The 57,671-nt window shown below is 61.2% G+C and carries 48 protein-coding genes and 4 tRNA genes; 25 read left to right on the plus strand and 27 right to left on the minus strand.

Features of this window, described 5'->3' with window-relative positions; all coding sequences use genetic code 11:
• Positions 1-116 precede the first annotated feature (116 nt).
• Positions 117-1,322, plus strand: coding sequence for an MFS transporter (locus ATH90_RS17485; RefSeq protein WP_098466885.1), 1,206 nt, complete (start codon positions 117-119; stop codon positions 1,320-1,322).
• On the opposite strand, the gene ATH90_RS17490 is transcribed toward ATH90_RS17485, so the two are convergent.
• The 11 genes from ATH90_RS17490 to ATH90_RS17540 form a co-directional block, all read right to left on the minus strand.
• Complete coding sequence (locus ATH90_RS17490; protein WP_069077723.1) at positions 1,269-1,793, minus strand: GNAT family N-acetyltransferase; 525 nt, start codon at positions 1,791-1,793, stop codon at positions 1,269-1,271. The two genes, ATH90_RS17485 and ATH90_RS17490, sit on opposite strands and share 54 nt — an antisense overlap.
• Positions 1,794-1,892: 99 nt before the next feature.
• Positions 1,893-3,767 (minus strand): SurA N-terminal domain-containing protein, encoded by a 1,875-nt coding sequence (locus ATH90_RS17495; protein WP_098466886.1) that lies wholly within the window; start codon positions 3,765-3,767, stop codon positions 1,893-1,895.
• Positions 3,768-3,998: 231 nt separating this feature from the next.
• A complete protein-coding gene (locus ATH90_RS17500) occupies positions 3,999-4,286 on the minus strand; it encodes an HU family DNA-binding protein (RefSeq protein ID WP_221034285.1) in 288 nt (95 codons plus the stop codon).
• A 133-nt stretch (positions 4,287-4,419) separates the two neighbouring features.
• Positions 4,420-6,816 (minus strand): endopeptidase La, encoded by a 2,397-nt coding sequence (gene lon, locus ATH90_RS17505; protein WP_034107265.1) that lies wholly within the window; start codon positions 6,814-6,816, stop codon positions 4,420-4,422.
• A gap of 175 nt (positions 6,817-6,991) precedes the next feature.
• Positions 6,992-8,275: an ATP-dependent Clp protease ATP-binding subunit ClpX gene (gene clpX, locus ATH90_RS17510; RefSeq protein ID WP_003238279.1), complete on the minus strand. Its 1,284-nt coding sequence runs from the start codon at positions 8,273-8,275 to the stop codon at positions 6,992-6,994.
• Positions 8,276-8,387: 112 nt separating this feature from the next.
• Positions 8,388-9,023, minus strand: coding sequence for an ATP-dependent Clp endopeptidase proteolytic subunit ClpP (gene clpP, locus ATH90_RS17515; RefSeq protein ID WP_034107269.1), 636 nt, complete (start codon positions 9,021-9,023; stop codon positions 8,388-8,390).
• Between the two features lie 91 nt (positions 9,024-9,114).
• Positions 9,115-10,425 (minus strand): trigger factor, encoded by a 1,311-nt coding sequence (tig, locus tag ATH90_RS17520; protein ID WP_034107271.1) that lies wholly within the window; start codon positions 10,423-10,425, stop codon positions 9,115-9,117.
• A gap of 400 nt (positions 10,426-10,825) precedes the next feature.
• Positions 10,826-10,901: transfer RNA gene (locus tag ATH90_RS17525), tRNA-His, on the minus strand.
• Between the two features lie 77 nt (positions 10,902-10,978).
• Positions 10,979-11,063: transfer RNA gene (locus tag ATH90_RS17530), tRNA-Leu, on the minus strand.
• A 57-nt stretch (positions 11,064-11,120) separates the two neighbouring features.
• Positions 11,121-11,196 (minus strand) — tRNA-His (locus tag ATH90_RS17535).
• Between the two features lie 32 nt (positions 11,197-11,228).
• Positions 11,229-11,305, minus strand: a tRNA-Arg gene (locus tag ATH90_RS17540).
• Between the two features lie 279 nt (positions 11,306-11,584).
• Here ATH90_RS17540 and folD point away from each other — a divergent pair.
• On the plus strand, positions 11,585-12,439 hold the full coding sequence (gene folD, locus ATH90_RS17545; protein WP_034107275.1) for a bifunctional methylenetetrahydrofolate dehydrogenase/methenyltetrahydrofolate cyclohydrolase FolD: 855 nt from the start codon (positions 11,585-11,587) through the stop codon (positions 12,437-12,439).
• 208 nt (positions 12,440-12,647) lie between these two features.
• The gene (gene pbpG, locus ATH90_RS17550; protein ID WP_034107277.1) at positions 12,648-13,571 is read left to right on the plus strand and encodes a D-alanyl-D-alanine endopeptidase; all 924 of its coding nucleotides are present in this window, start codon (positions 12,648-12,650) and stop codon (positions 13,569-13,571) included.
• Between the two features lie 145 nt (positions 13,572-13,716).
• Here the strand turns inward: pbpG and ATH90_RS17555 are convergent, their stop codons facing one another.
• Positions 13,717-14,379, minus strand: a complete 663-nt coding sequence (locus ATH90_RS17555) for a C39 family peptidase (RefSeq protein ID WP_098466887.1) — start codon at positions 14,377-14,379, stop codon at positions 13,717-13,719.
• A 210-nt stretch (positions 14,380-14,589) separates the two neighbouring features.
• On the opposite strand from ATH90_RS17555, the gene ATH90_RS29400 reads away from it, so the two are divergent.
• The gene (locus ATH90_RS29400) at positions 14,590-14,751 is read left to right on the plus strand and encodes a hypothetical protein (protein WP_164403658.1); all 162 of its coding nucleotides are present in this window, start codon (positions 14,590-14,592) and stop codon (positions 14,749-14,751) included.
• Here ATH90_RS29400 and ATH90_RS17560 read toward each other — a convergent pair.
• Positions 14,748-15,158 carry a PA0061/PA0062 family lipoprotein gene (locus ATH90_RS17560; protein ID WP_034107280.1) on the minus strand — a complete coding sequence of 137 codons (411 nt, stop codon included), beginning with the start codon at positions 15,156-15,158 and terminating at the stop codon, positions 14,748-14,750. The two genes, ATH90_RS29400 and ATH90_RS17560, sit on opposite strands and share 4 nt — an antisense overlap.
• Before the next feature lie 196 nt (positions 15,159-15,354).
• Between ATH90_RS17560 and ATH90_RS17565 the strand changes: the two genes are divergently transcribed.
• Genes ATH90_RS17565 through ATH90_RS17575 form a run of 3 tightly spaced genes read left to right on the plus strand, consistent with a single transcriptional unit; the run spans position 15,355 to position 21,137 of the window.
• Complete coding sequence (locus ATH90_RS17565; protein ID WP_069077720.1) at positions 15,355-18,576, plus strand: efflux RND transporter permease subunit; 3,222 nt, start codon at positions 15,355-15,357, stop codon at positions 18,574-18,576.
• A complete protein-coding gene (locus ATH90_RS17570; RefSeq protein WP_098466888.1) occupies positions 18,566-19,735 on the plus strand; it encodes an efflux RND transporter periplasmic adaptor subunit in 1,170 nt (389 codons plus the stop codon). The genes ATH90_RS17565 and ATH90_RS17570 overlap by 11 nt, the downstream gene beginning before the upstream one ends.
• Positions 19,719-21,137 carry an efflux transporter outer membrane subunit gene (locus tag ATH90_RS17575; RefSeq protein WP_098466889.1) on the plus strand — a complete coding sequence of 473 codons (1,419 nt, stop codon included), beginning with the start codon at positions 19,719-19,721 and terminating at the stop codon, positions 21,135-21,137. The genes ATH90_RS17570 and ATH90_RS17575 overlap by 17 nt, the downstream gene beginning before the upstream one ends.
• Positions 21,138-21,265: 128 nt before the next feature.
• Here ATH90_RS17575 and ATH90_RS17580 read toward each other — a convergent pair whose 3' ends face one another.
• Both ATH90_RS17580 and ATH90_RS17585 read right to left on the minus strand, forming a co-directional pair.
• Complete coding sequence (locus ATH90_RS17580; RefSeq protein ID WP_069077717.1) at positions 21,266-22,549, minus strand: Zn-dependent hydrolase; 1,284 nt, start codon at positions 22,547-22,549, stop codon at positions 21,266-21,268.
• A 178-nt stretch (positions 22,550-22,727) separates the two neighbouring features.
• Positions 22,728-24,215, minus strand: coding sequence for an NCS1 family nucleobase:cation symporter-1 (locus ATH90_RS17585; protein WP_034107288.1), 1,488 nt, complete (start codon positions 24,213-24,215; stop codon positions 22,728-22,730).
• Between the two features lie 600 nt (positions 24,216-24,815).
• Here ATH90_RS17585 and hydA point away from each other — a divergent pair.
• From hydA to preA, 3 genes are all read left to right on the plus strand, one after another.
• A complete protein-coding gene (hydA, locus tag ATH90_RS17590) occupies positions 24,816-26,255 on the plus strand; it encodes a dihydropyrimidinase (RefSeq protein ID WP_098466890.1) in 1,440 nt (479 codons plus the stop codon).
• A 163-nt stretch (positions 26,256-26,418) separates the two neighbouring features.
• The gene (locus tag ATH90_RS17595) at positions 26,419-27,786 is read left to right on the plus strand and encodes an NAD(P)-dependent oxidoreductase (protein WP_034107292.1); all 1,368 of its coding nucleotides are present in this window, start codon (positions 26,419-26,421) and stop codon (positions 27,784-27,786) included.
• A complete protein-coding gene (gene preA / locus ATH90_RS17600) occupies positions 27,786-29,060 on the plus strand; it encodes an NAD-dependent dihydropyrimidine dehydrogenase subunit PreA (protein ID WP_034107294.1) in 1,275 nt (424 codons plus the stop codon). The genes ATH90_RS17595 and preA overlap by 1 nt, the downstream gene beginning before the upstream one ends.
• A 120-nt stretch (positions 29,061-29,180) precedes the next feature.
• Here the strand turns inward: preA and ATH90_RS17605 are convergent, their stop codons facing one another.
• Positions 29,181-29,801: a TetR/AcrR family transcriptional regulator gene (locus tag ATH90_RS17605; RefSeq protein ID WP_034107296.1), complete on the minus strand. Its 621-nt coding sequence runs from the start codon at positions 29,799-29,801 to the stop codon at positions 29,181-29,183.
• Positions 29,802-29,944: 143 nt separating this feature from the next.
• On the opposite strand from ATH90_RS17605, the gene ATH90_RS17610 reads away from it, so the two are divergent.
• The 7 genes from ATH90_RS17610 to ATH90_RS17640 all read left to right on the plus strand — a co-directional run bounded on the left by ATH90_RS17610 (position 29,945) and on the right by ATH90_RS17640 (position 35,857).
• A complete protein-coding gene (locus tag ATH90_RS17610; RefSeq protein ID WP_034107298.1) occupies positions 29,945-30,388 on the plus strand; it encodes a GNAT family N-acetyltransferase in 444 nt (147 codons plus the stop codon).
• An 18-nt stretch (positions 30,389-30,406) separates the two neighbouring features.
• The gene (copC, locus tag ATH90_RS17615) at positions 30,407-30,772 is read left to right on the plus strand and encodes a copper homeostasis periplasmic binding protein CopC (protein WP_034107300.1); all 366 of its coding nucleotides are present in this window, start codon (positions 30,407-30,409) and stop codon (positions 30,770-30,772) included.
• A 3-nt stretch (positions 30,773-30,775) separates the two neighbouring features.
• The gene (gene copD / locus ATH90_RS17620; protein WP_034107302.1) at positions 30,776-31,633 is read left to right on the plus strand and encodes a copper homeostasis membrane protein CopD; all 858 of its coding nucleotides are present in this window, start codon (positions 30,776-30,778) and stop codon (positions 31,631-31,633) included.
• A gap of 259 nt (positions 31,634-31,892) precedes the next feature.
• Positions 31,893-33,155: an OprD family porin gene (locus tag ATH90_RS17625; protein ID WP_034107304.1), complete on the plus strand. Its 1,263-nt coding sequence runs from the start codon at positions 31,893-31,895 to the stop codon at positions 33,153-33,155.
• Positions 33,156-33,281: 126 nt separating this feature from the next.
• Positions 33,282-34,106 (plus strand): NAD-dependent epimerase/dehydratase family protein, encoded by an 825-nt coding sequence (locus ATH90_RS17630; protein ID WP_034107306.1) that lies wholly within the window; start codon positions 33,282-33,284, stop codon positions 34,104-34,106.
• Positions 34,107-34,109: 3 nt separating this feature from the next.
• Complete coding sequence (locus ATH90_RS17635; RefSeq protein WP_098466891.1) at positions 34,110-35,003, plus strand: SMP-30/gluconolactonase/LRE family protein; 894 nt, start codon at positions 34,110-34,112, stop codon at positions 35,001-35,003.
• Positions 34,997-35,857, plus strand: a complete 861-nt coding sequence (locus tag ATH90_RS17640) for an aldose 1-epimerase (protein WP_174555858.1) — start codon at positions 34,997-34,999, stop codon at positions 35,855-35,857. The genes ATH90_RS17635 and ATH90_RS17640 overlap by 7 nt, the downstream gene beginning before the upstream one ends.
• A 35-nt stretch (positions 35,858-35,892) precedes the next feature.
• Here ATH90_RS17640 and ATH90_RS17645 read toward each other — a convergent pair whose 3' ends face one another.
• The 6 genes from ATH90_RS17645 to ATH90_RS17670 form a co-directional block, all read right to left on the minus strand.
• Positions 35,893-37,044, minus strand: a complete 1,152-nt coding sequence (locus tag ATH90_RS17645; RefSeq protein WP_098466892.1) for an HlyD family secretion protein — start codon at positions 37,042-37,044, stop codon at positions 35,893-35,895.
• Complete coding sequence (locus tag ATH90_RS17650) at positions 37,041-38,687, minus strand: MFS transporter (RefSeq protein WP_034107313.1); 1,647 nt, start codon at positions 38,685-38,687, stop codon at positions 37,041-37,043. Before ATH90_RS17650 ends, ATH90_RS17645 begins: the two co-directional genes overlap by 4 nt.
• Positions 38,688-39,164: 477 nt before the next feature.
• Positions 39,165-40,643 carry a DASS family sodium-coupled anion symporter gene (locus tag ATH90_RS17655; RefSeq protein ID WP_069077757.1) on the minus strand — a complete coding sequence of 493 codons (1,479 nt, stop codon included), beginning with the start codon at positions 40,641-40,643 and terminating at the stop codon, positions 39,165-39,167.
• A gap of 116 nt (positions 40,644-40,759) precedes the next feature.
• On the minus strand, positions 40,760-41,566 hold the full coding sequence (locus tag ATH90_RS17660) for a sulfite exporter TauE/SafE family protein (protein ID WP_069077756.1): 807 nt from the start codon (positions 41,564-41,566) through the stop codon (positions 40,760-40,762).
• Positions 41,567-42,811, minus strand: a complete 1,245-nt coding sequence (locus tag ATH90_RS17665) for an NAD(P)/FAD-dependent oxidoreductase (protein WP_034107317.1) — start codon at positions 42,809-42,811, stop codon at positions 41,567-41,569.
• A gap of 50 nt (positions 42,812-42,861) precedes the next feature.
• Positions 42,862-43,197: an ArsR/SmtB family transcription factor gene (locus ATH90_RS17670; protein WP_003174875.1), complete on the minus strand. Its 336-nt coding sequence runs from the start codon at positions 43,195-43,197 to the stop codon at positions 42,862-42,864.
• A gap of 94 nt (positions 43,198-43,291) precedes the next feature.
• Between ATH90_RS17670 and ATH90_RS17675 the strand changes: the two genes are divergently transcribed.
• On the plus strand, positions 43,292-44,155 hold the full coding sequence (locus tag ATH90_RS17675; RefSeq protein ID WP_069077754.1) for an MBL fold metallo-hydrolase: 864 nt from the start codon (positions 43,292-43,294) through the stop codon (positions 44,153-44,155).
• A gap of 57 nt (positions 44,156-44,212) precedes the next feature.
• On the opposite strand, the gene bkdR is transcribed toward ATH90_RS17675, so the two are convergent.
• Positions 44,213-44,701 carry a Bkd operon transcriptional regulator BkdR gene (bkdR, locus tag ATH90_RS17680; protein WP_003174877.1) on the minus strand — a complete coding sequence of 163 codons (489 nt, stop codon included), beginning with the start codon at positions 44,699-44,701 and terminating at the stop codon, positions 44,213-44,215.
• A gap of 195 nt (positions 44,702-44,896) precedes the next feature.
• Here bkdR and ATH90_RS17685 point away from each other — a divergent pair, with 195 nt between their 5' ends.
• From ATH90_RS17685 to ATH90_RS17705, 5 genes are all read left to right on the plus strand, one after another.
• Complete coding sequence (locus ATH90_RS17685; protein WP_098466893.1) at positions 44,897-46,132, plus strand: 3-methyl-2-oxobutanoate dehydrogenase (2-methylpropanoyl-transferring) subunit alpha; 1,236 nt, start codon at positions 44,897-44,899, stop codon at positions 46,130-46,132.
• Between the two features lies 1 nt (position 46,133).
• Positions 46,134-47,192, plus strand: a complete 1,059-nt coding sequence (locus ATH90_RS17690) for an alpha-ketoacid dehydrogenase subunit beta (RefSeq protein WP_034107322.1) — start codon at positions 46,134-46,136, stop codon at positions 47,190-47,192.
• Positions 47,193-48,473 (plus strand): dihydrolipoamide acetyltransferase family protein, encoded by a 1,281-nt coding sequence (locus ATH90_RS17695; protein WP_098466894.1) that lies wholly within the window; start codon positions 47,193-47,195, stop codon positions 48,471-48,473.
• Between the two features lie 4 nt (positions 48,474-48,477).
• A complete protein-coding gene (gene lpdA, locus ATH90_RS17700; RefSeq protein ID WP_069077752.1) occupies positions 48,478-49,857 on the plus strand; it encodes a dihydrolipoyl dehydrogenase in 1,380 nt (459 codons plus the stop codon).
• Between the two features lie 223 nt (positions 49,858-50,080).
• The gene (locus ATH90_RS17705; protein WP_034107330.1) at positions 50,081-51,100 is read left to right on the plus strand and encodes a branched-chain amino acid aminotransferase; all 1,020 of its coding nucleotides are present in this window, start codon (positions 50,081-50,083) and stop codon (positions 51,098-51,100) included.
• Positions 51,101-51,155: 55 nt separating this feature from the next.
• Here the strand turns inward: ATH90_RS17705 and ATH90_RS17710 are convergent, their stop codons facing one another.
• Positions 51,156-52,049 carry a GNAT family acetyltransferase gene (locus ATH90_RS17710; protein ID WP_098466895.1) on the minus strand — a complete coding sequence of 298 codons (894 nt, stop codon included), beginning with the start codon at positions 52,047-52,049 and terminating at the stop codon, positions 51,156-51,158.
• Positions 52,050-52,320: 271 nt separating this feature from the next.
• Between ATH90_RS17710 and ATH90_RS17715 the strand changes: the two genes are divergently transcribed.
• Positions 52,321-53,367: an ornithine cyclodeaminase gene (locus ATH90_RS17715; protein WP_098466896.1), complete on the plus strand. Its 1,047-nt coding sequence runs from the start codon at positions 52,321-52,323 to the stop codon at positions 53,365-53,367.
• 121 nt (positions 53,368-53,488) lie between these two features.
• On the plus strand, positions 53,489-53,986 hold the full coding sequence (locus ATH90_RS17720; protein ID WP_034107335.1) for an Lrp/AsnC family transcriptional regulator: 498 nt from the start codon (positions 53,489-53,491) through the stop codon (positions 53,984-53,986).
• A 101-nt stretch (positions 53,987-54,087) separates the two neighbouring features.
• Here ATH90_RS17720 and ATH90_RS17725 read toward each other — a convergent pair whose 3' ends face one another.
• The 3 genes from ATH90_RS17725 to ATH90_RS17735 all read right to left on the minus strand — a co-directional run bounded on the left by ATH90_RS17725 (position 54,088) and on the right by ATH90_RS17735 (position 57,618).
• Positions 54,088-54,921: a TIGR03915 family putative DNA repair protein gene (locus tag ATH90_RS17725; protein ID WP_098466897.1), complete on the minus strand. Its 834-nt coding sequence runs from the start codon at positions 54,919-54,921 to the stop codon at positions 54,088-54,090.
• A complete protein-coding gene (locus ATH90_RS17730) occupies positions 54,918-56,138 on the minus strand; it encodes a putative DNA modification/repair radical SAM protein (RefSeq protein ID WP_015884767.1) in 1,221 nt (406 codons plus the stop codon). The genes ATH90_RS17725 and ATH90_RS17730 overlap by 4 nt, the downstream gene beginning before the upstream one ends.
• Before the next feature lie 142 nt (positions 56,139-56,280).
• Positions 56,281-57,618, minus strand: a complete 1,338-nt coding sequence (locus tag ATH90_RS17735; RefSeq protein WP_034107340.1) for a lysine N(6)-hydroxylase/L-ornithine N(5)-oxygenase family protein — start codon at positions 57,616-57,618, stop codon at positions 56,281-56,283.
• Positions 57,619-57,671: the final 53 nt, after the last annotated feature.

Raw genomic sequence — 57,671 nt, forward strand, 5'->3', positions numbered from 1 at the left:
TCCTGCCCCGAGTATTAAGGACACTGAAGTCCGATAAGTTCGGAACCTTAGCCTGTTTTTCCGCCGGCCACAGCCCCCTACTCTGCCCGCTTGCCCTTTTACATGGATAGCGTGCGATGACATCCCTCACCGATTCCCCCGTGACAGCCCAAGAAGAAACGTTGCCGCTGGGCGGCTTGTTAGCCTTGGCAAGTGCTGGCTTTATCACCATCCTCACGGAGGCCATGCCCGCCGGCCTACTGCCACAGATGGGCGACGGCCTGGGCGTGTCACCCGCGCTGGTCGGCCAGTTGGTCACGTTGTACGCCCTTGGCTCACTCGTGGCCGCCATCCCGCTGACGCTGTTGACGCGCGGCTGGCGACGCCGTCCTTTGCTGCTGGCAGCGATTGGCGGCTTTGCCCTGGTCAACAGCGTGACCGCCCTTTCCAGCCACTATGGGCTGACCCTGGTGGCACGCTTCTTCGCCGGAGTATTCGCCGGGCTGCTTTGGGCACTGCTGGCCGGCTATGCCAGCCGAATGGTTGCGCCCCACCTGCAAGGTCGGGCCATAGCCGTGGCGATGCTGGGCGCGCCACTGGCGCTGTCACTGGGTGTCCCCGCAGGCACCTTCCTGGGTGCTGCCGTTGGCTGGCGCCTGAGCTTTGCGGTCATGACCGCGCTGACGCTGGTGCTACTGATTTGGGCGCGCCTGCAACTGCCGGACTTCGCTGGCGAACGGGCGGGAAAACGACTGGGCCTTCACCAAGTGTTGACCCTGCCGGGGATTCGTCCGGTGCTCTGGGTGACGTTTACCTACGTCCTGGCCCACAACATTCTCTACACCTACATCGCCCCATTGCTGGTGCCGGCGGGCATTGCCGCCGATATCGACCAAGTGCTGCTGGTGTTCGGCCTGGCCGCGTTGGTGAGCCTCTGGCTGGCCGGCGCTTTGATTGACCGGTGGCTACGCACACTGCTGCTGATCAGCTGCGCACTGTTTGGCCTGGTTGCCTTGGCAATGGCGTTCTGGATGAACCTGCCAGCGGTCATCTACATCGCCGTAGCGTTGTGGGGCCTGGCGTTCGGCGGGCTGCCAGCGCTGCTGCAAACGGCGCTGGCCAAATCGGCAGGCGAGTCGGCGGACGCCGCGCAATCGATGCTGGTGACGGTGTGGAACCTGGGCATCGCAGGTGGCGCACTGGTGGGCGGCGTGTTGCTCCAGGGGTGGGGCATCGCCGCATTTGCGTGGGCGGTGGTGGTGCTGATGCTACTGGCCTTGGCCGGTGCGCTACAGGCGGCGCCCCAACAACTGGCCCGGCCACCCTTCCAGATCGAACGTTGAGATACGCTGATACCCGCACGACTGGTAAAAACGTACCAGATCACCCGTGCCGCCGGCGTAGCAGTCCACACGCAGGCGCATCACCCCGGCGGCGCGGGCACGCTCATCGGCGAAGGCCAACAGACGGCGCCCCAATCCGCGCGCACGCGCATCACGCGCTGCGATCAGCAATCGCACATAGACCTCCGGCTCGGAAGCAGCCGGCACGTAAGGCATCGGGTCACCCAGCACAAGGGCCGCCAGGATACGCCCGTCGGACGCCTCGACCACCCAGGCCCCCGGCAACGCACAGGCCTGTGTGACTTGCTCAACTCGGCGTGGCAAGGCCGACCAGGGCTCAATGCCCCATTGAGCGTTATTGCCCATGCCAACGAACCAGGCAATTACATCATCAAACACGTGCAGCACTGCCGGGGCATCCGCTGCGCTGGCGCGACGGATAACCCAGCCTTCTGTTCCTTGAATGGACACCCTTGACACTCCTTGGTCGGTGTTAACGAACGCTGAGTCTAGCGCACATAAAAAAGCCCCCGGTCTTTTCAGGCCGGGGGCTTCTTGTTCAAACCGACATCAGTACTTCTTGATGTCAGCCTTGGTTTCCAGCTGCTTGCGGTAGGCCGCGAAGTCCTGCTGACCCACACGGGAAGCGAGGAAGCGGCGATATTGCGCCTTTTCTTCGTCGGTTGGGGCAGCAGCTTCGTTGACGCCGTTCAAGCGCACGATCACCAGGCTGCCGTCAGCCAGGGTCACAGTGGTGAAGGTCGGCTTGTCCTTGGCCGCAGGCTTGGGCATGCGGAACAGGGCTTGCAGCACGGCCGGGTCGATCGCTTCCTGGCTACGGGTAGCCGCTTCAGTGACCTTCCAGGCCTGGCCGTCGACCGGCTGGTTCAGTGGGGTCTTGCCATCACGCAGGCTGGCGATCAACTCGTCAGCGTGAGCCTTGGCAGCCGCGCTGGCGCGCTCCTTGGCCATCTGCGTACGAATCGCCGCTGCAACGCTTTCCAGCGGCAGTTGCGAAGGCTTCAGGTGCTCTTTGGCACGCAGCACGATGATGGTTTCCGGGTCGAGTTCGATGGCGGTGCTGTTGGCACCCTCATCCAACACTTCCGGGCTGAACGCAGCGGTGACCACGGCACGGTTGGCCGCAACACCTTCGCCACCATCACGGCCAAACGGCGCCGAGGTGTGGACGGTGAGCTTCAGGTCGGACGCTGGCTGAGCCAGGTCAGACGCTTCGAATGCCGCATCTTCCAATTGCTTGGTCGCTTCGACAAAACGCTGCTCGACTTGCTGGGCTTTGAGCTCTTTGGTCAGCTTGTCTTTCAGGCTGGCAAACGTCGGCACTTGCGGTGCTTCAACGCCCAACAGCTTGATCAGGTGCCAACCGAAGGTGCTGCGCACCGGCGCAGAAACCTGGTCTTTGTTCAGCGCGTACAAGGCTGCTTCGAAGTCCGGGTCATAGACGCCCGGGCCAGCAAAGCCCAGATCGCCACCATTGTTGGCCGAACCTGGATCCTGGGAGAACTCCTTGGCCAGGGCTTCGAACTTCTCACCCTTGGCCAGGCGTGCCTGGATTTCTTCGATCTTGGCCTTGGCTTGCGCGTCGGTGACCTTGTCGTTGACTTCAATCAGGATGTGCGCGGCACGACGCTGTTCAGCGAGGTTGGCGGTTTCTTTCTGATAAGCAGCCTGCAGCTCTTCGTCCTTCACGGCAACCTGGTCGAAGAAGGAAGACTTCTTCAGTTCCAAGTAGTCGATGACCACTTGATCAGGGGTCATGAACTCTTTGGCGTGCTGGTCGTAGTAAGCCTTGACCTCGTCGTCGGTGAGTGTCACCGCGGCAGGGTTGGCCTTGATATTGACGGTCGCGAAGTCGCGGGTCTGTTTTTCCAAACGGGCGAATGCCAGCACTTCGGAATCGGTGACGAAACCGCTGCCGGCAATACCTGCGCGAACCTGGCCGATCAGCATTTCCTGGGTCAGCATCTGACGGAATTGCATACGGCTGTAGCCCAGCTGACGGATCACCTGGTCAAAGCGTTCGGCGCTGAACTTGCCGTCCACCTGGAATTCCGGCGTTTGCAGGATCACTTGGTCCAGCGCAGCTTCAGAGAAGCCAAACTTGGAATCGGCGGCGCCTTGCAGCAGCAGCTTGCGATCGATCAGACCCTTGAGGGCCGCTTCGCGCAGCAGTTTTTCGTCCAGCAGGGAAGCATCGAAATCCTTGCCCAGCTGTTGCATCAGCTGGCGACGTTGCATGTCGACGGCCTGGCTCAGTTCGGTCTGGGTGATCTCTTCACCGTTGACCTTGGCCACGTCCTGCTTACTGTTACCCGAAGCCTGGAAAATGGCTTCGATACCGGTGAACGCCATCAATGCGACGATGATCCCGATGATGGTCTTGGCAATCCAGCCTTGTGAATTGTCCCTGATATTTTGCAGCATGCGTCCCCCAGAAACGGTTGAACTTCAAAAATAGGCAACCGTGGAGCGTGGGTAGAGTCCGGATAGAAGAAAGGCGCATCCGAGGATGCGCCTTCTCGTAACTGGCGGAGCGGACGGGGGTTTGAACCCACACCCCCGGCGTGGCGACCCGTTGGATACGTGGGTCAGCTGCCGCTCCGCTGCCAGGTCGAACCTGCGTTCGACCCGGGTAGGCAAAGGCTTGATCGAGGCTTAGTTAACGGCTTCTTTCAGGGCTTTACCGGCTTTGAAACCTGGTTTCTTGGCAGCAGCGATTTGCAGTGCTTTGCCAGTCTGTGGGTTACGGCCAGTGCGAGCTGGGCGGTCAGTCACAGAGAAAGTACCGAAGCCTACCAGTACCACGGAGTCGCCGGCCTTCAGAGCGCCAGTGACGGATTCGATTACTGCATCCAGCGCACGGCCAGCAGCAGCTTTCGGGATATCAGCGGATGCAGCGATAGCATCAATCAGTTCCGACTTGTTCACTCTAAGTCCCCTTATATATCTATTGAGTATGATTCTAAGTTTTTTGGTGAAAGCAAAAACCAGTGCTGAATGGCCTACAGACACTTAAGAGCCGCTTTATAACAAGGGCTCTAAAAAGCTGTCAAGGAAGCACCCAGGCTTTAACGCATTAATGCGTGCTAATTCTTTCCTTGGAATCAGACTCGCGTTTTTCGTCCTTTGCAACTATCTCCGGAGCCACATCCGGCAAGGGCTCCGGCGCGTATTGCAGCGCAATTTGCAGGACCTCGTCAATCCATTTAACCGGTTTAATCTGAAGATCTTGCTTGATATTGTCAGGAATTTCCTTCAAGTCGCGAACATTCTCTTCAGGAATGATCACGGTCTTGATGCCACCCCGGTGTGCAGCAAGCAATTTCTCTTTAAGGCCACCGATGGCCAACACCTGGCCACGCAGGGTAATTTCCCCGGTCATGGCGACATCGGCGCGCACCGGAATGCCGGTCAATGCCGAAACCAGGGCCGTGCACATGCCTACGCCAGCGCTAGGGCCGTCTTTCGGGGTCGCCCCTTCCGGCATGTGGATGTGGGTGTCGTGCTTCTCGTGGAAGTCCAGGGGAATCCCCAGGCTCCTGGCACGGCTGCGCACCACGGTCTGGGCGGCGGTGATGGATTCGACCATTACGTCACCCAGGGAACCGGTCTTGATCAGTTGGCCTTTGCCCGGGATCACCGCGGCTTCGATAGTCAGCAACTCGCCGCCCACCTGGGTCCACGCCAGGCCAGTCACCTGGCCGACCTGATCCTGCTGCTCGGCCAGGCCGTAGCGGAATTTACGCACGCCCAGGAAGTGCTCCAGGGAGTCAGCCGTGACCTTCACCGAAAAGCGTTTTTCCAGTGCATGTTCCTTCACCGCTTTGCGGCAGATCTTCGCAATCTGACGCTCAAGGCCCCGCACACCGGCCTCGCGGGTGTAGTAACGCACGATGTCACGGATGGTCTCGACCTCGAATTCGATCTCGCCCTTCTTCAGGCCGTTGGCCGAAATCTGCTTGGGCGCGAGGTACTTGACGGCAATGTTGATCTTCTCGTCTTCGGTGTAGCCCGGCAGACGAATCACCTCCATCCGGTCCAGCAACGCTGGCGGGATGTTCATGGAGTTGGAGGTGCACAGGAACATCACGTCGGACAGGTCGTAGTCGACTTCCAGGTAATGGTCGTTGAAATTGTGGTTCTGCTCGGGGTCGAGCACTTCGAGCAAGGCCGACGCAGGATCGCCACGCATATCGCTGCCCATTTTGTCGATTTCATCGAGCAGGAACAGCGGGTTGCGAACGCCCACCTTCGTCATCTTTTGAATCAATCTTCCCGGCATCGAACCGATGTACGTACGGCGATGACCACGAATTTCCGCTTCATCGCGTACGCCGCCGAGGGCCATGCGCACGAATTTACGGTTGGTGGCGTTGGCAATCGACTCGGCCAGGGAGGTTTTACCCACCCCAGGCGGGCCCACCAGGCACAACACCGGACCGCGAATTTTCTTCACGCGTTTCTGCACGGCGAGGTATTCGAGAATGCGCTCTTTGACTTCCTCGAGGCCGTAATGGTCGGCGTCGAGGATGTCTTCAGCGCGGGCCAGATCCAGGCGCACTTTGGTCTGCGCCTTCCACGGCACCTGCACCAACCAGTCGATGTAGGAGCGCACCACGGTGGCTTCGGCCGACATCGGCGACATCTGCTTGAGCTTGTTCAGCTCGGCGGTCGCCTTGGTGAGGGCGTCTTTAGGCAGGCCGGCGGCATCGATGCGCTTTTTCAGCTCTTCGATTTCGTTGTGGCCTTCCTCGCTGTCGCCGAGTTCTTTCTGAATGGCCTTCATCTGCTCATTCAGGTAGTACTCGCGCTGGCTGCGCTCCATTTGTTTCTTCACGCGACCACGGATGCGTTTCTCAACCTGAAGCAGGTCGATCTCGGCATCCAGCAGCGCCAGCACATGCTCAACACGTGCCGACAGGTCGATGATTTCGAGGATGTCCTGCTTCTGCTCGATTTTCAGCGCCATGTGCGCGGCCATGGTGTCGACCAGGCGGCTCGGCTCATCGATGCTGTTGAGGGAGGACAGGACTTCAGCCGGGACTTTCTTGCCCAACTGCACATACTGCTCGAATTGCGAAAGCAGGCTGCGTACAAATACTTCGGACTCGCGCTCCGGGGCCTCGACTTCGTCGATCAGCGCCACTTCAGCGCGCAGGTGGCCGTCCACCTCCATGAAGCGCTCGACCGCGCCACGCTGCTCACCTTCCACCAGCACCTTGACGGTGCCATCAGGCAGCTTGAGCAATTGCAGCACGGTAGCAATGGTACCGACGCGATACAGGGCGTCTTCGCCTGGATCATCGTCAGCAGGATTTTTCTGGGCCAACAGCAGGATCTGCTTGTCGCCCGTCATCGCGGCCTCGAGGGCTTCGATAGACTTCTCGCGCCCCACGAACAGCGGGATAACCATGTGCGGATAAACGACGACATCGCGCAACGGCAGGAGAGGCAATTCAATGGTTGTCTTCATGATTTCGCCTCTATGACAGTTGAAAAGTAAGCTTGAAACCAAGATGGGGGCTGCATGCAAAAAAAACAAGCTTATTGCCAGCAGTTAAGCGCAGTAAACGTCCTGGCGTAAAAAACGCCGCAAAAACAAAGGGGCCCCTGGAGGCCCCTTTGTTCATACCGAAACTGCGCAACGCTTACGCGTCTGGCGCAGCCTTGGCAGTCGGCTCACTGTTTTCGTAGATATACAGTGGCTTGGACTTGCCTTCTATAACGCTTTCGTCGATCACCACTTTACTCACCTCGGACTGCGAGGGGATTTCGTACATGGTGTCGAGCAAGACGCCTTCAAGAATCGAACGCAGGCCACGTGCACCGGTCTTGCGCTCCAATGCCCGCTTGGCCACTGATTTGAGTGCATCGGTACGGAACTCGAGGTCTACACCTTCCATCTCGAACAACTTGGCGTATTGCTTGGTCAGGGCGTTCTTCGGCTCGGTGAGGATCTGAATCAGAGCGGCCTCATCCAGTTCGTCCAACGTAGCCAGGACCGGCAGACGGCCAACGAATTCCGGGATCAGACCGAACTTGACCAGATCGTCAGGCTCGACTTCACGCAGGGACTCGCCCACCTTCTTGCCTTCTTCCTTGCTGCGCACTTCTGCACTGAAACCGATGCCACCACGGGTGGAGCGCTGCTGGATAACTTTTTCCAGACCGGAGAACGCACCGCCACAGATGAACAGGATGTTGCGCGTATCAACCTGAAGGAATTCCTGCTGCGGGTGCTTGCGGCCGCCCTGGGGCGGTACGGAAGCAACCGTGCCTTCGATCAGTTTCAACAGCGCCTGCTGCACGCCTTCACCGGAAACGTCCCGGGTGATCGACGGGTTGTCCGACTTGCGCGAGATCTTGTCGATTTCGTCGATGTAGACGATACCCATCTGGGCCTTCTCTACGTCGTAGTCGCACTTCTGCAGCAGTTTCTGAATGATGTTCTCGACGTCTTCACCCACGTAGCCAGCCTCGGTGAGGGTGGTGGCGTCGGCGATGGTGAACGGAACGTTCAGCAGGCGAGCGAGGGTTTCTGCAAGCAGGGTTTTACCCGAGCCTGTAGGGCCGATCAGCAAGATGTTGCTCTTGCCGAGTTCAACTTCGTCGCCTTTCTTGTCACGCTGGTTCAAGCGCTTGTAGTGGTTGTATACCGCTACGGCCAAAACCTTCTTTGCACGCTCTTGACCAATCACATACTGGTCAAGGATGCCGCTGATTTCTTTAGGCGAAGGCAATTTATGCGCACTGCTCTCGGCCTGGGCTTCCTGCACCTCCTCACGGATGATGTCATTGCACAGGTCGACGCATTCGTCGCAGATAAACACCGAGGGGCCGGCAATCAACTTGCGTACTTCATGCTGGCTTTTGCCACAGAAGGAGCAATAGAGCAGCTTGCCGTTGTCCTCGCCGTTGCGGGTGTCAGTCATTCGTTCGATCCAAATCCGATAGGCTTGCAACACAAGATGAAGGCTTATGCGGGCTTTTTCAAGCCCGCCAGTGGTCGGACATGCCGACCAGCCCTATTTTGAGTGGCTTATGTTAAGCGGGGCGCTGACTGATCACTGCGTCGATCAGCCCATATTCCTTGGCCGCTTCGGCGCTCATGAAGTTGTCGCGGTTGGTGTCGCGCTCGATTTCTTCCAGGGTACGCCCGCTGTGCTTGGCCATCAGCGTGTTGAGACGCTCACGAATAAACAGGATTTCCTTGGCGTGGATTTCGATGTCCGACGCCTGGCCCTGGAAACCGCCCAATGGCTGGTGAATCATCACGCGCGAGTTAGGCAGGCAGAAACGCTTGCCCTCGGCACCTGCTGTCAGCAGGAACGCGCCCATACTGCAAGCCTGGCCGATGCAGGTGGTCGACACGTTAGGCTTGATGAACTGCATGGTGTCGTAGATCGACATGCCTGCAGTCACCGAACCGCCCGGGGAGTTGATGTAGAGATGGATGTCCTTGTCCGGGTTTTCCGCTTCAAGGAACAGCAGCTGCGCACAGATCAGGTTGGCCATGTAGTCCTCTACCGGGCCCACCAGAAAGATCACTCGCTCCTTGAGCAGGCGCGAGTAGATGTCGTAGGCGCGTTCGCCACGAGCGGACTGCTCGACAACCATCGGGACCAGGCCGCCTGCGGCCTGGATATCAGAGTTCTGCTGAATATAGGAATTACGGAACATGCTCTGCAGTTACTCCCAAATAGTCATGTCTTGAAAACGCATAAGCCAGCGCGAGGCTGGCTTATGGTTGAATTTCCAACGAGTTGGACAATCAGTCGGCTTGTGCTGCTTCCGCCGGTTTGACTGCTTCTTCGTAAGAGACCGCTTTGTCGGTCACCTTAGCCTTCTGCAGAACAGTATCCACAACTTGTTCTTCCAGCACAACCGAACGCACTTCGTTCAGCTGCTGATCGTTCTTGTAGTACCAAGCCACGACTTGCTCAGGCTCCTGGTAGGCCGAAGCCATTTCCTGGATCATTTCGCGAACGCGGTCTTCGTCAGGCTTGAGGTCGAACTGCTTGACCACTTCAGCCACGATCAGGCCCAGCACGACGCGGCGCTTGGCTTGCTCTTCGAACAGCTCGGCCGGCAGTTGGTCAGGCTTGATGTTGCCACCAAACTGCTGAACAGCTTGCACGCGCAGGCGATCCACTTCGTTGGACAGCAGGGCCTTAGGCACTTCGATCGGGTTGGCGGCCAGCAGACCGTCCATGACCTGGTTCTTGACCTTGGACTTGATGGCCTGACGCAGCTCGCGCTCCATGTTCTTGCGAACTTCGGTGCGGAAGCCTTCGATGCCGGTTTCCTTGATACCGAATTGAGCGAAGAACTCTTCGTTCAGCTCTGGCAGCTTAGGCTCGGAAACACTGTTGACCGTCACGGTGAACTCGGCGGTTTTACCAGCCAGGTCCAGGTTCTGGTAGTCAGCAGGGAAGGTCAGGTTCAGAACGCGCTCTTCACCGGCTTTGGCGCCAACCAGGCCGTCTTCGAAACCCGGGATCATGCGGTTGGAACCCAGCACCAGCTGAGTACCCTTGGCGGAGCCGCCAGCGAATGCTTCGCCGTCAACCTTGCCAACGAAATCGATGTTCAGCTGGTCTTCGTTCTGGGCAGCACGCTCGGCCACTTCGAAACGGGTGTTCTGCTTGCGCAGGATTTCCAGCATGTTGTCCAGGTCCGAATCAGCCACTTCGGCGCTCAGGCGCTCGATAGCGATACCGTCGAAACCGGCCACTTCAAACTCAGGGAACACTTCGAATACGGCAACGTATTCCAGGTCCTTGCCTGCTTCCAGGGACTTAGGCTCGATCGACGGCGAACCAGCCGGGTTCAGCTTTTGCTCAACCACTGCTTCGTAGAAGGAAGCCTGGATCACGTCACCGACAGCTTCCTGGCGCGCATCGGCACCAAAACGGCGCTTGATTTCGCTCATTGGCACTTTGCCTGGACGGAAACCAGCGATCTTGGCCTTTTGGGCAGTCTGCTGCAGACGCTTGTTGACCGCAGTCTCGATACGCTCAGCCGGCACGGTGATGCTCAGGCGGCGCTCAAGAGCAGTAGTATTTTCAACAGAAACTTGCATGGATATTCCTCGTTGCACAGACGTTAGCCGGCCATTTCCGACCCCAATCAAGGGCATGCATTCTAGTGGGTCAAACTCAAGAAGTCACCCTACTGGAAATACGCCCGAAAACAGCCGGCAATTTATCGGTACGAAGGCACTGATGTACCTCGCCCCGGTGACAAATACAGCCCATCACGCCAGGGCTCTGCGCCGCCCCTTCTATATATAGAAGAAGTCGTCATCCATCTCCCTGACGGCCAACCCTTCGAACAGGGCCGGCAGGCAGTGCGGCATCATCGAGATACATAAATACGACGAAACGCCCTGCCATTGCGACCCAGTACCTGCAGCCGCGGAATATTCGAACCGCTGAAACCAAAAAAGGCGCCAGACTGTTAAATCTGGCGCCTTTCGAATATGGGGTGGACGAAGGGGATCGAACCCTCGACAACGGGAGTCACAATCCCGTGCTCTACCAACTGAGCTACGCCCACCATATTGCGTTAACAAAGAAACCAAACCACTTCTTTGTTGAGCCCTACCCTGCTTATCAACGGGGCCAAGCTTTATTTGGTGCGGATGAAGAGACTCGAACTCTTACGCCTCGCGGCGCTGGAACCTAAATCCAGTGTGTCTACCAATTCCACCACATCCGCGCTTGAAGCTCTTAAAGCAAAGGCGCCAGACGATTAATCTGGCGCCTTTTCAAAATATGGGGTGGACGAAGGGGATCGAACCCTCGACAACGGGAGTCACAATCCCGTGCTCTACCAACTGAGCTACGCCCACCATATAGCGCTACTTGTGCCAAAGCTGCCTAATGGCGCACCCGGCAGGACTCGAACCTGCGACCATCCGCTTAGAAGGCGGATGCTCTATCCAGCTGAGCTACGGGCGCCTGATTAATCTGTACTCTTGGAGGATTACAAACTAAGTGCTTCCAGCCTTGCAGAACAATCATCTATTCTGCTCGACCTTCTTAACCAGTGCTAGGCTGTGCCCGACAAGTGCGACGAATAGTATAGACGCCCTCGAAACCCGTCAAATCTTTTTTGAAAAAAATTCATTTTATTTAAGGGGTTAGGGCAATTTGCAGACCAAGCGCCTTTGCCCTCACGCGCTGGCATGCGAGAATGCGCGCACTTTTCTTCCCCCTCTCGATGGTTAATCACGCGTAATGACTGCACAACTTATCGACGGCAAATCAATCGCCGCCAGCCTGCGCCAGCAGATCGCCAAACGAGTCACCGAGCGCAGCCAGCAAGGCCTGCGCACGCCTGGCCTCGCGGTGATCCTGGTCGGCAGCGATCCTGCCTCTCAGGTTTATGTCTCGCACAAGCGTAAAGACTGTGAAGAGGTCGGCTTCATTTCCAAGGCCTACGACTTGCCTTCCGAGACCACCCAGCAGGCCCTTACCGACCTGATCGACGGCCTCAACGACGACGCGACAATCGATGGCATCCTGCTGCAGCTGCCGTTACCCGAGCATCTGGATGCGTCCAAACTGCTCGAACGCATTCGCCCGGACAAAGATGTCGATGGCTTCCACCCTTATAACGTCGGCCGCCTGGCCCAGCGTATCCCGCTGCTGCGCCCATGCACCCCAAAAGGCATCATGACCTTGCTGGAAAGCACCGGTGTCGACCTGTACGGCCTTGATGCCGTGGTCGTCGGCGCTTCCAACATCGTCGGTCGCCCGATGGCCATGGAGCTGCTGCTGGCCGGCTGCACCGTGACCGTCACCCACCGCTTCACCAAAGACCTCGCCGGCCACGTTGGCCGCGCCGACCTGGTCGTGGTTGCCGCCGGCAAGCCGGGCCTGGTCAAGGGTGAGTGGATCAAGGAAGGCGCCATCGTCATCGACGTGGGCATCAACCGCCAGGAAGACGGCAAGCTGGTAGGCGACGTGGTGTACGAAACCGCCCTGCCCCGCGCCGGCTGGATTACACCCGTGCCGGGGGGCGTCGGCCCGATGACCCGCGCCTGCCTGCTGGAAAACACGCTGTATGCTGCAGAAACCCTGCACGGTTAATAACCAGGCGTACTGAAAAAGCCCTGCCTTATCGCAGGGCTTTTTATTGGCCGCAATAAACCCTGTTTTTTCTTAGTTTTTAAGCACTTTCGTCCGGTTCTAGAAGAACATTCGACAGTTTCTAATCCATACTCCTAAAATGTAACGGCATTTATCAAAAACCCGTTCCCGAACGGTTATTTCCTTACTTTTTAGCGAGTTCATCCGCGTGAAAATTCGTCTTTCTCTTGTCAGCCTATTTTTTGCATTTACAGGCACCTTTGCGCACGCCGCCGAAACCACCCAGGCCCCGCGTGACACCTCCAAACTGCAAATCGCCTCCGGCAGCGCCATGCTGGTCGACCTGCAAACCAATAAGGTCATTTATTCCAGCAACCCCGACGTGGTCGTACCGATCGCCTCGGTGAGCAAATTGATGACCGGCCTGATCGTGCTCGAAGCCAAGCAGAATATGGATGAGTACATCGACATCAATATCACCGACACGCCCGAGATGAAAGGGGTGTTCTCGCGCGTGAAGATCGGCAGCCAGATGCCGCGCAAGGAAATGTTGCTGATCGCCCTGATGTCCTCGGAAAACCGCGCTGCCGCGAGCCTTGCCCACCACTACCCGGGTGGTTACGCAGCCTTCATCGCCGCGATGAACGCCAAGGCCAAGGCGCTGGGCATGACCAGCACGCACTACGTAGAACCCACCGGGCTGTCGATCCACAACGTATCCACCGCCCGCGACCTGAGCAAACTGCTGGCCGCCGCACGCCACTATCCGTTGCTGAGCCAACTGAGCACCACCAAGGAAAAGACCGTGTCGTTCCGCAAGCCCAACTACACCCTGGGCTTCTCCAATACCGACCACCTGATCAACCGCGCCAACTGGGACATCAAGCTGACCAAGACGGGCTTCACCAACCAGGCCGGTCACTGCCTGGTACTGGTGACGAGCATGGGTAACCGCCCCGTGTCGCTGGTGATCCTGGATGCCTTCGGCAAATTCACCCACTTTGCCGATGCCAGCCGTATTCGCAATTGGGTCGAGACCGGCAAGAGCGGTTCGGTGCCGGATGTCGCGTTGCGCTACAAGGCCGACAAGAACCTGAAGAACAGAGCTAACGCCGCCGAAGTCCGTCGCTAACGGCAGCCACCTTCCAAAGTATTGAGCGCCCGCTTGTGTGGGCGCTGGCTTGCCTGCGATAGCGACACCGCGGGGCAACTGAACCCCCTCAATGCCCGCATCGCGGGCAAACCCGGTGCATCCATTGGCGCCCAGGTGCTGGCCGTTACTTTTTTTCCGCCAGTACCTTCAGCGCCTGCGCCGCCGCCCGCTCCTGCCCAGCTTGGGCCGTGGCATTGGCCGCATCCCGCCAGCGCTGCGCGTCCACGTTGGCCGGCAACTGACTCGGACGCTGGGTGAGGATTGCCCAACTCCCGGCGCTGCGCCACTTTGACTCAAAGTCGCTGAAGCTCATCAGCAGCCGCCGATCCATGCCCGAGCGCAGCAACACCGTGCTTTTCTGTTGATTGAACCCCACCACCACGACGTAGTGCGCGTCCGACCATAGCCCGCCGCCAATCCGAGCCATCACCGGATAACCCGCCGCCACCTGCGCCAGCACCGCCGTCAGCTTCGCGTCCAGCGGGTACACCATCAGCCCGTACTCACGCGCCAGCACCTGCATGTTGCGCTCAAGGTCTGCCTCCCCGCCCGGCAGGTGCAGCGGCTTGTCCAGCAGCCCCGGTGTCATGACAATGCCTTGTTGCGACAGCATGCTGGCTAACGCTGTAGGACCGCTCTGATAAGCCTCGCTGCGAAACGTCGGCACGCCATTGAGCTCGACACGCTCCGGCAGCCCCGCCAGCCTCGACGGCGTCGCGGAACAGGCCACAAGCCCCAGGGCGCAGGCCAACAGAACGGATGTTTTAAAGTTCGACCGTAACCGCAATTTTCTACTCTCTTGATCAACTGCCGGTAAGGGCCCTGATCATAGGACGCCCGGCCACGCGGGTATAGCCCGCAGGCTTAGTAAAGGGAGTGGATAGAGCAAAGAAGTTGGAAGGACGCGACCATTGGTCAATAGCAGGCAACCGCCAGGTAGCTAGACTGTCCATTGAGAAGACTGTGTGTGCCCCGGACGGGGCGAAAGGAGGCCCGAATGAGCCTTGCAACGACGATTTTCCTGTTGATCTGCGGTTGGCTGGCGGTTGCCGGCGCCATGTTGTGGGGGGTGTTGCGCATTACCCGCCGGCACCATCACCCCCACGCAAAACCTGCCGTGCCCGCCAAGGCCCATAAGGCGGCGGTGCATCACGCCTAGCCAGGCATGCAATTGAAATCCTGCGTGGCCGCGACTTCCTTGCCGTGGGCATCCATCAAGGAGGCGCGCACGGTAGTGCCCAGGCTGGATTCGACCAGGGTGTAGTGTTCGCCCGCCTTGAAGTGCTTGTATTCCACGCGCCCCTGGCAGTCCTGCTGGTTGTCGTCGCCAGGCTCTTCTTCAAACAGGGTGACATCCAAGCGATGATCGCCCGGCGGCACTTCAAAAAAGCGCCCGTCGTCCACGCGCTTGCCGTCCAAGCGTTCGGCCATCAGGTCGTTCGGGGCTTCTTCTTTCAGACCAATCCACGCTTCGCTCGGGTCCGCCTTTGGGATCGGGCCGGCGCACGCCGACAACAACAGGACAGCACCGAGGGCTGGAATCAACAACAGTGGTTTGAGTGACATGGCAGGGCTCCAAAGAAAGACAATGTGTCCGATGGGCTACAAGCTTGCGGAGCGGACCTGCCCAGAACAAATGAATACATATGAAACGATCTTCAGCCCTTACCTAAATGTTCCTTCACCTGGCTGAAAGGTGCGTGTTAGGTGGGTCGCCTGAGACTGCCGGGGTTTGCAATCCTGCTCCTCTGGAGGTTCACGCATGCTCGGGCTGGTAAAGACCGCACTGCAAAAGCCGTACACGTTTATCGTGTTGGCCATATTCATCTGCATCATCGGGCCGATGGCGGCCCTGCGCACCCCCACTGACGTTTTCCCCGATATCGGCATCCCTGTGGTCGCCGTGGTCTGGCAGTACAACGGCCTGTCGCCGGACGCCATGGCGGGCCGGGTGATCTACACCTACGAACGCTCCCTGAGCACCACCGTCAACGACATCGAACATATCGAATCGCAATCCCTGCCCGGCATGGGCATCGTCAAGATCTTCTTCCAGCCCGGCGTCGATATCCGCACCGCCAACGCCCAGGTGACCGCGGTGTCACAAACCGTGTTGAAGCAAATGCCGCCGGGCATCACGCCGCCACTGATCCTCAACTACAGCGCCTCCACGGTGCCGATCCTGCAGATGGCGTTCTCCAGCCCGAGCCTCTCGGAAGCCAAGATCCGCGACCTGGTACAGAACAATATCCGCCTGCCCCTCAGCGCCCTGCCCGGCCTGGCCATGCCCACGCCAATGGGCGGCAAGCAACGCCAGATCACCCTTGACCTCGACCCGCAAGCGCTGGCCGCCAAGGGTTTGTCAGCCCAGGACGTGGGCAATGCCCTGGCGTTGCAGAACCAGATCATCCCGGTGGGCACGGCCAAACTGGGCCCCAACGAATACACGATCCTGCTCAACAACAGCCCCAAGGCCATCGATGAACTTAACGACCTGCCGATCAAGACGGTCGACGGTGCGCTGATCACCATCGGTCAGGTGGCCCACGTGCGTGACGGTTCGCCGCCGCAAACCAACATCGTGCGCGTCGACGGCCACCGCGCGGTGCTGATGCCGGCGCTGAAAAACGGCAGCATCTCGACCCTGTCGATCATCGACGGCATCCGCCAGATGCTGCCGCGTATCAACGAAACCCTGCCGCCATCGCTGAAGACTTCCCTGCTGGGCGACGCCTCGGTGTTCGTCAAGCAATCGGTGGGCAGCGTAGCCCAGGAAGGCATCATCGCCGCGCTGCTGACCAGCGCGATGATCCTGCTGTTCCTCGGCAGCTGGCGTTCGACGCTGATCATCGCCGCCTCGATTCCCCTGGCCGTGCTGTCGGCCATCGCACTGCTGGCGGTCAGCGGGCAAACCCTCAATGTGATGACCCTGGGCGGGCTGGCGTTGGCGGTGGGGATCCTGGTGGACGACGCCACGGTGACCATCGAGAACATCAACTGGCACCTGGAGCAAGGCAAGGCGGTGAAGACCGCGATCCTCGACGGTGCCGCGCAAATTGTCGGCCCGGCGTTTGTCTCGCTGCTGTGTATCTGCATCGTGTTCGTACCGATGTTTCTGCTGCAGGGCATCGCCGGCTACTTGTTCCGGCCGATGGCTTTGGCGGTGATATTTGCCATGGCGAGCTCGTTCATCCTCTCACGTACGCTGGTGCCGACCCTGGCGATGTTCCTGCTTAAGCCGCACATGCCGGAGCCCGGCGCCGGGCATCATCCAGAAGATGAATTCATCAATCACCATGAAGGTGAACAGCACACGAAACAGCGCAATGCCGTGCTGCAATCGGTGCTCAATTTCCAGCAAGGTTTCGAGCGCCACTTCTCCAATATCCGCGACACCTACCATGGCCTGCTGACCTTGGCCCTGGGCAATCGCAGGCGCTTTATCGTCGGCTTCCTGGCCTGTGTACTGGCGTCATTCCTGCTGCTGCCTAGCCTGGGCCAGGACTTTTTCCCGGCCACCGATGCAGGCGCCCTGGCCCTTCACGTGCGCTTGCCACTGGGTACGCGTATCGAAGAAAGCGCCGCCGCCTTCGACCGCATTGAAGCGCGGATTCGCGAAGTCATCCCCGCCCAGGAGCTGGATACCATTGTCGATAACATCGGCATCCCGCTCAGCGGCATCGACATGGCCTACAGCAGCAGCGGCACCATCGGCCCGCAAGATGGCGATATCCAGGTCAGCCTGAAAAAAGATCACGCCCCCACTGCCGACTACGTGAAAAAACTGCGTGAAGCCTTGCCGCAAAGTTTCCCTGGCAGTCACTTCGCCTTCCTGCCGGCGGACATCAGCAGCCAGATCCTCAACTTCGGCGCCCCGGCCCCGCTGGACGTGAAAATCTCCGGGCGCAGCGACGAAGAAAACCGCGCCTATGCGGTGGAGCTTGAACGTCGTTTGCAGCACGTTCCCGGCATCGCCGACCTGCGCATCCAGCAGTCCACCGGCTACCCGTCGCTGCAAGTGAACGTCGACCGCATGCGCGCCAACGGCCTGGGCATCACCGAGCGTGACGTGACCAACAGCATGGTCGCCTCCCTCGCCGGCAGCTCCCAGGTCGCGCCGACCTTCTGGCTGAACCCGGCCAACGGCGTGTCCTACTCCATTGTTGCGGCCACCCCGCAATACCGCCTCGACAGCCTGCCTTCGCTCGAGGCCCTGCCAGTGACCGGCGCCGACGGCAAGTCGCAGATCCTCGGCGGCGTCGCCACCATTTCCCGTGTGCAAAGCCCGGCGGTGGTCACCCACTACAACATCGAACCGACCCTGGACCTGTATGCCAACGTGCAGGGTCGCGACCTCGGCGGGGTAGCCCGCGATGTGCAGAAAGTGCTGGACGACACCGCGTCCATGCGCCCAAAAGGCGCGGTGATCAGCCTGCACGGGCAGATCGACGCGCTGCACGAAGCATTCAGCGGCCTGAGCTTTGGCCTGCTCGGTGCGGTGGTGCTGATCTACCTGCTGATCGTGGTCAACTTCCAGTCGTGGGTGGACCCGTTCGTGATCATCACCGCCTTGCCGGCCGCACTGGCGGGGATTGTGTGGATGTTGTTCCTCAGCGGCACGTCCTTGTCGGTGCCCGCCTTGACCGGCGCGATCCTGTGCATGGGCGTCGCCACGGCCAACTCGATCCTGGTGGTGAGTTTCTGCCGTGAACGCCTGGCCGAACATGGCGACGCGCTCAAGGCTGCACTGGAAGCCGGCTACACCCGCTTTCGCCCGGTGTGCATGACCGCCCTGGCGATGATCATCGGCATGTTGCCGCTGGCGATGTCCGAGGAGCAGAACGCCCCGCTTGGCCGTGCGGTGATCGGTGGGCTGATCCTCGCCACCACCGCCACCCTGTTGTTTGTTCCCGTGGTCTTCAGCCTGGTCCACGGTCGTCACCCTACTCGCGCAACTGCTGGAGAAACGTCTCATGTCGTCTGATCACAAACCCTCGCGCAAGCGTCTGATGCTCATGGGTGTCGGCGGCCTGACCCTGGCCGCCCTGTTGGTCGCCAACGGCCTGCACGCCCGCACCCTGCACGAGCGATCGGTCACTGCCTGGACCGAAACCGCCGCCGTCCCGCAAGTGATGGTGTTCCAACCGCAGCAAAACGCGGCGGGCGAAACCCTGCGGCTGCCCGCGCACCTGGAAGCCTGGAGCAAGGCGCCTATCCATGCCCGAGTCAGCGGCTACCTCAAGGACTGGAAGGCCGACATCGGCACCCACGTCAACGCCGGGCAAATACTCGCCGAGATCGACAGCCCCGACCTCGACCAGCAACTGGCACAAACCCACGCACGATGGGTGCAAGAACAGGCCAATGCACGCCTGGCCGCCACCACCGCCACGCGCTGGCAGAACCTGCTGGCCAGTCACTCGGTGTCGCGCCAGGAGGCCGATGAAAAAACCTCCAACGCCGCCGCGGCCAAGGCCAACGCCGAAGCCGCCGCTGCCGACTATGCCAGGCTGACGGCACTGGAGCGCTACAAGACGATACGTGCCCCCTTTGCCGGCACCATCACTGCGCGTAACACCGATATCGGCCAACTGATCAAGGCCGATACCGACAGCGACCCGGAGCTGTTCAACATCGCCGACACGCATCAATTGCGCCTGTATGTGCCGGTGCCGCAGAACTACGCGGCCGTCATCCACCAAGGTCTCGAAGCCGAGTTGACCGTGCCCGAGCATCCCGGCGAGCACTTCAAGGCGCGCCTGATCGGCGACTCCACCGCCATCGACCGCCGCTCCGGCACCCTGCTCGCGCAATTCGTGGCCGACAACCCCAACGGCGAGTTGCTGCCCGGCGACTACGCCGAAGCCACCCTGCCGGTGCCGGCTGATACCCATGGCGTGAGCATCCCGGCCAGCGCGCTGATCTTCCGTGCCCAAGGCACCCAAGTGGCGGTGTTGGATGCGCAGAATCATGTGCACCTGCAGGGTATTCACATCGGCCTCGACCTGGGCGAACGCCTGGTCATCGACCAGGGCCTGAAGCCTGCCGACCGCGTGGTCGACAACCCGCCTGACGCCCTGCGCGAAGGCGACCCGGTACAACTGGCCGATGCCTCAGGAGGTACGCATGCGCCCAAGGCTTAAGCCCCTCGCCGCATTGATGCTGCTGGCGTTGCAGGGCTGCTCGATGGCGCCCACCTACAAGGTGCCCTCTATTGACCTGCCCGCCCACTACCGCGAACAGACCAGCGATGGCCCCTGGCACAGCGCACAGCCGTCCGACCAACTGGCGCCGCAGTGGTGGACGCTCTATCACGACACGCGCCTGGACGACCTGCAACAGCAACTGCTCAAGGCTAACCCGGACCTGGCGGCGGCGCTGGCGCACTTCGATGCTTCCCAGGCGTATGCCAGTCAACTGCATGCCGGGCTGTTCCCGCAGATCACCGCCAGCGCGCAGCCATTGCGCCAGCGCCAGTCGGACTCGCGACCCTTGCGTGGGGATACGCAGCCGTCGGTGTACAACAGCAATACCGCAGGTTTCTCGCTGAGTTATGACCTGGACCTGTGGGGCAAGATCCGCAACCAGGTCGCGGCCGGCGATGCCCAGGCGCAAGCGTCCGGCGACGACCTGGCTGTGGCACGCCTGAGCTTGCAACATCAATTGGCGACGTTGTATGTGCAGCTCAATGGGCTGGATGCACAGGCGCGGATTCTCGACCGTTCGCTGGATGATTTCAGCCAGGCGCTACAACTGACCCGCAGTCGGTATGAGGGCCAGATCGCTTCCGAACTCGACCTGACCCGCGCGCAAAATCAGCTCGCCGAGGCCAAGGCACAGCGGGATGAAGTGCGTGGCCAGCGCAACCTCACCGAGCACGCCATTGGTGAATTGGTGGGTGTGGCGGCCAGCGGCTTCAGCCTGCCGCCGAGCCAGCGATTGATTGCACTGCCGGGGATCCCGTCGCAGTTGCCGAGCCATCTGCTGCAACGTCGTCCGGACATTGCGGCGGCGGAGCGTCGAGTGTTTGCCGCCAATGCCAATATCGGCGTGGCGAAAGCGGCGTGGTACCCGGATTTCAGCCTGACCGGCTTGATTGGCGGGCAAACCCAAGGGGTTGGTAACCTGCTGTCCGCCAGCAATCGCTATTGGGCGCTGGGGCCGTTGGTGAACGTGCCGATCTTTGATGGCGGGCGCTTGAGTGCCAACGAACGCCAAGCCAAGGCCGAGTTCGAAGAAGCCTCCGCGCACTACCGCAGCCAGGTGCTGAAGGCCGTGCGCGAGGTAGAGGATAACCTGGCGCAACTCAGGGATTTGCAACAGGAGGCGCAGGATGAACAAGCGGCGGCAGATGCAGCACAGCATACCCAAGCACTGGCGATGAACAGCTATCAGGCCGGGGCCGTGAGCTACCTGGACGTGGTGACGGCACAGACGGCGGCGTTGCAAGCGCAGAGGACATTGCAAGCGGTGCAGACGCGGCAACTGCAAGCCAGCGTAGGGTTGGTGACTGCGCTCGGCGGGGGTTGGCAGCCCGGCGCCTGACCTTGCATCATCGCAGGCAAGCCCGGCTCTCACATTTTCGAGTTGTGAACGCTTTCAACAATGTGGGAGCTGGCTTGCCTGCGATAGCGGTGGATCAACCAGTGAACACGTCACTGAACCACCGCGTTTCAGGCAGCGAGTTTGCCGCTGGCGATGGCCGCCGATGCCGCAACCATCGCCCTTAACAACACCGCACACCCCGCCGCCAAGTCATCTGGTGCGGCATTCTCGATCTCGTTGTGGCTGATGCCCCCCTCACACGGCACGAAGATCATGCCTGCCGGGCCGAGTTCGGCAACGAAGATCGCGTCGTGCCCTGCCCCGCTGACGATGTCCATGTTCGACAGGCCCAGGCCATTCGCCGCATTGCGCACAGCGTCTACGCAGCCTTTGTCGAAATACAGCGGCGGGAAGTCAGCGGTGGGTTCCATCTCAAAACTGAGCCCGTGTTTGGCGCAGGTGTCTTCAATGACCTGGCGCACCTGCGCAATCATCGAATCCAGGCGTGCCGGTTCCAGGTGACGGAAATCCAAGGTCATGCGCACTTCGCCTGGAATCACGTTGCGCGATCCTGGATAAGCCTGCAGGCAACCCACCGTCCCGCACGCATGGGGCTGGTGCCCCAGCGCCGCTGCGTTCACCGCCGCCACCACTGCCGCCGCGCCCACCAAGGCATCCTTGCGCAAGTGCATCGGCGTTGGCCCCGCATGCGCCTCAACCCCGCGCAGTTTCAGGTCGAACCACTTCTGCCCCAGTGCGCCGAGCACCACGCCGATGGTTTTCTTCTCGTCCTCAAGAATCGGCCCCTGTTCGATATGCGCCTCGAAATACGCACCGACCTTATGACCGCTTACCGGCCGCGAGCCCGCGTAGCCAATCGCATCCAGCGCATCGCCGACACTGACGCCCTCCCCATCCACCTTGGCCAAGGTGTCCGCCAGGGTAAATTTCTCGGCAAACACCCCCGAGCCCATCATGCACGGCGCAAAGCGCGAGCCTTCCTCATTGGTCCACACCACCACTTCCAGCGGCGCCTCGGTTTCCACCTTGAGGTCGTTAAGGGTGCGCAGCACTTCCACGCCCGCGAGTACGCCGAAGCAACCGTCAAACTTGCCACCGGTGGGCTGGGTGTCGATATGGCTGCCGGTCATCACCGGGGGCAGGTTGGGGTTGCGGCCGGGACGACGGGCGAAGATGTTGCCGATGCCGTCGATGGTCACGGTGCAACCGGCCTCCTCGCACCACTGCACGAACAGGTCGCGGGCCTTGCGGTCGAGGTCGGTGAGGGCCAGGCGACACACGCCGCCCTTGGGGGTGGCGCCGAGTCTGGCCAGGTCCATCAGCGACTGCCACAAGCGGTCGCGGTTGATGTGCTGATGGGTCGATTGCAGAACGTCGAGGGCAGCGTTCATGGGGGATCTCCTCAGGCTACATTTCTTATGGATTGACCTGATTCCAGTAATGGAATGCGGTCATGCATGTGGGCGCGGGCTTGCTCGCGAAGAAGCCGTATCAGTCGCCGCCAATGTCGTCTGGAAGAGCGCATTGGCGAGCAAGCCCGCTCTCACATTTGAATCGCGCTTCCACCTCTCACAACGGGGATTTGGCAGTGACCGGGCTGATGCCACGCCTGGCATTCAGCCCGTAATACAACACGCCACCCAACGCCGAGCCGGTAAACCAGCCATAGCTGTAGAACCAGCTGAACGCGTCACTGCCCAGCGACAGCAAGGTCAGCACCACTGGCACGCCAAAGGCGATGAAGCCACTCCAGTTCCACGCGGGGTAAACGTCATCGCGGTACAGCCCGGCAAGGTCCAGTTGCTGTTTGCGGGTGATGAAGTAGTCCACCACCATGATCCCGGCGATAGGCCCCAGCAGGCTTGAATAGCCGAGCAGCCAATTGGAATAGACGGTCTCCAGGCTCACATCGGAAACGATCAGCCCAAGCTTTTTCAGCAACTCGTGCCCCATCAACACCAGCCCTACCAGGCCAGTCAGGATCACGGCGGTGGTACGGTTGATCAGCTTGGGCGCGATATTCTGGAAGTCGTTGGTGGGCGAAACGATGTTCGCGGCGGTGTTGGTGGACAACGTCGCGATGATGATCAACGCCATGGCGATGGCCACCCACACCGGGCTCTGGATATGCCCGATCAGGGTCACCGGGTCGGAGACGCTGACGCCCACCAGCTTCACCGAGGCAGCGGTCATGATCACGCCGAGGGCGGCGAACAGGAACATGGTCAGCGGCAGGCCGAAAATCTGCCCGAGAATCTGGTCCTTCTGGCTGTTGGCGTAGCGGCTGAAGTCGGGAATATTCAACGACAGCGTGGCCCAGAAACCCACCATCGCCGTGAGGCCCGCCATGAAGTAACCGGTGAGGCTCGCGCCTTCGGGACGCTTGGGCGGGATCGCCATTAATTCGCTGATCGAGACATTGGGCATTGCCCACACCAGCAGGCCAATCCCCACCGCCACCAGCAGCGGCGCGGACAGGGTTTCCAGGCGCTTGATCGATTCGGCGCCACGCAGCACCACCCACAAGTTCAGGCACCAGAAAATCATGAAGCCAATCACTTCACCGGTGCCGCCGAGGGACTTCCAGCCCTCGAAGATCGAGCCCAGGAACAGGTGGATTGCAAGCCCGCCGAACATCGTCTGGATACCAAACCAGCCACACGCCACCAGCGCGCGGATCAGGCACGGGACGTTGGAACCGAGGATGCCGAACGAGGAACGCAACAGCACCGGAAAGGGTATGCCGTACTTGGTGCCAGGGAACGCGTTGAGGGTCAGCGGGATCAGCACCACGATATTGGCCAGCAAGATCGCCATCAGCGCCTCGCCTACCGACAAGCCAAAGTACGCGGTGAGTACGCCGCCCAACGTATAGGTGGGCACACAGATCGACATCCCGACCCACAGCGCGGTGATGTGCCACTTGTTCCAGGTGCGTTCATGCACCTTGGTCGGTGCCATGTCGTGGTTGTAGCGCGGGCTGTCGAGGACGTCGGGGCCGGCGTCGAGTTCGTACAGGCCGTTGCGTTCGATGACTTGCGATCTGTTCTGTTGCATGGCCGCTCCACGGTTTTTTCGAATTATTTTTGCTCGCCTGCAAACGATTGCAGGTGGCCGGAGTACCTCGTAAACAACATGACATCACGGGACCGGCCAGCCGCCACTGCACTCAATAACCGTGCCGACCGCTGCGCTTGAACCCGTACCGCTTATATAACTGGCTGATGTTATTCAGCTTTATTTCATTATCCGATCAGGCCTTCGGTACTTGTGGCGTTACTCAGGCTGGATAACACGGAAGTTATCCAAACCCTCAGGACTCAATCTGGTGCACCACAATTATTTTTATTTACCGCCTCCGTCAATAGGCATGTCTCAACCGCCTGATTTGCAATAAGAAATGTTGCTCAATTTGAGAACCTGTCAAGTGCGTCAAAATGGTGAGCGGCCGCTGCATTTTGGTGATTGCCGGATTTAATCCTTATTTTTCAATTAGTTAAACACTGTATAAGCTTATAAAAAATCTTCTTGCCCAATCGAATAACTCGGGCTAGTTTCTATTCCTGTCACCGATGACAGGATTTAACCGACCATCGGCAAGCCGCATTACAACACTTAGAACTGGCACAAGCCGGTCAAGCCTGTGAGGAACTCGACATGTCGCTGTTGATCCGTGGCGCCACCGTTATTACCCATGATGAAAGTTACCGCGCCGATGTGTTATGCGCAGGCGGTCTGATTCGCGCCATTGGCACGGATCTGGAGGTTCCCGCCGGCACTGAAATACTCGATGGCAGTGGCCAATACTTGATGCCCGGCGGCATCGACCCGCACACCCATATGCAATTGCCTTTCATGGGCACCGTCGCCAGTGAAGACTTTTTTAGTGGTACGGCAGCCGGCCTGGCGGGCGGCACCACGTCGATCATCGACTTTGTGATTCCCAACCCACAGCAATCCTTGATGGAAGCCTTTCACCAGTGGCGCGGCTGGGCGGAAAAATCCGCGTCCGACTATGGTTTTCACGTGGCGATCACCTGGTGGAGCGAGCAGGTGCGCGAGGAGATGGCCGAACTGGTCAGCCACCATGGCATCAACAGCTTCAAGCACTTCATGGCCTACAAGAACGCGATCATGGCGGCGGACGATACCCTGGTCGCCAGCTTCGAGCGCTGCCTGGAACTGGGCGCGGTGCCCACGGTGCATGCCGAGAACGGTGAGCTGGTGTATCACCTGCAACGCAAGCTGATGGCCCAGGGCATCACCGGGCCGGAAGCACACCCGCTGTCGCGCCCTTCCCAAGTAGAGGGCGAAGCGGCCAGCCGCGCGATCCGCATCGCCGAGACCATCGGCACGCCGTTGTACCTGGTGCACGTGTCCACCAAGGAGGCGCTGGATGAAATCACCTACGCCCGTGGCAAGGGCCAGGCGGTCTACGGTGAAGTACTCGCCGGCCACCTGCTGCTGGACGACAGCGTCTACCAGCACCCCGACTGGCACACCGCCGCCGGCTACGTGATGAGCCCGCCGTTCCGCCCGCGCGGGCATCAGGATGCGCTGTGGCATGGCCTGCAATCGGGCAACCTGCACACCACCGCCACCGACCACTGCTGCTTCTGCGCCGAGCAAAAGGCCGCTGGACGTGACGATTTCAGCAAGATCCCCAACGGCACCGCGGGTATCGAAGACCGCATGGCACTGCTGTGGGACGAAGGCGTCAACACCGGGCGCCTGTCGATGCATGAGTTCGTTGCACTGACCTCCACCAACACCGCGAAGATCTTCAACCTCTACCCGCGCAAAGGCGCGATTCGCGTGGGTGCGGATGCTGACCTGGTGCTGTGGGACCCCGAGGGTACGCGGACCATTTCCGCCAAGACTCATCACCAGCAGGTCGACTTCAACATCTTCGAAGGCAAGACCGTGCGCGGTGTGCCGAGCCACACCATCAGCCAGGGCAAGCTGGTCTGGGCCGATGGCGACCTGCGCGCCGAGCGCGGTGCCGGGCGGTATGTGGAGCGGCCGGCGTATCCGTCGGTGTTCGAGCAGTTGAGCAAGCGGGCAGAGCGCTCCAGGCCCACTGCCGTGAAACGCTGAAAGCGGCCTTGGGCCTACTGCGGGCAAGCCCGGCTCCCCCATTGTAACGATGTGAACCCGAACCAATGGGGGAGCGGGCTTGCCTGCGATAAGGCCAGTACAGGCAACACCAATAACCAATGCCCATCAGAGGCAGCACCTCAATAACCGTGAGGCCGACACCGTGATCCAGACCCTGACCCACCTTCCCCATCCCCACGAAGACGGGGCCACCCTCGCCAGCCATTTCACCGACCTGGCACCGCCCCTCAACGCGCGCCAGGCACAACTGGAAGCCTCGCGCTGCCTGTATTGCTATGACGCGCCCTGCGTGAACGCATGCCCCAGCGAGATCGACATCCCCTCGTTCATCCGCAATATCCACACCGAAAACGTACAAGGCGCAGCGCAGAAAATCCTCTCGGCCAACATCCTCGGCGGTAGCTGTGCGCGTGTCTGCCCTACGGAAATCCTGTGCCAGCAAGCCTGCGTGCGTAACAACGCCGAGGAGTGCGCGCCGGTGCTGATTGGCCTGTTGCAACGTTATGCCGTCGATAACGCGCACTTCACCGAGCACCCTTTCCACCGCGCCGCCGCCACCGGCAAGCGCATTGCCGTGGTCGGTGCCGGCCCAGCGGGCCTGGCTTGCGCCCACCGCAGTGCGCTGCACGGTCATGACGTGGTGATATTCGAAGCCCGGGAGAAAGCCGGTGGCCTGAATGAATACGGGATCGCCAAGTACAAACTGGTGGACGATTTCGCGCAGAAGGAGCTGGATTTTCTCCTGCAGATCGGTGGCATCGAGATCCGTCACGGTCAACGCCTGGGGGACAACCTCACGCTCAGCGAACTGCACCAGCAATTCGATGCAGTCTTCCTCGGGCTCGGCCTGGCCGCGAGCAAGCAGTTGGGCCTGCCCCACGAAGACGCGCCGGGCCTGCTCGCCGCCACCGACTACATCCGCGAGCTGCGCCAGGCCGATGACCTGACCCAACTGCCGCTGGCCGATCGCTGCATCGTGCTCGGCGCGGGCAATACCGCGATCGACATGGCCGTGCAAATGGCCCGCCTCGGCGCCCGCGACGTCAACCTCGTCTATCGTCGAGGCCTGGCAGACATGGGCGCCACCCAGCATGAACAGGACATCGCCAAGGCCAACCAGGTGCGCCTGCTGACCTGGGCCCAGCCCGATGCCGTGCTGCTGGATGACCTGGGCCATGTACGTGGCATGCGCTTTTTGCGCACGCGCATGGAGAACGGCCGACTGCACCCCACCGGCGAAACCTTCGAGCTGGCGGCCGATGCGATCTTCAAAGCCATCGGCCAGGGGTTCGACAACGAGGCGCTGCATGATCCACTGGCGCAGCAACTGCACCGCGTCGGCGAGCGCATCTTCGTCGACGAACAACTGCGCACCAGCATTCCCGGCGTATACGCCGGTGGTGATTGCGTCAGCCTCGGCCAGGATCTCACCGTGCAGGCCGTGCAACATGGCAAGCTGGCCGCTGAAGCCATGCACGCCCAACTCATGCTGAATGTGGAGGCCGCGTAATGGCCGATCTCTCGATTGTGTTCGCCGGTATCAAAGCCCCCAACCCTTTCTGGCTGGCCTCCGCGCCGCCCACCGACAAGGCCTACAACGTGGTCCGCGCCTTCGAAGCGGGCTGGGGCGGCGTGGTGTGGAAAACCCTGGGTGAAGACCCGGCGGCGGTCAACGTGTCGTCACGTTACTCGGCGCACTACGGCGCCAACCGTGAAGTGCTGGGCATCAACAATATCGAGTTGATCACCGACCGCTCCCTGGAGATCAACCTGCGCGAAATCACCCAGGTGAAAAAGGACTGGCCCGACCGCGCGCTGATTGTGTCGCTGATGGTGCCGTGCGTTGAAGAATCCTGGAAAAACATCCTGCCGCGGGTGGAAGCCACTGGCTGCGACGGTATCGAACTGAACTTCGGCTGCCCCCACGGCATGCCCGAGCGCGGCATGGGCGCGGCGGTGGGCCAGGTGCCGGAGTATGTGGAACAGGTGACGCGCTGGTGCAAGACGTATTGCTCGCTGCCGGTGATCGTCAAGCTCACGCCGAATATCACCGACATCCGCGTGGCGGCGCGGGCGGCCTATCGTGGGGGGGCGGACGCGGTGTCGTTGATCAACACCATCAACTCCATCACCAGCGTGGACCTGGAACGCATGGTCGCCCTTCCCGTCGTTGGCACCCAGAGCACCCATGGCGGTTACTGTGGTTCTGCGGTGAAGCCGATTGCACTGAACATGGTCGCCGAAATCGCCCGCGACCCACAGACGCAGGGGCTGCCGATCTGCGGCATTGGCGGTATCGGCAACTGGCGCGACGCCGCGGAATTCGTCGCCCTGGGTTGCGGCGCGGTACAAGTGTGCACAGCGGCGATGCTGCACGGGTTCCGGATTGTGGAAGAAATGAAAGACGGGCTGTCGCGGTGGATGGACAGTCAGGGCTACCAGAGCTTGCAGGAGTTTTCCGGGCGGGCGGTGGGCAACACCACGGATTGGAAGTACCTGGACATCAACTACCAGGTGATCGCGAAAATCGACCAGGCGGCGTGCATTGGCTGCGGGCGTTGCCATATTGCCTGCGAGGATACGTCGCACCAGGCCATCGCCAGTCTGAAGCAGGCGGACGGCACGCATAAGTACGAGGTGATCGATGATGAGTGCGTGGGCTGCAACTTGTGCCAGATCACCTGTCCGGTGGCGGACTGTATCGAGATGGTGCCCATCGACACCGGCAAGCCGTTCTTGAATTGGACGCAGGATCCGAGGAATCCCTACAGGGAGGCCGTGTAACCCCTTAGACCGCTATCGCAGGTAAGCCAGCGCCCCCATTTGACTGCAGCCCTTCAGGCCGAACGCGGTCAACTGGGGGGTTGGCTTGCCTGCGTCAAGGCCCTGCACCGACACGCAAATTCAAGGCTCCAATCCAATCCCGCGCAAGATCACACTGGTCACCGTCTGTATCGCCTTCTCGAACTGCATGTCCGACAACGGCTGGTGATCGTTGAGGATCTTCACCTGATGATCAAAGTCGGCATAGTGCTGGGTCGAGGCCCAGATCATGTAGAGCAGGCTCGACGGCTCCACTGGCAGGATACGTTTGTCTTCCACCCACTGGCGGATCTTCGCTTCCTTCATCTTGGCCCAGTCGTACAGGCTCGCGTCCAGCGCCTCGCCGAGGGTCGGCGCGCCGTGGATGATTTCGTTGGCCCAGACTTTCGAGCCATACGGCCGCGTGCGCGAGCGCTGCATCTTGGCGCGGATGTAACTGCTGAGCACCACCCGGGGGTCATCGAAGGTCTCGAAGCTCAGGGCGTCCTGCTTCCACACTTCCAGCAGGTCGAACAGCACAGCGCTGTACAGCTCGCTCTTGGTGGTGAAGTAGTAATGCAGGTTGGAGCGCGGCAGTTGCACTTCTTCGGCAATATCGGCCATGGCGGTGCTGCCATAGCCTTTTTCGGCGAAGATTTTCTCCGCCGCCAGCAGGATTTTTTCGACGTTGACCCGACGAATTCCGATCTTGTGATTGCCCATAAGGGCTCCCTGACAACAACTTGGCTTAAAGACTACCATCGGCTCTAGATCGCGGCGACAGGCCATAATGAAACTTCTGACGCGAACCTTTCCACCGAAAATCGGATTGGTTAGGATCGCGGTCCCCATGAAGGATCATTGCAATGACTATTCGACCTCGCGTGGCCGCCGACGACCCCGTGCTGGGAGCACTGTGGGAGCGCTCGGTACGCGCCACCCATGACTTCCTCCCCGAGGATGACATTCAACGCCTGCTCCCCCTGGTGCGCGACGCTTACCTGCCGATGCCTGCCCTGGATGTGTGGGTGTATGAGGACCCACTGGGTATCGCTGGTTTTATTGGCACTGGCGGGCACAATGTAGAAATGCTGTTTATCGACCCCGACCGTCGTGGCCAGGGCATCGGCCGCCAGTTACTGGACCACGCCCGCGCCCGTCACGACACCCTCACCGTCGATGTAAACGAACAAAACCCCCAGGCCGTGGGGTTCTACCTGCACTATGGTTTTATCCAGGTCGCGCGCTCGCCGCTGGATGGCGAGGGCAAGCCCTTTCCCTTGCTGCACATGGCTCTACCGACTCCCTGAACCCAAAGGTATTGAACAATGTCGATCAAGAAAAGCCTCACCACTGTTGCCCTGCTCGCCTCCCTCCTGGGCGCCTCGGCGGCATTTGCCCATGCGCACCTCAAAAGCGCGGAGCCCGCGGCAGACAGCAGCGTTAGCGCGCCAAAGGACCTGCGCCTGACGTTCAGCGAAGGCGTAGAAGCCACGTTCACCAAGGTGTCCCTGAGCAAGGACGGCACCGAAATCGCCATCAAGGGCCTGGAAACCCCGGACGCCGACAAGAAAGTCCTCGTCGTCACGCCGGCCGCACCGTTGGCTGCCGGTAACTATAAGGTGGTGTGGAACGCGGTCTCGGTCGACACCCACAAGAGCAACGGTGAATACAGCTTCAAGGTCGGCCAATAACCCATGGCGACCCTGCTGGTGCTGTGCCGCTTCCTGCATTTCATCGTCGTATTGTTGATGTTCGGGGCCTGCGTGTTCAGGCCCTGGCTGGTGGGCGCTGAACCGCAACCGGTACTGGACCGGCAACTTCACCGTATCACCCGGGGGCTGGCCTGGCTGGGGTTGGGCTCCGGTATCGCCTGGTTGCTGTTGATCACTGCCAGCATGGCCGGCAGTTGGGAGGCGGCCTTGCAACCGGCCACGGTGCAATTGGTCCTGGGCAAGACCTTTTTTGGCCAGGTGTGGACCTGGCACCTGCTGTTGAACCTGCTGCTGGTGATCGTGCTGTGCAAACCCTGGCCGGCGTTGCGCCTGCCGGTGATCGCGTTGCTGTTGGCCACCCTGGCGCCGGTTGGTCATGGCGCCATGCTCGATGGGCTCAGCGGGCAATTGCTGATTCTCAACCAGGTGGTGCATCTGGTCTGTGTGGGGGCTTGGCTCGGCGGCTTGCTGCTGCTCGTACTGATCCTCAGGCAGTCGAACCGCTACCCGTTGCAGCCGATCCTCCAGCGCTTCAGCGGTGTGGGTTATGGCTTGGTGGCCGGTTTGCTGGTGACCGGCTTGATCAACGTACGCGTGCTCACCGGGCAGCTGTGGCCCACGCCGCTGTTCAACGGCTTCGCCCTGATCCTGTTGATCAAGGTGCTGCTGGTATTCGGCATGCTGGCATTGGCCTTGCTGAACCGACTGCGTATCGAACGCTGCGAAGAGCGACTGGGCACGCTGAAGGCCAGCGTAATGCTGGAATGGTTATTGGGTGTATCGGCGGTAGCCGCCGTTTCCCTGCTGGGCACCCTACCGCCGATGGTCCTGGCCGGCTAAACACCAAGGTTGAAATGCAAGCCATGTGGGCGCTTGCTTGCCTGCGATGCAAACAGTTCGGTGCATCAGGCGCTCCGAGGCGAAGCCATCGCCGGCAAGCCAGCGCCCACATTGAGCGTGCCCGCTTTTGAGCGAATCACTCCTAGTCATCGTATAACTTCTGCTTGACAGCCCGTGGAAACCTCGCAAATATCCCGCTAAATGTTGTACGACGACGTACGACAAATAATAAAAACAACAAAAGAAACGGAGCTCCCCTGTGAGTCAATTCGCCCGCAATGCTTCATCGTGTATCGGCCTCCTTGGCCTCGGCAGCCTGGCGCTTACCCTCCCCCCCAGCGCTCAGGCAGACGGTTTTATCGACGACGCCAAGGCCACGCTCAACCTGCGCAACGCCTACTTCAACCGCAACTTCACGAACCCGACCAACCCCCAGGGCAAGGCGCAAGAGTGGACGCAGAACTTCATTCTCGATGCCAAGTCCGGCTTCACCCAAGGCACCGTGGGGTTCGGGATTGACGTGCTGGGCCTGTATTCGCAAAAGCTCGACGGCGGCAAGGGCACGGGGGGGACGCAATTGCTGCCGATCCACGACGACGGCCGCCCCGCCGACAACTTCGGCCGACTGGGCGTGGCGCTGAAAACCAAGCTGTCGAAGACCGAATTGAAGGTTGGCGAGTGGATGCCGGTGCTACCGATCCTGCGCTCCGACGACGGCCGGTCGCTGCCCCAGACCTTCCGTGGCGGCCAGGTCACCTCCAGCGAAATCGCCGGCCTGACCCTCTACGGCGGCCAGTTCCGCGGTAACAGCCCGCGTAACGACGCGAGCATGGAAGACATGTTCATGAACGGCAAAGCCGCGTTCACCTCCGACCGCTTCAACTTCGGTGGCGGCGAATACACCTTCAACGACAAACGCACCCAGGTCGGCGTGTGGTACGCCGAGCTCACCGATATCTACCAGCAACAGTATTTCAACCTGACCCACAGCCAACCCGTGGGCGACTGGACCCTTGGCGCCAACCTCGGTTTTTTCAATGGCAAGGAAGACGGCAGCGCCCTGGCCGGCGACCTCGACAACAAGACCGCCTTCGCCTTGCTTTCGGCCAAGTACAACGGCAACACCTTCTATGTGGGCCTGCAAAAACTCACCGGCGACAGCGTATGGATGCGGGTCAACGGCACCAGCGGCGGCACGCTGGCCAACGACAGCTACAACGCCAGCTACGATAACGCCAAGGAAAAATCCTGGCAGGTGCGCCATGACTTCAACTTCGTGGTGCTCGGCATTCCCGGACTCACCTTGATGAACCGCTATATCAGCGGCAGTAACGTGCACACCGGGGCGATCACCGACGGCAAAGAATGGGGCCGCGAATCGGAACTGGCCTACACAGTGCAAAGCGGTGCGCTGAAGGATCTGAATGTGCGCTGGCGCAATTCGACCCTGCGTCGTGATTTCAGCAACAATGAGTTCGACGAGAATCGGCTCTTTATCAGCTACCCGATCTCCCTGTTGTAAGGTTTCGGATCGGGCGCAAACTTGGAGTCAATGCATGTCGCCTGTAATAGCGTTGACAACCCGGGGAATCAATAACGATACTTCCAGCATAGTCATACGACAACCTACAACAACAATGGAACCCTCATGACCACTACCACTACGCCACCTGTTCCATTCAACCGCCTGCTGCTTACCGGTGCTGCCGGTGGCTTGGGCAAAGTCCTGCGCGAACGCCTGCGTCCGTATGCCAATGTGCTGCGCCTGTCGGACATCGCCAACATGGCCCCGGCTGCCGACGCGTCCGAAGAAGTGCAACCCTGCGACCTCGCCGACAAACAAGCGGTGCACCATCTGGTAGAAGGCGTCGATGCGATCCTGCATTTTGGCGGCGTATCGGTGGAGCGTTCTTTTGAAGAGGTGCTTGGCGCCAACATCTGCGGCATCTTTCATATCTACGAAGCGGCCCGTCGCCATGGCGTCAAGCGCGTGATCTTCGCCAGCTCCAACCACGTGATCGGCTTTCACAAGCAGGGCGAGATCCTTGACGCCCACTCGCCGCGCCGCCCGGACAGCTACTATGGTTTGTCCAAGTCCTACGGCGAAGACATGGCCAGTTTCTACTTTGATCGCTACGGCATCGAGACCGTGAGCATTCGCATCGGCTCGTCGTTTCCGGAACCGCAGAACCGCCGCATGATGCATACCTGGCTGAGTTTCGACGACCTCACGCAACTGCTGGAGCGTGCGCTGTACACCCCCAACGTCGGCCACACCGTGGTCTACGGCATGTCGGCCAACCTCGACACCTGGTGGGACAACCGCTACGCCGCGCACTTGGGTTTTGCCCCCAAGGACAACTCCGAAGTGTTCCGCGCCCAGGTCGAAACCCAGCCACCCGTGGCCGACAATGACCCGGCCAAGGTCTACCAGGGCGGCGCGTTCTGCGCGGCAGGGCCGTTCGGTGACTGACCAATGAATGCTGAACTGATTGTTGACGCGCGTAATGCCGTGGGCGAATGCCCGGTATGGGTCCCCGAGGAAAACGCGCTGTATTGGGTGGATATCCCTAACGGTGGGCTGCAACGCTGGAGCGCCGCCAGCGGCCATATCGCCGCCTGGAAAGCCCCACAGATGCTCGCGTGTATCGCCCGCACCACGGCGGGTAACTGGGTCGCCGGCATGGAAAGCGGTTTTTTCCAACTCACACCGCACAATGACGGCAGCCTCGACACCACGCCCCTGGCGAGTGTCGAGCACCCGCGCGCGGACATGCGCCTGAATGACGGCCGCTGTGATCGCCAGGGCCGCTTCTGGGCCGGCAGCATGGTGTTGGACATGGGCCTGAACGCAGCCGAGGGTATCCTCTACCGCTACGCGGCCGGCGCAGCACCTTGTGCGCAACTTGACGGTTTTATCACCCTCAATGGCCTGGCGTTCAGCCCGGATGGCCGCACGATGTATGCCTCCGATTCCCACCCGCTGGTGCAGCAGGTCTGGGCTTTCGACTACGACATCGACACTGGCACGCCCTCCAATCGCCGCGTGTTCGTGGACATGCACCAGCACCTCGGCCGCCCCGACGGTGCCGCCGTCGATGCCGACGGCTGCTACTGGATCTGCGCCAACGACGCCGGGCTGGTCCACCGTTTCACACCCGACGGCCGCCTGGATCGCTCCCTGGTGGTCCCGGTGAAAAAGCCCACCATGTGCGCCTTTGGCGGCAGTCGCCTGGAGACATTGTTCGTCACTTCCATCCGCGATGATCAGAGCGAGCAGTCGCTGTCCGGCGGCGTGTTCGCCCTCAACCCCGGCGTGCAAGGGTTGCCCGAACCCACCTTCGCGCTCCAGGTGCATGGCGAATGCTGATCGAACTGGAAGACGCCCTCACCCTCCTCACCCTGGCGCCAGCCGTGGGTGGCAGCATCGTCAACTGGCGTGTACTCGCGAGTGGGCAACCGTTGTTGCGGCACAGCGATGAGCAGGCAGTGAACACCGGACTGCCGGGCAAGCTGGGGTGCTATCCGCTGGCGCCCTGGTCCAACCGGATTGCCGAAGGCGGTTTCGACAACCCCGGCGGGTGGCTGGCCCTGACGCCCAACAGTCCGCTGGACCCGCTGCCGATTCATGGCTCGGCCTGGCAACGGGTGTGGCAGGTCGTCAGTCAGTCGAAGAATGAGGTGGTGCTGGAAGTACTCTGCGACACGCCGTTCGCCTATCGCGCCGAGCAGCGGTTTGGGTTGAACAACGGTGAGCTGAGCATCACGCTGCGGGTGACCCATCTGGCTGAACAGCCTGCATGGCATGGGCTGGGATTGCATCCCTACCTGCCACGGACAGCGGGTACCCGGTTGCAGGCCACGGCGTCGCAGGTGTGGATGAGTGATGCATCCAAGCTGCCCACGGGGTTGGCGCCGGTGCCAGAGGCCTGGAACTTCGGGGCATTGAAAGCCCTGCCGGAAACCCTGGTGGACAACGGTTTTTGCCAGTGGGACGGCCACTGCAGGATCGAGCAACCGCAGCTGGATTACGCGCTGGAATGCCAGGCGAGCGGCGCGGATTACTTCCTGCTGTACTGCCCGCCGGGGCTGGAATTCTTTTGCATCGAACCGGTGAGTCACCCGGTGAATGCCCATCACCTGCCTGGCAGACCGGGTTTGAAACTGCTGGAACAAGGCCAGTCAACCCAGCTGGATTTTACGCTGAAATACTCTCCCTTGTAGGAGCCCGCCAAGCAGGCATCTACAAGGGCGGAGTGTCAGGGCGGGCTGTTTTTCAGGCGTCCTGCGGTGTCGATACTGACCACCACCGACAACCCCGGCCGCAACCGCTCGCTTTCGGCCTGGTCCGGATCCACCGTAATCCTCACCGGCACGCGCTGGGCGATCTTCACAAAGTTGCCGGTGGCATTGTCCGCCTGCAACAGGCTGAACTCCGAGCCGGTGGCCGGAGAAATATGCTGCACCGTGCCATGGAATTTACGATGGTTCAGGGCATCCACCGTGAAGGTCACCGGCTGGCCGACTTGCACATTGTCCATCTGGGTTTCCTTCATATTGGCGATCACCCACAGCTGCTTCGGCACCAGCGCCATCAACTGCGCACCGGAATTGACGTAAGCCCCCAGTCGCACGCCAATCTGCCCCAGTTGGCCGTCACGGGGCGCGGTGATGCGGGTATTGGACAGGTCGATGCGCGCCAGCTCCACCGCCGCCTCGGCACTCGCCACGGCCGCTTCCAGGGAGCCGCGATTGACGATCACCGTCTGCAGGTCCTGACGCGCGATTTCCAGGCTGGCCTGGGCCTGGGCCACCGCCGAGATGGTCTGTGCGTTGGCGGCGCGGGTGACGTCCAACTCACGCTTGGACACCGAACCATCACTGATCAACTCTTCATTGCGACGCAAGTCGGCCGTGCTTTTGCGCGCCTGCGCCTGGCTGTCGACCAAAGCCGCCTGGCGCAGCTGGATGGTGGCTTCAGCGCTGTTGCGCTGCTGCACCACATTCGCCAGCGATGCCTTTTGCACCGCCAACTGCGCCAGCGCCTGGTCGAGGCGCTGCTTGTAGATGCGGTCGTCCAGGCGCACCAGCAGGTCACCCGCCTTCACGTACTGGAAGTCCTGTACCGGCACTTCGAACACATAGCCACTGAGCTGTGGGCCGATAATCGTCACCTGCCCGCGCACCAGGGCGTTCTCAGTGGTTTCCACCGCGCTGCTGAACGGCGGCAACTGCCAGGCATACAACACGATCAACACCCCGACGATGGCAATCGCGGCAAAGCCCAGGGACGAGACAATACGCACCCGCAAGGAACGCGGCTCGGTGACCGTGGCGCCGGGCGGCGTGGTGCCCTCCGGCGTGGAGGCAATGGCGTTGGTGGTCGAGGTGGTGGAAGTCGGTTCGGTCATGAAGAAGCGCCGCTGGGTTGAACGGAAGGGGCTGCTGCCTTGGTAGTGCTCAACAGCCACAGACTGCGGATAAAAATCCAGATCATGGTCAGTATCGCGATGATCGCGATCAGCATGAAGACATCGTTGTAAGCCATCACGTTTGCTTCACGGGTCGCCGCCGTGGCCAGGCTGCGAATGCCCATGAGGTTGCGCAACTCGGGGTCGGCGACAACGCCACCGTAGGCCGAGCCGCCGCTCTGCACCCGCGCGGCCACACGCGGGTCGAGCAGGGTCAAATGCTCGACGATCATGCTGGAGTGATACTTCTCGCGCACGATCTGGAACGTTCCCAGCAACGCCGCCCCCATCAGGCCGCCGAGGTTCTGGCAGATGCCGAACATCACCGAAAAACTCACCAGGTTGCGCGGGTTGGTCAGTACGTTCTTGGTGCCCAGCACCATGGTCGGCCCCAGGAAGAACGTACCGCCGAAGCCTAGCAGGAACTGGCTGACGTACAGGTTCTGCGGCCGGGTAAGGTTGCTGGAAAAGCTGTCCATCACCGACCCCGTGGCCATCAGCGCCAGGGAAATCACCAGCGGCATCAGCAAATGCGCCGGGTTGATGGTCAAGGCGCTGACCACCAGCCCGGCGATCGCCCCGGCCAGCATCACCACGTACAGCGTGTGCATCTGCTGGTAGCTCATGTTCAGCATCTGCATGAACCCCACCGCGCCGGTGGACTGCTCGGAGAGCACCATGCGAATCAGGACCACCGCCAGTGCCAGGCGAATCATCACGCCGCTGCCCAGCCAGCGGGTCATCAACAGCGGGTTGGCGCGGTTATGCTCGATGGCCAGGCCGGCCATGATCAGCACCAGGGAGCACGCCGAGGCCACGCCGATCCACGGCGCTTCCAGCCACCAGTCGATGCGGCCCAAGGACAGCACGGCGCAGAGCAGAGCGACACCGGTGGCGAGGATGGCGAAGGTCAGGAAGTCGAGTTTTTCGAAGGTCTTGAAGCGGTCGCCGGGCGGAAGTTTAAGCAGGAACACGCAGCCCAGGCAGATCAGCGCCATGCCCAATTCAAACAGATACAGGCCGCGCCATTCGGCGATTTGCAGCAGGTCTTCGGAAAACAGGCGTGCCAGGGGTAAAGCCAGCTGCGCGGTACCCAGCCCCAGTACCAGCGCCTTCAGGCGCCACTTGGCCGGGAACGCCTGGATCATGTAGTACAACCCCAATGAACTCAGCGCCGCGCCAACCATCCCGTGGGCAGCCCGAACGGCGATGGCCGAGTTGAGGTCGTTGACGAACAAGTGACCGAAGGTCACCAGTGCGTATAGCACCAGGAACACTTCAGTGAATGCACGCAGGCCGAACTGCTGGCGGAACTTTACCAGCAACAGGTTCATGCACACGTTGGTCATTACATAGGCGGCGGGAAGCCAGGCCATTTCAGCGGTGGTCGCGCCGAGCGCGCCTTGCAGGTATTGCAGGTTGGCGATGACCAGCGCATTCCCCAAGCCCCCGGTAATCGCCACCAGCACGCCGACCATCGCAAATAGCCAACGCTTGTGCGTCGGGTGCAGCGGCGTCGACGGCGAACCGGGCAGGCTCGGCCGTTCGTGGGGCTCCCAGGTGTGGGGGGTGTATTTGTTCATTCGATGACCTAGATGACCCGACGAGGAACGTCGGTAGAACCATTACTCAGGGAGTAGTAAACCTGAGCGGAGTTCATCTTGCCATGTTGGGGTTGGGGGTGCAGCTATGGCCTGGGTCCCTATCCGTTACCCAGGTAGCGGCCACGCTGGGTTTTCTGCTCTTGCGCGGCTCAATTTCTGGAAGAGCGCCAGCAGTCACCCAATGCGCGATGGCATCAACCGGGTGTGCCTGATGCACCGAGTTGCCCGCATCGCAGGCAAGCCAGCTCACACAGAAAAGCAGATAGGTGATTGATCTCGCAACCAGATGCGACGGCCTCAAAACCCACGAGTTACTCAGCGACGAACTCGATCAAAGGTGGGAGCTGGCTTGCCTGCGATGGCATCAACCCGATATGCCTGATGCACCGAGATGCCCGCATCGCAGGCAAGCCCCCCCACACCGGCCCCTTGCGCACTGAAGACACCCACCCAATTTCAAACCCACCCCAGCCAACTCCAATAAGTCGCCGCAAACACTAGCATCAACAGATACCCCACCAACGTGACCAAAACCCCCACCTTGGCAAACTGACGCGCCGTAAACGTCCCGGTCCCCAAACACACCATATTCTGCGGCGCATTGATCGGCAGGATAAACCCGTAGCTCATCACAAACCCCAACAGCATGGTCATCCCCAGGCGACTGAACTCCCCCGGTAACGTCTGCAACACTGCAATCAAGATCGGCAACAGCGCCGAGGTCAATGCGGTGGCGCTGGCAAACCCCAGGTGAATCAGGATCAGGAACGCACCAAGAATCGCGAACACACCCAACGGCCCTACCTGATCCAACCCCGTATGGGCCACGACAGTCGAACCCAACCATTGCCCGGCCTGAGTCGTGAGCAACGCCGTGCCCAGGCTGATGCCAACCCCGAACACAATCACCGTGCCCCATGGGATACGCGACTGCACATCCTTCCAGGTCATTACGCCGATGCCCGGCAACAGCAGGAACACCAACCCGGCGTAGGTGGTCGAGGTGGTGTCGAAACTGTGCAAGCGCCCTTCCGTGGCCCACGCCAACAGCAACAGCACCGAAACACTCAACAGGCGCTTCTGCGGCCCGGTCATCGGGCCTATGTCCGCCAGCGATTGCGCCACCGCTTCTTTACCGCCCGGAATGCTGTCGGTTTCCGGCGGCAGCAATTTGAGCACGAGGAACAGCAACACTGCCGACATGATCAACGCCCACGGCGCGCCCGCGATCAGCCAGTCAAGCCAGGACACGCGCTGGCCGAGCATCTTGTCCATGAAGCCAACGGTGAGCAGGTTCTGCGCAGCGGCAGTCTGGATACCGACGTTCCAGATACTGGTGCCCTGGGCTACGACAATCATGATGCCGGCAGCGATGTTCGAGCGCTTGTCCACGCCGAACGCAGCAATCACCCCCATCATGATCGGCACCACACAGGCACTGCGTGCCGTGGCGCTGGGCACTACCAGGCTGAGCAGAATGGTCACCGCGATCGCCCCCAGCAGGATACGCCGGGTGCTGGTGCCGACCCGGCTCAGGGTCACCAGGGCAATGCGTCGGTCCAGGCCGGTGTGAGTCATCGCCGCTGCGATAAACAGCGCCCCCGCCACCAACGCCAGCGCCGGATTGGAAAACCCGGTGAGCGCCATGCTGATCGCCGGGCTGGTGCCGATCAGCTGGGCGGGGTCTTGCAGCGACGGCGCGGTGCCAAGCAGAAAAGCCATCAGCGAGGTGATCATGATCGCGCTGGCTTCATAGGACACCGCTTCGGTGATCCACACCACCACCGCAAACGCAAGAATTGCCAGCATGCGGTGCCCGGCCACCGGCAAGTCGGTGGGCAGCGGCAACAGCAGCACCCCGGCCATCACCAGCACGGCAGCCACTAGGCCGAGGGGCAGTTTGAAGGATGCAGCGGTTGTCGCGGGGGCGTTCATGGTGGGCTCCGTAGCCGTCAAATCAGGCTACGAGCATGACGCGAAATGCCGGGGGTCATGTTGACAGGTATCAACGCCCTAGGCCGGTCACTGCCTCACACGGCTCAGCCCCCGTCTCAGAGGAACGCGTGGAGCAGCATTCCAGCAGCCACCACCACACACAGGCTGGCAAACCCCACCTGCAAGGTCCGCGCGGGAATCACCGAACACAGGCGCCGCCCGGCCAGCATGCCGACGATGCTTGCGCCGACAAACACCCAGCCCAGCGGCTCGATGCGCACACCGGCATGGAAGGCACCAGCCACTCCGATCAGCGAAAGCAGGCTGATCACCATCAGGGAGGTGGCAACGATGCCGCGCATCTGCACGTCGGTGAGTTGCTTGAACGCCGGCACGATCAGGAAGCCGCCGCCAACGCCCAGCAGGCCGGACACCGCACCGGTTACCGCGCCGAGGGCAGCCAGGGTCGCGCTGCATTTGGCCGTCCAGGCCAGGCGCCCGGTCTGCTGGTCGAGCATGCAGTTCTTCTGGCCCCAGGACGCGGCGCCATGGTCACTCGGCCCCGCCTCACGTTTTTCACGCTGCAACATGCGCCAGGCCACCAGCACCATCAACGCACTGAACAGGCCCATCAGCAGCGCTTCCGGCAATTGGTGGGCAAGAAACACGCCCACGGGCGAAAACAGCGCGCCAAGCAAGGCGATCAGCAACGCGGCGCGGTAACGCACCAGGCCATGACGCAAACCATCAATAGCGCCCACCGCCGCCGCCGCGCCCACGGCGAGCAACGACACCGGCGCGGCCTGGGTCATGCTCAAGCCCAGGCCCAGCACCAGCGCCGGCACCCCGAGGATGCCGCCGCCCGCGCCCGTCAGGCCCATGACTAGGCCCATCAATAAACCCAACACGCTGGCCAGCAGCATTCAGTCCACCTTGCTCAGGCGGGTCAGCCACTCGCGCCCCTTGAGCATGCCGTTCCAGTAGAACCACGGCAGCAAGGTGGCCTTGAGGAACCACATCGAGCGACGTGCCTGGGTCGGGTCCAGGGGAAAGGTCGGCAGCAGCTTGCCGCCATAGCCAAACTCGGCCAGTACCACTTTGCCCTTCTCTACTGTCAGCGGGCAGGAACCGTAGCCGTCGTACTTGAGCGGCAGCGGTGCCTGTTTGCGCAGGGCCAGGAGGTTTTCGGCGACCACCACGATTTGCTTGCGCACCGCAGCGGCGGTCTTGGCATTGGTGGTGCCGCACACGTCGCCCAGCCCGAAGATATGCGGGTAGCGCAGGTGCTGCAGGCTCTGCGGGTTCACTTCGCACCAGCCGGCAGCGTCGGCCAGGGGGCTTTGGCGGATAAAATCCGGCGACACTTGCGGCGGGACCACATGCAGCAAGTCGAAGGATTTTTCTTCAACGCTGACATTGCCTTCGGCATCCTTGACCTCGAACCAGGCCTTGCGTGCAGGGCCGTCAACCTTCACCAGGTTGGAGTTGAACGCCAGTCGGGCATTGTACTTTTCCACGTACTTCATCAGCGGCGGCACAAAGGTCGGCACGCCGAACAGCGCAGCGCCGGCCAGGTCGAATTCGACGTCGATGTTTTTCAGCACACCCTGCTTGAGCCAATGATCACAGGACAGGTACATGGCTTTCTGCGGCGCGCCTGCGCATTTGATCGGCATGGCAGGCTGGGTAAAGATCGCCTTGCCGCCCTTGAGCTGCTGCACCAGCTGCCAGGTATAGGCGGCGTGCTGGTAGCTGTAGTTGGAGGTGACGCCATGCTTGCCGAGCGTGTCCTGAAGCCCTTCGACCTTCTCCCAGGCCAGGCGCAGGCCGGGGCAGACGATCAGGTTGTTCCAGCTGACGCGCTGGCCATTGTCGAGGACCAGCGTTTGCTCCTCTGGCAGCACCTCGGTGACCGCGGCCTGCACCCAGGTGACGCCGTTGGGCAGTACGTCGGCCAGCGCGCGGCGGGTCTTCTTCACGTCGTAGGCGCCGCCGCCCACGAGGGTCCAGGCGGGCTGGTAGCAGTGGTAGTCGCTGGGTTCGATCAGGGTGATATTCAGGTGGGGGTTGCGCTTGAGCAGGCTGGCCAGCAGGCCGATGCCCGCCGAGCCGCCGCCGATGACTACGATATCGCCACTGATGGTAGGGCCCCAGTGTTGTTCGGTCATGGTCTATCGCCTTTGTAATACATGCACACAAGGGTCGCTGCCGGATGGCGTCACGCCCAGCTTTTTATGACCGCGCCGCAGTACAGCCCGGACAGGGTCTTCATCACTTGGATCACTTCATGGCTGGCCAGCCCGTAGAAGATGTACTTGCCTTCCCGACGGGTGGCGACCAACCCTTCGTCGCGCAGGATGCCCAACTGTTGTGACAGCGTGGGCTGGCGCACGCCAGTCAAGGCTTCGAGCTCGCCGACGTTGCGCTCGCCCTGGGTCAACTGGCACAGGATCAACAAACGGTCCTCATTGGCCAGCGCCTTGAGCAAGGCACACGCCTTGGACGCCGATGCGCGCAGTTGGGCGACTTCGCCCTCACTCAGAGTAGATTCCATTTGCCTCGGGTCCTTTCTGTCACTTAAGCTCAAAACATTATGTGTAAACATAAACTGATTGTAACTACTTTTTTCTTCATCGGGGACAGCCGCCATGCCAGCGTTGATTCAAGCTTTTCTGGACGAGGCATCGTCGACCTTTACCTACGTCGTCTATGAAACCAACGGTGGCCCCTGTGCCATCGTCGATTCGGTGCTCAACTACGACCCGGCCTCGGGGCGCACCGACACCGCCCAGGCCGACAAGGTCATCCGCTTCGTGCGCGAGCACGGCTTGCACGTGCAATGGCTGCTGGAAACCCATGCCCACGCCGATCATCTCTCCGCCGCGCCCTACCTGCGCCGAACGCTGGGCGGCAAGATCGCGATCGGGCAGTCCATCAGCAAGGTGCAGGACGTGTTCAAGAACCTGTTCAACCTGGAGCCGGAGTTCCGGGTCGATGGGTCCCAGTTCGATCACCTGTTTGCACCGGATGAAATCTTTCACATCGGCAGCCTGAAGGCCCAGGCCCTGCATGTGCCTGGGCATACCCCGGCGGACATGGCCTACCTGATCGAGGACCGGTTGATCCTGGTGGGCGATACGCTGTTCATGCCGGATGTGGGCACGGCGCGCTGTGATTTCCCGGGCGGCGATGCGCGGCAGTTGTATGCCTCGATGCGCAAGCTGTTGGCCTTTGCACCTGAAACCCAGCTGTATGTGTGCCATGACTACCCGCCTGAGGGCCGTGAGGCCAAGTGCCTGACCACGGTGGCCGAGCAGCGCGCGGGAAATATCCATGTGCATGACGGGGTGGATGAGGCGGCGTTCGTGGCGATGCGTACCCAGCGCGATGCCGGGCTGGGGATGCCGACGCTGTTGTTGCCGGCGATCCAGGTGAATGTGCGGGCGGGGAATATGCCGCCAGCGGAAGAGAATGGCGTGACTTACCTGAAGATCCCCCTTAACCAACTGTAAAAACCTCGACCCCTGTGGGAGCTGGCTTGCCTGCGCCCACAGTAGTTGGGGGTTGAGTCATGAGCCGAGGCTGATGCCGTTGGCCGGCAATGGCAGCGCGGTTTTGTAGCGCACCTGCTTGAGCGCAAAACTTGAGCGGATGTTGGCGACGCCCGGCACCTTGGTCAAAAAGTCCATCATGAAGCGCTCCAGCGACTGGATCGTCGGCACCAACACCCGGATGAGGTAGTCCGGGTCGCCGGCCATCAGGTAGCACTCCATCACCTCGGGTCGGTCGGAGATCGCGCCTTCGAACTGCTGCAACGCCAACTCATTCTGCTTTTCCAGGCTCACGTGGATGAATACGTTGACGTGCAGGCCCAGCAGGTCGGCATCCAGCAGCGTGACCTGCTCACGTATCAGGCCCAGTTCTTCCATCGCCTTCACCCGGTTGAAACACGGCGTGGGCGACAGGTTCACCGAGCGGGCCAGGTCGGCGTTGGTGATCCGCGCATTCTCCTGCAAGGCGTTGAGAATGCCGATATCGGTACGGTCCAGTTTGCGCATGAGACAAAATCACCTATTTATTATGTTTATGCAGGTTTTTTATCCGCAAATGATCGCGGGCGCAACGAAACAGAGATAAATATTCTTCTACGCCACGCCTATGATTGTTGTAGGACAAGATTTCTCCTACCCGGAGCCTGACTGTCAGCTAGCGCGCCCACTACAAGAAATTCACAAGATAGAGCGTAGAAAGCCATGACCCAGCAGTACGAACCACTGCGCCTGCACGTCCCTGAACCCTCGGGCCGTCCAGGCTGCAAGACCGACTTTACCTACCTGCGCCTCACCGACGCCGGCCTGGTGCGCAAACCCGCCATCGACGTAGAACCCGCCGACACCGCCGACCTGGCCAAGGGCCTGATCCGCGTGCTCGACGACCAGGGCCAGGCCCTGGGGCCATGGGCCGAAGGCGTGCCCGTGGAGATCCTGCGCAAGGGCATGCGCGCCATGCTCAAGACGCGAATCTTCGACAACCGCATGGTGGTCGCCCAGCGTCAGAAAAAAATGTCGTTCTACATGCAAAGCCTCGGCGAAGAAGCCATTGGCAGCGCCCAGGCCCTGGCCTTGAACATTGACGACATGTGCTTCCCCACCTACCGCCAGCAAAGCATCCTGATGGCCCGCGACGTGCCACTGGTGGATCTGATCTGCCAACTGCTGTCCAACGAGCGCGACCCGCTCAAGGGTCGCCAGTTACCGATCATGTATTCAGTGAAAGACGCCGGCTTCTTCACGATTTCCGGCAACCTTGCGACCCAATTCGTACAAGGCGTGGGCTGGGGCATGGCCTCGGCGATCAAGGGCGATACCAAGATCGCCTCCGCCTGGATCGGCGACGGCGCTACCGCCGAATCCGACTTTCATACGGCACTCACCTTCGCCCACGTCTACCGCGCGCCGGTGATCCTCAACGTGGTCAACAACCAGTGGGCCATCTCCACCTTCCAGGCGATTGCCGGCGGTGAAGCCACGACGTTCGCCGGACGCGGCGTGGGTTGCGGTATCGCCTCCCTGCGCGTGGACGGCAACGACTTCATCGCGGTCTACGCCGCTTCCGCGTGGGCAGCGGAACGCGCACGCCGCAACCTGGGGCCAACGTTGATCGAGTGGGTCACCTACCGCGCCGGCCCGCACTCGACCTCCGATGACCCGTCCAAATACCGTCCCGCCGATGACTGGAGCCACTTCCCCCTGGGCGACCCGATCGCCCGCCTCAAGCAGCACCTGATCCAGATTGGCCAGTGGTCCGAAGAGGAACACGCGGCGGTCAGTGCCGAGCTTGAAGCCGACGTGATTGCAGCGCAAAAACAAGCCGAACAGTACGGCACCCTTGCCGGCGGCCAGATTCCAAGCGCCGCGACCATGTTCGAAGACGTCTATAAAGAGATGCCGGAGCACTTGAAGCGCCAGCGTCAAGAGTTGGGGATCTGACATGAACGATCACAACAACAGCATTGAAGTGGAAACCGCCATGACCACCACCACCATGACCATGATCCAGGCCTTGCGGTCGGCCATGGATGTGATGCTTGAGCGTGACGACAACGTGGTGGTATTCGGCCAGGACGTCGGCTACTTCGGCGGCGTGTTCCGGTGCACCGAAGGCTTGCAGACCAAGTACGGCAGCTCGCGGGTATTTGACGCACCGATTTCGGAAAGCGGCATTATCGGCGTAGCGGTGGGCATGGGTGCCTATGGCTTGCGCCCGGTCGCCGAGATCCAGTTCGCCGACTACGTCTACCCCGCTACCGACCAGATCATCTCCGAGGCGGCGCGCCTGCGTTATCGCTCGGCCGGCCAGTTCACCGCGCCGTTGACCATGCGCATGCCGTGCGGCGGCGGCATCTACGGTGGCCAGACCCACAGCCAGAGTATCGAAGCGGTGTTCACCCAGGTCTGCGGCCTGCGCACGGTGATGCCCTCCAACCCCTATGATGCCAAGGGCCTGCTGATCGCCTCGATCGAAAACGATGACCCGGTGATCTTCCTGGAACCCAAGCGCCTGTACAACGGCCCGTTCGACGGCCACCACGACCGCCCGGTTACCCCGTGGTCGAAACACCCGCAAGCCCAAGTGCCGGATGGTTACTACACCGTACCGCTGGACGTGGCCGCCATCGTGCGTCCAGGCTCGGCCGTTACCGTGCTGACCTATGGCACCACAGTGTATGTGTCGCAAGTCGCCGCCGAAGAAACCGGCATCGATGCCGAAGTCATCGACCTGCGCAGCCTGTGGCCGCTGGACCTGGAAACCATCGTCAACTCCGTGAAGAAAACCGGCCGTTGCGTGGTGGTGCATGAAGCCACCCGCACCTGCGGCTTTGGTGCCGAACTGGTGTCGCTGGTGCAGGAGCATTGCTTCCACCACCTGGAAGCGCCGATCGAACGCGTCACCGGCTGGGACACACCCTACCCGCACGCGCAAGAGTGGGCGTATTTCCCAGGGCCGTCCCGCGTGGGCGCGGCGTTGAAACGGGTCATGGAGGTCTGAATGGGCACGCACGTTATCAAGATGCCAGACATTGGCGAAGGCATCGCTGAAGTTGAACTGTCGGTGTGGCATGTGAAGGTTGGCGACCTCGTGGTTGAAGACCAGGTGCTGGCGGATGTCATGACCGACAAGGCGATGGTGGACATTCCCTCGCCAGTGCACGGCAAGGTCATTTCCCTCGGCGGCGAGCCGGGCGAAGTCATGGCCGTGGGCAGTATTCTGATCAGCATCGAAGTGGAAGGCGCAGGCAATACCAAGGACGCGCCCGTGGCTGCTGAAGCAGTGAAAACTGCGCCAGCGCCGGTCGTTGAAGCCAAGCCAGCACCCGCACCTGCACCTGCACCTGCACCTGTGAGCAAACCCGCGCCGGCCGTAGCCGCCCAAGCCCCCGTGGCACGCGAGGCCGACGAGCGGCCCCTGGCCTCCCCCGCCGTGCGCAAGCATGCGCTGGACGCTGGTATTGCGTTGCGCCTGGTCCAGGGCTCCGGCCCGGCCGGCCGGATTCTGCACGAAGACCTGGACGCTTACTTGCTCCAGGGTCCAACGCCAACCAAAACCGCTGCCAACCCCTACGCCGAACGCAACGACGAAGAACAGATCCCGGTGATCGGCATGCGCCGCAAGATCGCCCAGCGCATGCAGGACGCCACCCGGCGCGCCGCGCACTTCAGCTATGTGGAAGAAATCGACGTCACTGCTCTGGACGAACTGCGCGTGCACCTCAATGAGAAACACGGCGCCACGCGTGGCAAGCTGACCCTGCTGCCGTTCATCGTACGCGCCATGGTCGTGGCGTTGCGGGACTTCCCGCAGATCAATGCGCGCTACGACGACGAAGCGCAGGTCATCACCCGCCTTGGCGCGGTGCACGTGGGCGTCGCCACCCAGAGTGATGTGGGCTTGATGGTGCCGGTGGTGCGCCACGCCGAAGCTCGCAGCCTGTGGGGCAATGCCGAGGAAATCGCACGCTTGGCCACCGCGGCGCGCAACGGCAAGGCCAGCCGTGACGAGCTGTCCGGCTCGACGATCACCCTGACCAGCCTGGGCGCACTTGGCGGCATCGTTAGCACGCCCGTGCTGAACCTGCCGGAAGTGGCCATCGTGGGCGTCAACCGCATCGTCGAACGGCCAATGGTGATCAAGGGCCAAATTGTAGTGCGCAAGATGATGAACCTCTCCAGTTCCTTCGATCACCGGGTGGTCGATGGCATGGACGCGGCGCAATTCATCCAGGCCATTCGCGGCCTGCTCGAACAACCCGCCAGCCTGTTCCTGGAGTAAGGGCATGACTCAAACATTGCACACCACCCTGCTGATCATCGGCGGCGGCCCTGGCGGTTACGTGGCCGCCATTCGCGCCGGCCAACTGGGCATCCCGACCGTCCTGGTGGAAGGCCAGGCGTTGGGCGGTACCTGCCTGAATATCGGCTGCATTCCGTCCAAGGCCTTGATCCATGTGGCCGAACAGTTCCAGCAAACCATTCATCACAGCCAGGGCTCGCACCTGGGCATCGAAGTGGATGTGCCGACCCTGGACATCCGCAAGAGCGTGGAATGGAAAGACGGCATCGTCGATCGCCTGACCACTGGCGTCGCTGCGCTGCTGAAGAAACACAAGGTGCAGGTGATCCACGGTTGGGCCAAGGTTGTCGACGGCAAGACCGTCGATGTTGGCGACCAGCGCATCCAGTGCGAACACCTATTGCTGGCCACCGGCTCGAAAAGCGTCAACCTGCCGATGCTGCCGATTGGCGGGCCGATCATCTCGTCCACCGAAGCTCTGGCCCCCACTCGAGTGCCCAAGCGCTTGATCGTGGTGGGTGGCGGCTACATCGGCCTGGAGTTGGGGATTGCGTACCGCAAGCTCGGCGCCGACGTCAGCGTGGTCGAGGCCCAGGACCGCATCTTGCCAGCCTATGACGCCGAATTGACCCAGCCGGTGAACGAATCCCTCAAGCAACTGGGGGTGAAGCTGTACCTCAAGCACAGCGTCACTGGTTTTGCGGATAACAAGCTGCAGGTACGTGATCCAAACGGCGACACGTTGTCGCTGGACACAGACCAGGTGCTGGTCGCCGTGGGACGCAAACCCAACACCCAGGGCTGGAACCTCGAGGCGCTGAACCTGGAAATGAACGGTGCGGCGATCAAGATCGACAGCCGCTGCCAGACCAGCATGCGCAACGTGTGGGCCATCGGCGACCTGAGCGGCGAGCCGATGCTGGCCCACCGAGCCATGGCCCAGGGTGAAATGGTCGCCGAACTGATCAGCGGCAAGTCCCGCGAATTCAACCCGGCAGCGATCCCGGCGGTGTGCTTTACCGACCCGGAACTGGTGGTGGTCGGCAAGACACCGGATGAAGCCAAGGCGGCCGGCCTGGACTGCATCGTGTCGAGTTTCCCGTTCGCCGCCAATGGCCGGGCCATGACCCTGGAGTCCAAGACCGGCTTCGTACGGGTGGTGGCACGCCGTGACAACCACCTGATCGTCGGCTGGCAAGCCGTGGGGGTGGGTGTTTCGGAGCTGTCCACCGCGTTCGGCCTGTGCCTGGAAATGGGTTCGCGCCTGGAGGACGTGGCCGGCACTGTCCACGCCCACCCGACCCTAGGAGAGGCTGTGCAGGAAGCCGCCTTAAGGGCTTTGGGGCACGCGTTGCACCTGTAAAACCGCGGTGGGGCCATCGCAGGCGAGCCAGCTCCCGCAGGGGAATGCACTCCAAATGGGGGAGCCGGCTTGCCTGCGACAGCGGTGGATCAGCCAACACACCTGCTGAATGGGCCACCCACCCGCTCCCACACCGGCCAAGAATGAAGTATTGTTGCGCCCATCCAGAAAAAACCGACAAGCCTGCCTTCGACCAGGCGGTTGACCAGAGATAGAGGGTGTCATGGGTAACGAAAGCATCAATTGGGACAAGCTGGGTTTTGACTACATCAAGACCGACAAGCGGTTTCTCCAAGTCTGGAAAAACGGCGAATGGCAAGCCGGCACCCTGACCGACGATAACGTGCTGCACATCAGCGAGGGCTCAACCGCCCTGCACTATGGCCAGCAATGCTTCGAAGGCCTCAAGGCCTACCGCTGCAAGGACGGCTCGATCAACCTGTTCCGCCCGGACCAGAACGCCGCCCGCATGCAGCGCAGCTGCGCACGCCTGCTGATGCCGCATGTGTCGACCGAAGACTTCATCGACGCGTGCAAACAAGTGGTCAAGGCCAACGAGCGCTTCATCCCGCCGTACGGCAGCGGCGGTGCGCTGTACCTGCGCCCGTTCGTGATCGGCACCGGTGACAACATCGGCGTGCGTACCGCGCCGGAGTTCATCTTCTCCGTGTTCGCCATCCCGGTCGGCGCCTACTTCAAGGGCGGCCTGGTGCCTCACAACTTCCAGATCTCCACCTTCGACCGTGCCGCGCCACAAGGCACCGGTGCCGCCAAGGTCGGTGGCAACTATGCTGCCAGCCTGATGCCAGGTGCCGAAGCGAAAAAATCCGGTTTCGCCGACGCGATCTACCTGGACCCGATGACCCACTCGAAAATCGAAGAAGTCGGCTCGGCCAACTTCTTCGGGATCACCCACGACAACCAGTTCATCACGCCGAAGTCGCCTTCGGTACTGCCAGGCATCACCCGCCTGTCGTTGATCGAACTGGCCAAGACCCGCCTGGGCCTGGACGTGGTCGAGGGCGAAGTGTTCATCGACAAGCTGGACCAGTTCAAGGAAGCCGGTGCCTGCGGGACCGCTGCAGTGATCTCACCGATCGGCGGCATCCAGTACAACGGCAAGCTGCACGTGTTCCACAGCGAGACCGAAGTCGGCCCGATCACCCAAAAGCTCTACAAGGAGCTGACCGGTGTGCAGACCGGCGACGTCGAAGCGCCAGCAGGCTGGATCGTCAAGGTATAACCCTGTACCCGTATGGGCGCTGGCTTGCCAGCGCCCACACCTGCTTTACGTGCTCTCAGGATTGAGTCGGAATATTCCCAACAATCTTCTTTCCCATACTAATCCTCGGCTCCACCCCATACCCCAACGCCTCATAGAACCCCGCCACCCCGTCATTGCCACTGGTGATCTGCAGGTTGACCTTCATGCAGCCCAGCGCCGTCAATGCCTGTTCCGCATGCCGCACCAGCGACGAACCCAGGCCATGACGCCGATAGTCCGCATGCACCGCCACCGAATACAGCCAACCGCGATGGCCGTCATAGCCGGCCAGAATCGTACCGACAACGGTTTTTTTATCAGTCGCGACGAAAAACAGCCCATCGTTGACGGCCAGCTTTTTATCAATCGCCAGCGTTGGCAGGTTATGCGCCGTGTCATAGCCAAACGCCTCTTGCCATAACGCTACCACCTGCGCCCGGTGCTGACGGTCGCGATACGGCCCGATGGGGTGACGGGACAGCAGCGCTTTCTCCATCACCAACGTACGCTCGTTGCCGTGGTAGACGTCGCGCACGGTGTGAAACCCCAGCTTGGCGTAGAACGGTTCGGCGGTCAGCGAAGACGGCACACTCAACACCGTCACTCCCGCTTCGCGGGCACGCAGTTCAATCTCGATCATCAATAGCCGACCAATACCCTGCCCTTGCAGCGCCGGGTTGACGAACACCGAGCGCACCACATTGGCGTCGAGGGCAGCGGTGGCGACGATCACTCGCTCCTGAACCGCCACCAGCACCACGCGGCGCTGGAGCAACGCCAACACCGCGTCCGGCGTGAAGTTAGCGGCGACCCGCGCAATCACATCCGGCGGATAATCCCGCGCATTGCTGCTATGCAGAGCCGCCAGGATGACCTGGCTGATCCCCTCGGCATCGGCGGTTTGGGCAATACGAACAGCGGTCGACATGATTCCTCCTGGCTGACGCGGGTTTTGCAAACCTCACAATACCAATGTGGGCGCAGGCTTGCTCGCTCCCACAGTTTGACCCCATTCAAACCCACGCAGCCGATTCGGCTGCCACACCCCATTTTTCAGCTTTCCCGGCTGGACCATCCGCGTGTTTCAGCCGGGATTCTGTGGCGATAACCCACACAATAGCCGCACTGGCCCGGCACATGGCCCGACTCTGCGTGCAGCAGAAAACGCTGGCCGTCCCCGAATAACAAGGAGTACCTCCATGACCCGCTATATCGACGTCAACGACCTCTGCTATCTGGTCTCGCAAAAAGGCCTGCAAACCTGCATCACTGAAATGGCCGAGTACATCCGCGCCGACTACCTGCGCTGGCAGGATTTCGAAAAATGCGCGCGACTGGCCAACCACTCGCCGGACGGCGTGATCGAGCTGATGCCGGTATCCGACGCCTCGCTGTATGCGTTCAAATACGTCAACGGCCACCCGAAAAACACCCTGGCCGGCATGCTGACCGTGATGGCGTTCGGCGCACTGGGCGATGTCGACACAGGCCTGCCGGTAATGCTGGCGGAAATGACCCTGACCACCGCGATTCGCACAGCTGCCACTTCGGCGCTGGTCGCCCGCTACATGGCCCGCGACAACAGCCGCAGCATGGCGCTGATCGGCAACGGCTCGCAGAGCGAATTCCAGGCCCTGGCTTTCCACGCCATGCTCGGCATCAATGAGATCCGCCTGTTCGATATCGACGCCAAGGCCACCGCCAAACTGGCAGCCAACCTCAAGGCCTTCCCTGCGATCACGGTGATCCTGGCCGGCAGCGTGGCCGAAGCGGTCAAAGGCGCCGACATTGTCACCACCGTTACTGCCGACAAGGCCTACGCCACCATCCTCACCGACGACATGATCGAACCCGGCATGCACCTCAATGCCGTCGGGGGCGACTGCCCAGGCAAGACCGAGCTGGACCGACGTATCGTCGAGCGCGCCCGCGTGATCGTCGAATACGAACCACAAAGCCGCATCGAAGGCGAAATCCAGCATATGCCGGAAGACTCGCCGGTGACCGAACTGTGGCAAGTGATCAATGGCCAGAAGCCCGGCCGCGAAAATGCACGCCAGGTCACCCTGTTCGACTCCGTAGGCTTTGCCATCGAGGATTATTCGGCTCTGCGTTATGTGCTGGATGTTGCCGAGGCGCTGGGCATAGGCAGCGAATTGGAGCTCGTCCCAGACCTCGCCGACCCGAAAGATTTGTTTGCCCGCCTGGCCCAATCGCCCGTCGCGCAGCAAAAAAAGCGCGCCTGAGGTTTGCAGGCAAGCCTCCTACCGCATACAGACGTTGACGGTGGAAGGCCGTACCATGTGGAGGGTCTGGCAAACGTGCAATGTTTGCCGCCATTTTTTCCAACCGCTTGAAGTGAACCCCATGGATAACAAGGCCAACGGACCCTATTCCGCCCCCGCGCTGGACCGCATCGATGAAGCCATCATCGAAGTGCTGCGCCACCAGGGGCGTATCACTTACGAAAAACTCTCGTCGCTGGTGCACCTCACCCCAAGGCCCTGCCTGGAGCGCGTGCGCAAGCTGGAGCGACGCGGGGTGATCCGTGGGTATGGGGCGATCATCGATGTGCAGATGGTTTCGCCGGGGCTCTCGTTACTGGTGCTGGTGGCCTTGTCCAACCAAAGCGGGCGCTCGGCGCAAAAGGCTTTCGAAGCCTGTGTGAAGGCCTGCCCCCAAGTGTTCGACTGCCAATTGATCAGTGGACCGTTTGACTACAGCCTGCGCATGCGCTGCCGGGACATGGAGCATTACCGGGTGCTGAGCGAGACCTGGTTGAACAATGACGAACTGCACATCGATAAGCTGGTGGCGCATCCGGAGTTGGCGGTGGTGAAGAACACCGCCACCGAGTTGGCCTGAAACCCACCCCACCCGACACAGCCAGCGCCGTGGGAGCTGGCTTGCCTGAGAAAGCGGAGTCTCTGACCCACCGCTATCACAAGCAAGCCAACTCCCCGTGTTTAACCGTGCCCGCTTAATATTTTCTTGCCAGGCTTGGTGCCGATCAGCTTCGCCTGCCCATCGCGCTGCTTGCCCGTCCGCGCTTCACTGATCAACCCCGGTATCAGCTTGCCCTCCGGCAGATTCTTCCAGAACCGACTTGGCAAATGCCCTTCCATCACCTTGGGATTCAATCGCGCCGGGTTGAAGATATGGCTGTAGTAGGTCAGCCACATCGCACTGTGCGGGTCCTCGACATTCTGCGCCAGCTGCTGCCACGCCTCGGGGCACTTTCGCTGATGAATCAACTGCTCGCCATCGTAGTAAACCCCATCCAACGGCGTGGCGATCATCCAGCGATGACGCCCCATGCGCCCGATAAAGTGCTGACTGGCGGACTTCAAGATGTCATGGGCCGGCTCATGCCAGGCCACGTATTCGGGCAACTCCGGCCCTGCCCCGGCCGGCAGCGCGATAAACCGCACGAATGCATGCAAGTGATGCGCCTCGCGGCTTACCTGCTTGATTCGCCGCTGCAACTCGCTGCCCAGCTTGTCCCCCGCCAGCATCGCGGTGCGGTCGCCATGGCTGACCCGCCACAACACTTCATACAACAGGCTCCAGCGCTGCTCGCCGTGGTAACACGCCGCCGACTCCAGCAGTTCGACCAATGCCTTGGGGATCCGTGCCTGGAACGGACCCATCCCCTCGGGGATCGGTTCGTCGGTGGCAAACAGGTCCGCCACTTCTGCCTCTCCCCAGCTCACCTGGCTGGGGTCAACCTGATGGCTGAGCAGCCAGCGCGCCTGTTCGCGCCAGGTGCTGAACAGGTTGTCGCATTCCAGGCTGATCATCCCCACAACCCCATTTGCTGGGGCTGAGGACGGTCGCGCAATTGTTCGCGCAGCAACACGCTGGTGCTGTCGGCCTGCTGCGGGTGGTAGTCACTGGTGATGAAAAACGGCTTGGCCTTGGCCAGTACGCAGCGCATGCGCGCCAGGTCTTCGAAGCGGATCTTGCGTTCACGACGCAGGTCCACCAGGCGCTGGGTGGTGCGCAAACCAATGCCCGGAATGCGCGCGATCAAGGTCGGTTCGGCGCGGTTCAAGTCCAGGGGGAAGACGTCGCGGTTATCCAGGGCCCAGGCCAGCTTGGGGTCGATGTCCAGGGCCAGGTGGCCGGGGCCTTCGAACAGTTCATTGGCGCTGAAGCCGTAGCTGCGCAACAGGAAGTCAGCCTGGTACAACCGGTGCTCGCGCATCAACGGCGGTGCGGCCAGGGGAACGCTCTTCGGGCTGTTGGGGATAGGACTGAATGCCGAGTAATACACGCGGCGCAGCTTGAAGTTGCCGTACAACGCCTCGGCCCCGTGGAGGATGGTGCTGTCATCCGTGTCGTCGGCACCGACGATCATCTGCGTGCTCTGCCCGGCCGGGGCGAAACGCGGCGCCCGAGGTTCATTGAGCACGGTCTGCTCGCCGGTGTAGATAGTCTGCATGGCCTGCTTGATCGAGACGATCTGTTTCTCAGGCGCCAGGGTGTGCAGGCTGGCCTCGGTGGGCAGTTCGATGTTCACGCTCAGCCGGTCGGCATAGCGCCCGGCCTCGGCGATGAGCGCCGGGTCCGCGTCGGGAATGGTCTTGAGGTGGATATAGCCGCGGAAGTCGTGCTCTTCGCGCAGGAGCTTGGCCACGCGTACCAACTGCTCCATGGTGTAGTCGGACGAACGGATGATGCCGGAGCTGAGAAACAGCCCGCTGACGCAATTGCGACGGTAGAAATCCAGGGTCAGGGTCACCACCTCCTCCGGGCTGAAACGCGCGCGGGGCACGTCGCTGGAACGGCGGTTGACGCAGTATTGGCAGTCGTAGAGACAGAAGTTGGTGAGCAACACCTTGAGCAATGACACGCATCGCCCGTCGGGGGTATAGCTGTGGCAGATGCCCATGCCATCGGTGGAACCCAGCCCCGCCTTGCCCTCGGAGCTGCGCTTGGGCGCGCCACTGCTCGCACAGGAAGCGTCGTACTTGGCGGCGTCGGCGAGAATGCTGAGTTTTTCGATCAACTGCATGGAGGGCTACCGATACTGGTTTTTTGTACAGTATCAGTGAGCAATCGCGAATACCAGCCTCTGATGATGACCGGTAGGCGCCGGCTTGTCGGCGATGGCGTCCCTGCGATCGCCCCCGCCGGCAAGCCCGGCGCCTGCAGCGTCAGCTGGCAGTGGCGAGCAACAGGTCCTGCACCGAACGCCCCTTGCCGCGCCCACGGTCCAGTGCATACAACGACGCCGCAATTTCATCGGCGCGAATCGGCAGTACTGACAGCAACGTATCGCTCAACCCGTGGCTGGCCTGGCTGAAGCCCTGGATGTAGATACCGGCGTTGCAACGCTCGTCGGTGACGATGCGGTAGTCGCGCGCCACTTCGAAGTCGCCCAGGTAGTCTTCCAGCGGCGCCAGCAAGGCGCGGTGTGTCTGGCGCTCATAGCCGGTGGCCAGGATCACCGCGTCGTAATGATTGACGCTGGTGTCGCCATTGGCGTTGTTGCGCAGCACCAGTTCGATGCCCAGCGGGCCTGGAGTGGCCTTCTCGACCACCGTCATGGTGCGGAACGCCTGGCGGACGATGCCCGAGACTTTCTGGCGGTAGAAGATGCCGTAGATGCGCTCGATCAGGTCCAGGTCGACCACCGAATAGTTGGTGTTCTGGTATTCGGCGACCAGGCGCTCGCGCTCGGCACCCTCTTGCTGGAACACCAGGTCGGTAAAGGCCGGCGAGAACACTTCGTTGACGAACGGGCTGTCATCCGCGGGCTTGAGCGCCGAACCGCGCAGGATCATGTCGACCTGCACCGAAGGGAAGCTGTCGTTCAGGTCGATAAAGGCTTCGGCCGCACTTTGGCCACCGCCGATGATGGCGATGCGCATGGCCTTGCCCTCGACACACGGCTGCGTGGCCATGCGTTCCAGGTATTGGGAGTGGTGGAACACTCGGCCGTCACCCTTGAGTGCCTTGAAGGCTTCGGGAATGCGCGGCGTGCCGCCAGCGCTGACCACCACTGACCGGGTGGTGCGCACATGCTGCTCGCCCACGGCATCGCGGGAAATCACGCGCAATGCTTCAACCTGCTGCTGATGCAGGATCGGCTCGATGGCCAGCACTTCTTCGCCATAGTGGGCCTGGGCCTGGAACTGCCCGGCGACCCAGCGCAGGTAATCGTTGTACTCCATGCGGCACGGGTAAAAGGTGCCCAGGTTGATGAAGTCCACCAGGCGGTCGTGGGCTTTCAGGTAATTGACGAAGGAGTACGGGCTGGTGGGATTACGCAGGGTCACCAAGTCCTTGAGGAACGAGATCTGCAGTTCGCTCTGGGTCACCAGGGTATTGCCGTGCCAGCGGTAGTCGGCCTGTTTGTCGAGAAACAGCACGTCCAGTTTGCCCTGGGCCTTTTCGCGCTCCTGCAGGGCGATGGCCAGCGCCAGGTTCGAAGGGCCGAAACCGATACCGATCAGGTCGTGAACCGCGGGCGAAGCAATTGCCTGTGTCATTCCAGTGTCCTCTGGATAAGCCCCTTGGCGGTGGGGCGGGAATACCTTCAAGA

The sequence above is a fragment of the Pseudomonas lurida genome, assembly GCF_002563895.1.
GTDB lineage: Bacteria > Pseudomonadota > Gammaproteobacteria > Pseudomonadales > Pseudomonadaceae > Aquipseudomonas > Aquipseudomonas lurida.

Bases quoted from the DNA above. Each gene is read 5' to 3' on its own strand.
- ATH90_RS17640 (WP_174555858.1), top strand. From the start codon at position 34,997: ATGCTGATCGAACTGGAAGACGCCCTCACCCTCCTCACCCTGGCGCCA.
- ATH90_RS17735 (WP_034107340.1), bottom strand. From the start codon at position 57,618: ATGACACAGGCAATTGCTTCGCCCGCGGTTCACGACCTGATCGGTATC.
- ATH90_RS17730 (WP_015884767.1), bottom strand. From the start codon at position 56,138: ATGCAGTTGATCGAAAAACTCAGCATTCTCGCCGACGCCGCCAAGTAC.
- ATH90_RS17720 (WP_034107335.1), top strand. From the start codon at position 53,489: ATGGATAACAAGGCCAACGGACCCTATTCCGCCCCCGCGCTGGACCGC.
- ATH90_RS17705 (WP_034107330.1), top strand. From the start codon at position 50,081: ATGGGTAACGAAAGCATCAATTGGGACAAGCTGGGTTTTGACTACATC.
- ATH90_RS17570 (WP_098466888.1), top strand. From the start codon at position 18,566: ATGTCGTCTGATCACAAACCCTCGCGCAAGCGTCTGATGCTCATGGGT.
- ATH90_RS29400 (WP_164403658.1), top strand. From the start codon at position 14,590: ATGAGCCTTGCAACGACGATTTTCCTGTTGATCTGCGGTTGGCTGGCG.
- ATH90_RS17580 (WP_069077717.1), bottom strand. From the start codon at position 22,549: ATGAACGCTGCCCTCGACGTTCTGCAATCGACCCATCAGCACATCAAC.
- folD (WP_034107275.1), top strand. From the start codon at position 11,585: ATGACTGCACAACTTATCGACGGCAAATCAATCGCCGCCAGCCTGCGC.
- copD (WP_034107302.1), top strand. From the start codon at position 30,776: ATGGCGACCCTGCTGGTGCTGTGCCGCTTCCTGCATTTCATCGTCGTA.
- ATH90_RS17630 (WP_034107306.1), top strand. From the start codon at position 33,282: ATGACCACTACCACTACGCCACCTGTTCCATTCAACCGCCTGCTGCTT.
- ATH90_RS17585 (WP_034107288.1), bottom strand. From the start codon at position 24,215: ATGCAACAGAACAGATCGCAAGTCATCGAACGCAACGGCCTGTACGAA.
- copC (WP_034107300.1), top strand. From the start codon at position 30,407: ATGTCGATCAAGAAAAGCCTCACCACTGTTGCCCTGCTCGCCTCCCTC.
- ATH90_RS17610 (WP_034107298.1), top strand. From the start codon at position 29,945: ATGACTATTCGACCTCGCGTGGCCGCCGACGACCCCGTGCTGGGAGCA.
- ATH90_RS17725 (WP_098466897.1), bottom strand. From the start codon at position 54,921: ATGATCAGCCTGGAATGCGACAACCTGTTCAGCACCTGGCGCGAACAG.
- ATH90_RS17495 (WP_098466886.1), bottom strand. From the start codon at position 3,767: ATGCTGCAAAATATCAGGGACAATTCACAAGGCTGGATTGCCAAGACC.
- ATH90_RS17605 (WP_034107296.1), bottom strand. From the start codon at position 29,801: ATGGGCAATCACAAGATCGGAATTCGTCGGGTCAACGTCGAAAAAATC.
- ATH90_RS17485 (WP_098466885.1), top strand. From the start codon at position 117: ATGACATCCCTCACCGATTCCCCCGTGACAGCCCAAGAAGAAACGTTG.
- clpX (WP_003238279.1), bottom strand. From the start codon at position 8,275: ATGACTGACACCCGCAACGGCGAGGACAACGGCAAGCTGCTCTATTGC.
- ATH90_RS17660 (WP_069077756.1), bottom strand. From the start codon at position 41,566: ATGCTGCTGGCCAGCGTGTTGGGTTTATTGATGGGCCTAGTCATGGGC.
- ATH90_RS17710 (WP_098466895.1), bottom strand. From the start codon at position 52,049: ATGTCGACCGCTGTTCGTATTGCCCAAACCGCCGATGCCGAGGGGATC.
- ATH90_RS17690 (WP_034107322.1), top strand. From the start codon at position 46,134: ATGAACGATCACAACAACAGCATTGAAGTGGAAACCGCCATGACCACC.
- lon (WP_034107265.1), bottom strand. From the start codon at position 6,816: ATGAAGACAACCATTGAATTGCCTCTCCTGCCGTTGCGCGATGTCGTC.
- ATH90_RS17655 (WP_069077757.1), bottom strand. From the start codon at position 40,643: ATGAACGCCCCCGCGACAACCGCTGCATCCTTCAAACTGCCCCTCGGC.
- ATH90_RS17685 (WP_098466893.1), top strand. From the start codon at position 44,897: ATGACCCAGCAGTACGAACCACTGCGCCTGCACGTCCCTGAACCCTCG.
- clpP (WP_034107269.1), bottom strand. From the start codon at position 9,023: ATGTTCCGTAATTCCTATATTCAGCAGAACTCTGATATCCAGGCCGCA.
- ATH90_RS17695 (WP_098466894.1), top strand. From the start codon at position 47,193: ATGGGCACGCACGTTATCAAGATGCCAGACATTGGCGAAGGCATCGCT.
- ATH90_RS17575 (WP_098466889.1), top strand. From the start codon at position 19,719: ATGCGCCCAAGGCTTAAGCCCCTCGCCGCATTGATGCTGCTGGCGTTG.
- lpdA (WP_069077752.1), top strand. From the start codon at position 48,478: ATGACTCAAACATTGCACACCACCCTGCTGATCATCGGCGGCGGCCCT.
- preA (WP_034107294.1), top strand. From the start codon at position 27,786: ATGGCCGATCTCTCGATTGTGTTCGCCGGTATCAAAGCCCCCAACCCT.
- tig (WP_034107271.1), bottom strand. From the start codon at position 10,425: ATGCAAGTTTCTGTTGAAAATACTACTGCTCTTGAGCGCCGCCTGAGC.
- ATH90_RS17650 (WP_034107313.1), bottom strand. From the start codon at position 38,687: ATGAACAAATACACCCCCCACACCTGGGAGCCCCACGAACGGCCGAGC.
- hydA (WP_098466890.1), top strand. From the start codon at position 24,816: ATGTCGCTGTTGATCCGTGGCGCCACCGTTATTACCCATGATGAAAGT.
- ATH90_RS17560 (WP_034107280.1), bottom strand. From the start codon at position 15,158: ATGTCACTCAAACCACTGTTGTTGATTCCAGCCCTCGGTGCTGTCCTG.
- ATH90_RS17715 (WP_098466896.1), top strand. From the start codon at position 52,321: ATGACCCGCTATATCGACGTCAACGACCTCTGCTATCTGGTCTCGCAA.
- ATH90_RS17675 (WP_069077754.1), top strand. From the start codon at position 43,292: ATGCCAGCGTTGATTCAAGCTTTTCTGGACGAGGCATCGTCGACCTTT.
- bkdR (WP_003174877.1), bottom strand. From the start codon at position 44,701: ATGCGCAAACTGGACCGTACCGATATCGGCATTCTCAACGCCTTGCAG.
- ATH90_RS17635 (WP_098466891.1), top strand. From the start codon at position 34,110: ATGAATGCTGAACTGATTGTTGACGCGCGTAATGCCGTGGGCGAATGC.
- ATH90_RS17565 (WP_069077720.1), top strand. From the start codon at position 15,355: ATGCTCGGGCTGGTAAAGACCGCACTGCAAAAGCCGTACACGTTTATC.
- ATH90_RS17670 (WP_003174875.1), bottom strand. From the start codon at position 43,197: ATGGAATCTACTCTGAGTGAGGGCGAAGTCGCCCAACTGCGCGCATCG.
- ATH90_RS17645 (WP_098466892.1), bottom strand. From the start codon at position 37,044: ATGACCGAACCGACTTCCACCACCTCGACCACCAACGCCATTGCCTCC.
- ATH90_RS17665 (WP_034107317.1), bottom strand. From the start codon at position 42,811: ATGACCGAACAACACTGGGGCCCTACCATCAGTGGCGATATCGTAGTC.